Source organism: Actinophytocola oryzae (assembly GCF_004364325.1).
In the GTDB taxonomy this organism is placed as follows: domain Bacteria; phylum Actinomycetota; class Actinomycetes; order Mycobacteriales; family Pseudonocardiaceae; genus Actinophytocola; species Actinophytocola oryzae.
Genome location: NZ_SOCP01000004.1, coordinates 630,100 through 685,206, shown reverse-complemented (window position 1 = coordinate 685,206; position 55,107 = coordinate 630,100). Strand labels below are relative to the sequence as shown.

Here is a 55,107-nt window from a genome sequence, read left to right as displayed (position 1 = left end):
GCGGGGTTGAGGATGGTCAGCTCCTCCTCGACCAGGTGGTGGTTGATGGTCCCCGACAGCTCCTCGACGGCGTCGTCGAACGCCTTGGTGTCGGTTCCCTTCAGCTCCAACACCTTGAGGAGCGCCTCGTGCCCCTCGGCGTGCTCCTCTGCGCCGTGCTCGGCCTCGTGCGCGCCGACCGCGGACCGCTTGCGCAGCTTGGGGTAGACGAACTTCTCCTCGGCCTCGGCGTGCGCGACCAGCACGTTGGCCAACGCGTCCCGCACCACCGCACGGTCGGCACTGGCGTCCCGCAGCTGCCGGAGCAACATCTCGAAGAGCCGGTGATCGGCCAGGATGAGATCGATGACATCACCGGAAACCGGCCGATGCACATCCACGACGTCGTTCATGGCTAAGTTCTACCGCCCCGCGAGGCGCCCCGCTCAACGGCGACCATCAATTGGGTGGCGCGGGTACGAGATCATGGACAGGTGTCCACACGACTGGCGTTCGGGGTGACAACCGGACCGGGGCTGCGCAGCTGGCTGCCAACCCCGGGCGGTGAGCCGACGCCTGCCGACGACCACGCGGGCCCCGGCTCCCCCGTGGCCGTGGGCCCAGCCGGGGCGGACCCGGTAGAGGCGACCAGAAAGCTCACCTTCCTGGTGACCCACGGCACCGAGGTCGCCGCAGGGGCAGGCGTCGACCTGGGCAACGGCTTCACGTCGGCGAGGCTGGCAGGCGCCACGGGCGACCGCCGCGACGCGGTGCTGGCCGCCATGAGGTTCCTGGGCGCGTACGAGGCACACCGCCTTGGCGACCGAACCGCCGTCCTGGTGGCACTGTTCGGCCTGTCAGCGACCAAGAGAGTCGGCGCCGCGGCGAACGAGGCCATCGCCGAGGAGCGTTGGGCGGCACTGCAACTGGCGTCGGCGGTGTCCGACCTCGTGGGCCCGGAACAACTGGAACAGGTTCTGGAGCTGCGGGCCCCGGAGGGAACCGACCCGTTCTCACACGGCGCGGCGTCCACACTGGCCGACCACCTGTCCCAGGTACTGACGCGCTACCAACGACCGAGAAGGCTGACCCTGATCGTCAGCCTGTGGCAACACGTGTGCGCACGACTGCTCGACCGCAAGCGCCTCGTCGACCTGGCCGCGACACAGACCAGCGCAGACCGCGTCGACAGACTCCGCGAACGCCACCGCGTTCACTTCGACGAGTCGATCGTCCAACAGCTGATCTGTGGCGTCGGCGTGAACCCGACGCTGGCCGCCGCGGCCCGCTGGCAACCACCCGTGTGGTTCACCGCCCGAGAGCTGGAACATCTCCTGCACGACGCCATCGCGGCAACCGCACTACTCCGGTTCGCGAGAACGATGTCGGACGAAAGCCTGGCGGTCGCGGCGCGGAGACACCACGACGAGCTGGCGGCGGCGGACGCGTGCCTGAAACAGCCGGCGCGAACCGCGGCAACCCGCCGTCCCGAGGGCGCGTACAGCCATCCGGCGCGGCCAGGGCGCTATGTCCACGACCTGGTGAACCTGCTGCACCCGGAGCAGGTCCCCACGAGAAAGATCGAGACGTACGTGAAGGAACGGGTCGCGATGGCCCGCAACTACGGCGTCGTCGTCCTCGACGCGGTGACCACGCGCATCACGATCATGGACGAGCAACCACTGCACAACTGCTGGGACACCTGCAAACCGTGGCAGGACGCCAAGCTACGCAAGTGGCGCGCCGCCACGGGATTCCACCGGGCGCCGGGCGAGTGGGAACAACCACCGCTGGCCGACGCACACCCCGACGGCCCGAAAACGACGCTGGCGCAACGACTGACCACGAACCCCGAGACAGCTCCGGCCGAGCTGGAAACACCACACGACCTGCTGTGGTACGCCGACCTGGCCGACGCCCTGGCGCCGATCTACGGCAACGAGGCCGCCGCCGTACAACATGCGCGCCCGACGCCGGTACTGGACTACGACCTGCCGGCACCACCGCAGGAACCCGGCCAGCCACTCGCGGACTCCGTACCACTGGCGGCTGCCGGCGTCGCCCAACTGGTGGCGTTCGGCGCTACCCCACCGCCCCGCTGCGGCAGCTGGCGCGAGCTGGTCGAGGGAGTAGGCAGGGACGCGGCGGTCACCGAGGCCAGCGTGGGCGACTTCCCGATCCCACCGGAGATATCGACGCTGAACAAACAGGTCGTACCGGGCACGGCACTGACGGTGGAGCTGGGCCGCGACCCGAGGCAACTGGCCGAGTGGTCGAGCTATATGGGCAACTGCATCGGCGGTTCGTGGTACGCCGAGCAGGCACAGCGAGGCCAGTGCATCCTGATGGCACTCCGGGATGACGGCGACGGCCATATCGTGGCGAACCTGGACATCAGACGACAGACAGGCGGCTGGCAGGTCCACGAGCTGCGTGCACGCTTCAACGACGCCGTCGACCCGACCTTGGCGAAACAGGTCAGGCAGTGGGTGAAGACGCTGGCGCCGCCCGCCCCGTCCAAGCCCGAGCCGGCGCTCCCAGTACCACCGGTGCGATCCCGGGGCGGTGCGTCCCGCCGCTCGACCACCAACCGCCTGCCAGCGGATCTCAGGAGTGCCCTGACATTCGAGGTGGAACGAGCACTGGCAACGGCGCCCGTGGCGGCCGCGAGGCGCACCTACACCGTGCTGGCCAGCAAACTCGGACAGCACGCGGACTTCGACCCGGCGGCGGCAGTGGTCGCACTGAGGAGGATCGGTCACGCCAGGCACGTAGAACTACTGCACGATGCCCTGGGCAACGACAACCTGACCGCGGCGGCGGTATGGCGAGCCACAGAGGTCCGCCCCCTGACCACCGCGATCGACCGCCTGGACCCCCGGTTACGCGAGTACGACCGACTGACCACGCTCACGGACGACGCACCGCTCCCCCGCACGCTACGTGCGCTGGTACGAACCCCGGAGATAGCACCGGCATACGCGATGGACGTGGTGGCGAGGACAGTACGCAAGGCGATGGGCGATCTGGTCGGCAGTGAGACGCTGTACCGGTCGGCAGCCCGCAACCCATCCGTAGAGTTCTTGTGTGCCTTGGTAATCGCGACAACCTGTACCCCGACATCGCAGGACACCGTACGGCTGGTAGCCCCGGGAGCGACCGCGGTACCCGGCTTCCCGGCGACCGACCTGTCGGACGAGCAGGGCCCGTGGCAACAGGCCCTCCCAGCGGCAGCCGAACTGGGTACCCCGGTGGACTCGTTCGACCAGCGAATAGCGGAAGATGGTTTACGAGTCCCCACTGCGTTACTCGACAGAGGCGGCTGGCCCGCCCTGTGGCACCGCGCCCGCCGCTGAACGGCCGGGTTATTGCTGGGCAAGCGCAACGAGAGCGATCAGCTGCGCCCACCTATCCGCATGCACCGCCATACTTGGTGTTGGGTCGAGCCGTGACGAAGAGCTTCGGACACGTGTCGTAGAAGCACCGAAAGCGGTGCTGACTCATGTACGCGCGACCTAGGTCCCGCGCCTACTCCGCGACGTCAAGCAGCTTTTCCACCGCTAACAGCGCCGCCTCCCACGGATAACCTGGCAACGTCTTCTCGCCCTCGCCAGGTGGGTTCGGGACGAACCTCCCGTTGCCCAGGAGTACGTCGACACCAGCGGCTCGCAATTCTTGAACACTGCGGTCGAACGCAGGGTGGGCAGCAAGGGCGGTGTTCACGAACGGCAGGATCGCCAGTGGCAGCCCCAGCCCGATGGCTTCGTTGAGCACGCCGAGCGCCAGGTTGTCCGAGATCCCAGCCGCCAGCTTGTTGATGGTGTTGGCGCTAGCCCCACCAACGACCATGGCAGTAGCAGGGGGCAGGGCATCGGCCGTTCCCGGCTGCTTGTAGTCGCTGCGCACGGGGTAGCCGGTCAGCTCCTCCAAAGCGGTCCGGTCGATGAACCGCGTTGCCATCGGCGTAGCGATGACACATACCTTCCACCCGTCAGCTTGCGCCAGGTCGACGAGCTTGCCGATGTCGCGAGCCGCCAGCGTGGCGCAGGTGACGACATAGAGCACCCGCTGCGCCTGAGCCGTGTTCATACAGTGACCCCGACAGCACGCGCAAGGTTGATCAACGCAGTCGACGGGCGAGTACCGCGCGGGTAGCTGCGCACCAAACCCTCGATGAGCTGACGGGTCAACTGGCGGCAGCGAACCTCGTCGGGAGCACACTGATCCGCCTCGAGCAGATTGAACGCGGCGTCGTCACGCTTGCCAGCCTGTAGGTAGGCGCGGGCAACGTCGACCAGATGGCTGGCGCGTCGTTCCTTGGGCAGGTTCATCAGCTCAACCTGGGAGACGGTGGCAGCGGCCTCGGTCGCTCGACCGCCCCCCTGCATGTCGGCCAGGGCAGATACTTGATGGACGCGCACGTTTGTGGCACCAAATGAACTCCACAGTACGTTGGAAGCAGTTCCCAACCTGCCAGCGACCGCCAAGGCTTCGGCTTGCAGATCACGAACATCCGCTGCCTGGTACAGCTGAGCTGCGGCGATGCTGCCTTTGAGCAACAACATGCCGTAGGCCGACATGAAGGCCGTGTCGGCTTGCCTGAGGTGGGGCGTCAGGCGGTCCGCCGCAGAGCGCACCATGGTGACGGCATCGCCACTGCGGTAGGTGTCGATCAAGGCGTGGGCTACCCAGCGAGCCGCGCTGCCGACGAGCGTCAGATTCTCGGTCTGCTCGGCAAGCTGGATACCTCGATCAGCCGCCACCCAGCCGAGCTGAGCATCGCCAAGCTTGAAAGCTGTCGCCGCAGTCAGCTGATACGTCCAGGCCAGCCAGGCTTGCGCGGCCCGTTGGTCATCATCAGCCAACTGCCAGACGGCGGCCTGTGCTTCGCGGATGAGATCGGGAAGCAGTTGGCCGATGGCCTGGTAGTTCGACACCTGGAAGGCCATCCAGCCGTAGCGCACCAAGCGCTCCAGCTGGGTCAGATTCGGCTCGGGCAGGACGTCGCCGTTCGGACGGAAGACGTTGGTGATGGCGTCATAGCGGCGCAGCGCCGAGCGGATGGCGGCGATGTCACCTCCATCCGGACAGTGGCGCCGGCGGTCGGCTTCGTCGGGGTCGATGAGCACCTGCAAGGGGATGTCGAGCACGTGGGCAATCTGGCGGAGCACGCTCAGGCGGTCTAGCTGCCGGTCGCCGTTCTTGATCTTGTCTACCCAGCTGATCGACTTGCCGAGGCGATCGGCGAAGACCTGCCGGGTCAGCCCACGACGCCGCATCCAATACAGAACTGTATCGGCCGCCTGGCGACGGCGTTGCAGTTCGTCATCATCGGCGCTGGTCACGGCAGTGGATCACCCCATGTTCGGCTGCGTTTCCTCCGCTTCAGGGTAACCGCCGAGTGTGTCCACACTGCACATGAGATCGGACAGTTTGTACAGCTTCAGCCTTTGAGCGCGGCATAGCTTGACGATTACGGCATCCAGCGTCGGTATTTCTCGGGCGACCGCTGCCAGCGGCACCTTCCCCGGGATGCGCCGGCACGCCATCCGCAGTCGCAGCACTGGCGCTGGATGCCGCCGAAACTGATCGCACCAGCTCAACGAGAGACGTGTAACCGTGGCCCTCGAACCATTCTCCCCGTCCGACCACGACGGGCACCACGATCGTGTGCTCATTGCCGAACTCGGCAAGCTCAACGAACGGCTCGGTCACTACATCCTGCGCTACCTGGCGGTAGACGCGCTACAGGCTGAACCACCCAATATGACCGAAGAGCGACGGCTCGCAGAGATGATGACCGCGCTCGCCGGCAGGGTGCTCGAACGAGCCCATCGCCAGCTTGCTCCGAACGCACCCTCTGAACCATTCGAGGGCGATTCGAGACTTCGAGGAACGTAATAGCAGACCCTCCGAGCGCTGACCGACCGAGCAAACACGTAAGGCGTTCCAGCTCGCCTCAGATACACCGACACCAGCCAATGACTGCGCCCGTCCAACGTAAGCGAGCTATGCGGTGGGGGTCGTCAAGGCCCTTTCACACCCCGACCGCCCAGTTCTGCGGCTGCTGGAGCTGGCCAACTCTTGGTCGACTGGGTCGCCTATCGAGGTAGCAGCCACTGAGGTGACCTGCAAGACCGCCCGCCAGCTCAAGCCAGCCGAGATCGACAAGCTGGTGGATACCTACCAGGCTGGGGCTACCGTCTTCCAACTCGCTGAGCAGTTCGGCATCAACCGCATCACCGTAGGGCGGCACCTCAAGACCAGAGGCATTGACACTCGGTTACCCGCCATCACAGAAGATGAGCTTGAGCAGGTGATCAGCCACTACCGCGACGGCCGGTCCATCACGACCATCGCCAAGCAGTACGGCGTCAGTAACAACGCCGTCCGTGACCGGCTCATCGCCGCTGGCGTCAAGATGCGGCCCCGAGGATGGCCTGGTACTCCAGTCGTAGATCGTGATCTTCATGGTTCCGTGTGCGATTGTCGCTGGTAGTGGGCTTGCTGAGCGCGGTATTGATGTTCCCTGCGCCAGTGCGAGCAGCGCAGGACGTGCTGGATGTCAGTAGCCGGGTCGATCACGAGTTTGTTGTAGAGGTGGCGGATTTCGTTCAGTGTCAACGGAATCAGTCCTGCCGGTGCCGGGCTGGAACGGGCCGTGACGGTGGTGATGGCCAGGAAGGCGTGGGCCAGCATCACGAGCGTTGTCCAGCGGTGCCAGGACGTCCAGGTGCGGCACTGGTGTTCGTCCAGGCCGGTCTGGCCTTTGCCGGTTTGGAATGACTCCTCCACTGTCCAACGACGTCCGGCGACCCGGACCAGCGTGGCCAGTGGCATTCGTGTGGGTGCGTAGCAGCGGTAGTAGGCCAGCTCGCCGGTGCGGCGGTTGCGGCGGATCAGCAGCCACCGGTGCCCGGCAGGCTCGTTCGCTCCACCCACCAGTCGGATCCAGGCCCAGTCGTAGAAGCGGTGTCCTTTCGCGCTTTACCGGCGGACAGCCGCTGCCAGACGCGTTTCGGTAGCCCTGCCACCAGTTCGTCAGCCCGACCGGTGCCGGTGGCTGTGGTGACGTGGTGGTCGCAGGCCGCCGCCAGGACGTATCCGACCTGCCGCTTCTCCAGATCGCCTCGCAGCGTCGGGTTGCCGCCATAGACCTCATCGCCAGCCACCCACTTCGCGGGCACACCGGCATCGAGAGCACGCAGGATCATCCGCGAGGCCAGAGCCGGTTTGGTCGCAAACCTTGTGTCCTCGGGCACCCCAGCCGCCGCGCACCGCTCGGGAACACCGGTCCACGAGCGGGGCAGATAAAGCTCGCGGTCGATCAGGGTATGTCCGATTTTGGTGGTATAGGTCAGAAAAACCCCGACCTGAGCGTTCTCGATCCGGCCGGCGGTTCCGGTGTACTGACGCTGGACCCCTACCGAGCAGACGCCCTTCTTGAGGTCCCCGGTCTCGTCCACGACCAGCATCGCGTCGATGCCACCCAGGCACTCCACCGCCACCGCCCGCACGTCGTCGCGCACCGCGTCGGCATCCCACACCGCCCGCGACAAAAGATGCTGCATCCCGTCCGGCGTCACATCACCAGCGTGTTCGGCGATCGTCCAGCAGTTCTTCCGCGGCAGATCAGCCAGCAGCCCTTCCACGAACGCTCCGGCTCGTCGACGCGGTTCTACCCGCTTGAACCGCTTGGCCACCCGAGCCATCAACTGGTCGAACCTCGCCCGCCAGCCGACCGGATCCACACCCACACCAGGGCTTACCATGGCAGCCGCGGCCACCACACGATCTTGAGTAGTCCACACAACCACTCATGATCAACTGGTGGCCGCACCCAACTCCAAGCACCCCTCACCAGCCAAGATCACGAAGTCCGGCTGGAGTACTAGAAGGACAGCAACCGGGATGATCGATACCACGCCTTTCGGCTGATACTCTGCATCACTCAATCGGGGCTCCGCCAAGCTGTTCCACCAATGTTGCTTTCGAGAAGAAATCATCTATAGCAGAATCGTTCACGATAAACACCGTGCGTTTATTGACAAAAGTTGGACCATCCCCCCTCGGAACCTCATAGCTGAGATAGTCCGGCAATGGAAATTCGTAGTCGCCCATTTCCTCGGAGCACCTATCGACAGGTCGCCTACAGCAACTTCTCCGCCCGGCACCTTCTCACAAGGAAAGCTCGCCACGTAGATATTGGCTGTCGTGAGAATGACGGAAACAAAGAGCCGATGGTGTCGTCGTGACTCGCGGAAATACTCAATGCCTTCGACTATCTTTGGCGGAGAGCTTTCGAACGCACGCGCAGCATGGAGCACCTGGCGAAGTGGATTGTATATCTTCTCGATTGTATTACTGTTAGCCGCTGTAAGGGCAGTATTGACCTCAATTCTGTTGATACAATAGTCGTACTCACGGCCACGATGGTACCCGAACTCAGGAAACACAGGGCTGCGTGTCGCGCCGAGAAGTTCGATCTTTTCGTCGTCTAGCTGCGAGTACACAAACGTTGACCACTTGGGTCGCTGTTGCTCATTCGCAAGAAGAACCCAGTTTTTGATCTTGTCGTTCGCCTTCTTGCACTCGACAATGAAGCAAAGTAGCCATTAGTCATCTCGGGCAGGCCGAGCAGCTAGGATATCTATGGAACCATGAACACCCAGCAACGGACCATTGGTGCGCGGGTGAGTAAACGGAACCTCCGTCGCTACTTCGAACCCTTGCAGTCGCGAGATCCTATCAGCACAGTAGTACTGGAAGGGAAATCCACTGAAGTTTAGTATCTCGCGAAATTTTTCGTCCGAGGTGCTCATACAGTCAATTATAGCTTACGGAACCGCGCGGCCTCGCATCTCCTTTTGAAGTTCATAGCGGAGTTGCCGATGAAGACTATTAGCATTGTTGGATACTCGCAAGAAATCCGTCAACGTCGAACTCGTGCGCTTCAAGGCGACGACGAGCTATGTCGCGCTCCTGGTCCGTGAACAATGGTTCGTACTTTGGGCGCAACACCGAAGCCTCGACACTCCGGTCGAGCATGTTCTCTTGCCATAGCCGGGTGAAGCCGTCAGAAGCATCTCGGCCACGAAGCAGCGCCTGGGCAGCACCGACGCCGCCTTGCAGAGTGACCATCTCTAGAAACTGCTTCGCGCGGTAATTGATCGTACGAGCCAAGTATCGATAGCCCTCGTACATCTCCTCGGTGAACTCTCGTGCGAGTCGTTCGCGTTCAGCGTCGGAGCCTGACTGATTTTCGGACACCCGCTGCTCCTCTACCTTCAATAGATCCAATACCTCATCAATACGTCGGGCACAAGTACTTGCGGACCACAGCGAGCATCTGGGCGGACTTCTCAGGTCCGAAGCCTTCGGGGTGATCAGGCGAGGTGAAGCGTTGCTCGGTCAGGTCGACGAGCTTCGTTTGGTCGTTCGGCCACTGCTTGACACTGGAGCACTGGTCCCTGCCGCGGCTTACAGCCTTGTCCTCTTTGCCGTGAACTATGTCCGGGTCGATGGCAACCAGCTCGGCAATGTAAGCCTGCTTCGTCGTAGCGTCGGGCTTGGGCGGGATGCCAGCCGCCTCCTCGACCGACTGGATGTCAACCGTCGTCGATGGCGAGGACGCGGTCGACTGGGTGCCGCAGGCTGTCACCACGACGAGCAGGGCACTACCAGCTATCACAGTAGAGACGAGACGGACCATGATTCATGTCTCGCCCGAGGTAAAGCGAGTGTTACCGGTTCATCGGATAGCCAACGGCCCCGGCGGAACTCCACGCCTCCCGGGACTGCCCTCGCATGTATGCGCGCGATAGGCCAACCCCCTTGTTGTTGACGAGCATCCGACCACACGTCATCATGGCAAGCAATGTCGCGAAATTGCTCAGATAGGACAATCATGCACGCCTACTTCCTCGGCAAGGACCCCGACTCTCAAGAGGGTCAATCGCCGACGCTGTTCGCCACCAATCGGACGGACCGTGTGACCTACATCGCCCAGGGCTGGAAGGTCACAGACCCGCAGGCCCTGGCCGATGTCGGCCCAGTGCCCGACCATGAGACCTTGATCGAGATCCCCGAAGACGTTTTGAAGATGTACGCCCGCCGGTACCTGGAGGAGCAGTCCTGACCGAGTTCATCGACCCGGGTCCGGAGTTCGGCCGTCTGTTCCGCGAGTTCGAGCACACGGCCTTCCGGCTGGAGACACGGGACGAGTACAAGTCGGACAACGAGACCGCCGCCTTGCGCCAGTTCATCGCGGGCGAGGATGTGGACATGGGCTGGTTCAACAACTGGCTTTCCATGATCCGGCAGGCGACCGCCGATGGTCGGCGGTTCAGCCGCGTGCGCGTCGTGTCGATGCCGCTCACGGACTATAGCCGGTTCGGCATCTTCTGTTCGGAGTACACGAACGCTGCTGGAGAAGACATCCGCTATCTCACCCGTGACCAGGCAGCGGACTTGCCCGACTACGACTACTGGCTGTTCGATTCACGCAAGCTGGTACGCATGCACTTCGACGATGAGGAGAACTTTCTCGGTGCCGAGGTCATCGACGATCCGGCCGCAGTCGTGGCTCACAACTACCGGCGCGACGCCGCCTGGCACAAGGCAGTGAAACGAGGTGACTTTGCCGCAGGGTAGAACGTCGGGCGCTACCAACGTTCAAGAGGCCCGCATCGCACTCGGCGGACGACTTCGCGGGCTCCGTGTTGACGCTGGTTTATCCGGCAAGGAACTCGCGGAGTCGTTGTCGTGGCAGCCCTCCAAAGTGTCCAAGATCGAGAACGGCAAGCAGACGCCGAGCGACGAGGACATCCATGCCTGGACGCGAGCTACGGACCGCGAAGCCGAGACGGCCGATCTACTGGCCTCGCTGCACACGCTGGAGTTGCAGTACACCGAGTGGCAGCGGCAGCTTCGGGGCGGGCTGAAGCCCCACCAGTCGGAAATCGCCGAGATCAACGCCCGGACGCGGATGTTTCGGGTCTTCGAGTCCACCTACGTGCCGGGTCTGTTGCAGACCGCCGAGTACGCACGAGCACGAGTCGCCCAAAGCCTCACCGTCTTCAAGATTCCCAACGACATCCACCAGGCAGTGCAGACTCGTATCCAAAGACAAGACGTGCTGTACCGGCCTGAGAAGCGCTTCCACTTCGTCCTCACCGAGGCGGTCTTGCGCTACCGGCTCTGCACGCCCGAAGTCATGCTCGGTCAACTCGACCGTCTGATCTCGATGGCGGCACTGCCGAACGTCAAGCTCGGCATCATCGGGTTCGAGACAGCGTACGTCGTGGCCCCGGCGCACGGCTTCTGGCTGCTGGACGACGACCGTGTGATGGTTGAGACCTTCTCGGCCGAGCTGAACCTCGCCCAGCCGCAGGAGACGGCGCTGTACAGCAACATCTTCGACTCGTTGGCGTCCGTCGCCAGCTACGGCCGTGCCGCCCGGACGATCATCACGCAGGTGATCGATGACCTGTCCGAGCAAGTGCCGGACAGTTCCGACTGATTGCCCGGCATCGGCACCAATCTCACTATTGCGAGCAATTCCGAGCAATTTGCTCCACAGACGCGTGTTCGCCTGCTTACTCTCCAGAAGTCCTCCCCTGCTGATCTTGGAGAGAGCCTGTGGCTACATTCGTGCCCCTCCTTACCAGAGACCAGATCGACCGCCTACCCGAGCGGGCTCGCGAGGTGGTGGAGTACCGCAAGAGCGGCTTGAGCCTGAACCACATCCAAGGGTGCTCGCTGGGGTGCGCGTACTGCATCCGGCACACCTACGGGCTGTGGGACGAGAACCAGCCGGTTGCGCTCATGTCCGACGCCGAGGCGGTCCGTGAGCTGGTCGAGCACCGGTACTTTCAGCCGCAAATGACGCCGGTGCAGCTGTTCAACCGGGCGACGGAGCCGTTCTTGCCGAAGGTGCGCCCGCACACTTTCGCCGTCCTCGAGGACCTGGACCGGCGGGAGCTGACCAACCACGTCCTCGTCATCACGCGCCACCAGCTCAAGCCGGACGACATCGGGCGCATGAACCGGTTGCGGCACCTCAAGGTGACGCTGCTGTTCACCTACTCGGGCATCGACGACCAGCGGATAGAGCCGTACCCGTCGCACGTGGCGGCTGCGTCGCTGAAGCTGATGAGCGCGCCGACCGAGCGCCGCTACCGGACTGTTCTGTACTGGCGCCCGCTTGTGCCCGGCCTCAACGACAGCGCGGAGCACTTGGCGGCGGCGCACGAGCTGGGCACCCACGCCGACGCGACGGTGTTCACCGGCTTGTTCTACCGCGAGGAGATCGCCGCGTACTACAAGGCCAACGGCCTGCCGGAGCCGTACGAGGACACCGCGCGCCGCAAGATCGTGCCCGAGACGCTGGAGCGCCGCATCCTCGGCACGTTCAACGACTCGCGCAAGCTGTTCCGCAAGACCTCCTGCGCGGTGTCCTACGTCCACGGGGTGCCGGACTACAACGGCCACTACGGCGTCCGGGAGTTGTGCGACATCTGCCCGCTCGTCCAGCTCGGCCGCTGTGCCCAGGCGCACCGCGTGCCAACCGCCGAAGACATACACGATGTGGCCCGCGTGTTGCCTGAAGTTGAGGGCTTGGAGGTCGTAGACATCTCCCCACGGGCGGCCGTCGTGTCCGGGCTGACAACCGAGCAGCCGCGCTACTTCCTGCAACACGCACTCGGTTTCCAGGTGCACGACGTCCGCCATCCGCACCACGCGCACCGGCACGGCCGGGCTGACATCGGATGGAAGGGCACCACGCCATGACGGACTGGACCACGCTGGACTACGTCGTTGTCGATGTCGAAGGCCACGGCCACCAGCCGCCCGACCTGGTGGAGCTGGCCGCAGTGCCGATCGTGGCCGGCAGCGTCGGTGAGCCGAAAAGCTGGCTGGTGAAGCCCGACCAGCCGATCACGCACTTTGCGCGCAAGGTCCACGGCATCAGCAACGAGCAGGTGGCAGACGCGCCGATGTTCGCGTACGTCGAGGCCGACGTGCGCAATGCACTCGACGCCTCGGCCCTGATCGCGCACAACGCACATGTGGACATCGGCGTCCTCCAGCGCAAGCTCGGCGACTGGGAGTGCCCCGAGGTGTTCGACACGCTCAAGCTGGCCCGCCGCCTGCTGCCCGGCCGCACCAGCTACAAGCTCGACTCGCTCGTCGCCGACTTCAACCTGTCGCACGGCCTGGACACCACAGACGGACCCCACCGCGCCACCTACGACGCACTGGTCACCGCCCGGCTCTTCGTGCACCTCGCAGGTCAGCGATCCCTTGGCGAACTACGCGACCATCCACCAGGAGGTGGACCCGATAACGAACCCCGCCTCTTCTAGTGCCGTGTCCAGGTGGGGAGGGTCGTTTATCCGTGGATCCAGGTGGTCGCTGGCAAGGCGCCGGGAAGCCGCTCGTACCGGGTTGTACTCGGGCTTTCCGGCAACGCCGCCAGCGGCCGCCTGGGCCGCGGAGAAACGTGCCCTCCTCGCCTGGACGCGGCACTAGTCTCCGGCCCGGCCTGTTCGTCAGCGTCGACGGTCCCGGTGGTGCTGGCAAGACCACCATCGTGCGGCATCTTGCCCAACTGCTTGCCGCCGAAGGCGAACAAGTACACGTCACCGCCGAACCCTCAGGCGGACCGATCGGGAAAGTGGCGGCAACGCTCACAGCGACCGTGAGGGGCAACGCCCTGGCTTGCCTGTACGCGGCTGACCGCTACCACCACATCGAGACCGAGATTGAGCCGTACCTCCGCGCCGGACACCTCGTCATCTCTGACCGCTACGTCGCCTCCGGGCTCGTCATACAGCGCTTCGATGACGTCGACCCGGAATTCCTGTGGCAGCTCAACGCACGCGCCAGGCGGCCCGACTTGGCGGTCATCCTGGAGGCCAAACCCCACGTCATCGCCGAACGGCTCGAAGCCCGAGGGGCACACAACCGCTTCCAGCTGCTGCCCGACAGCAGCCACACCGAAGTCGCGTACTACCAGCACGCGACCAGCTGCCTGAACGCCGTCGGCTACACCACCCTGCGCATCGACTGCACCAGCCGCGAACCGCAGCAAACCGCGGCGGCCATCCGCGATCACCTGCGAACGCTCCCGGCCGCGAAGGAGGCTGCGTGCTAATGACCTCCGACGGACGCCGCAGTGACGAAACGCGCGTGCGCCCACCAACCCAGCCGCCCGTCGTACCCAGCTCAGCGGAACATTGCGACGACCACGGCCATCTTGTGCGAGGCGATGACCGCTTGCACGTCGACAAGCAGCTCGTAGCGGACCTGGCCAACCTCAACACGCGGGTGGGCCGGTACGTACTGGAACACCTCGACGCCGACACCGGACGCACACCACCGAGCAGCCCGGACGCCGACCAGGACCTTGGTATGCAGCTGGTTCGCGCCGGGTTGTCGGTCCTGGAGCGGGCCGACGAGCAACGACGAGCTGCTATCTCTGCTGCCGAGCAGACCACCCCACAGCAGCGTCCGGTGTGACGCGCATGGACAAGTTGCTGCTGTACCTGCTGGCCACCGTGACTATCTGGCCGTTCGTCTTGTGGGGTGTCGGTTGGCTGGTCATGGACGAACTCCGCGAGCAGAAATACGCCCGCTTCGCGGCACAAGAAGCATGGGAGTGGCTGCGTGCCGAACAGCGCAATCGGCTCTGCATCTCACCGCCCTATCACCGGGGGGAGCCACGGCCGCATGACCATCAAAGCGTTGCCGTACAGGGGTAACAGCACCGCCGGGACTTCCGGGACGTGATGCACACGGTCGAACTACCGGAGCAGACACGCGGCGGCAGGCATCGGCGTCACGAGGACGACGTGCTGCAGTCGGTGTCGCAGTAAGAATAGTTGGTCGTGGCGCTACGCAGGCATAAGCCCAGCGAACGTGCCGGGCTCTGCCTGGTGTGCGGCACGGGTTGGCCGTGCCTGGACGTGCTGTGCCGCTCGAACGCGGCCAGCTGAGCGGCCACGAACGGCGTTTCACGAGATCAGGGGCAGTCTGGGCGGTCAGAACGGCGCGCAAAACGAAACCACGCCAAGAGAGATGATCTCTCTTGGCGTGGTGTGAATACGCGTGGTTTGGTGGGGCGAGTGGGGCTCGAACCCACGGCCAAAGGATTATGAGTCCTCTGCTCTGACCAACTGAGCTACCGCCCCCAGTTTGGTGGGCAATCCTACTGGGCGCCGTCCGCAAGCCAGTCGGCGACCTCCGCCAGCAGGCGCGCCTTCAGCTCCGCAGGCGCCGCCGACGCCCGGATGCCGGACGACGCGATCGATGCCAGCTCCTCGTCCGTCAGCCCCAGCGCCTCCCGGCAGATCCCGTACTGGTCAGCGAGCCCCACCCCGAACAGCAACGGATCATCCGTCGACAACGCCACCGGAACCCCAGCCGCCAGGAACGTCCTCAGCGGAATCCCGGACAGCTCGTGCACGCCGAACGGCGGGTACGACGTCGGACAGATCTCCAGCGCCACCCCACGCGACGCCAGCAACTCCACCACGGCAGGATCCGCCGCGGCCGACGTACCGTGCCCGATCCGGGAAGCACCCAAAAGCTCCACGCAGGACCGCACATGCGCCGCCGACGTGTAGAACCCCGAATGAGGCGCCGCCAGCAGACCCGCGTCGCGCACCACCTCGAACGCCGGCGCGAAGTCACCCACGTCGGCACCACGCTCGTCGTTCGACAGGCCGAACCCGACAACGCCCGCGTACCGGGACGCGAGGCGGGCCAACACGGCAGCATGAGCAGGGGACCGCTGCCAGCTGGACGCCACCAGCACCCCCACCGACACCGGAGCCGCGGCGGCCCCGGCCAGCACAGCCTCCAACGCCGGCTCCAGACCACCGAACACCGGCGCGTACGACGTCGGATCCACCTGGATCTCCAGCCACCCGCACCCGTCCCGCGCGTCGTCCTCGGCCGCCTCCGCGATGACCCGCGCGATGTCCTCGGCCGTGCGCAGCGCGGCTCGGGACGCGTCATAGCGAGACTGGAACGCCGCCCACGTACCGGCGGCGGACGGCAGCGGCTGCGGTACCGAGACGCCGTAACGGCCGGCCAGCTCGGTGAGCGTGGCCGGCCGCATGGCGCCTGTCAGGTGCAGATGAAGCTGCGCCTTCGGCAGCTTCGCGAGGTCACGACCTGTTGAGGGCAGGCTCACGCAGACCGTTGCTCTGTGCGTGGGTCTTGTGACGGTTGCCCAGGCCGGTCTTCTCCCCGACCTTGGCCCTTGCGATGCCGGCTGCACCTTGCACGGCCGGATGGTCGGCGATCCTGCGATAGGTCCGCATGATCTGGTCGTACCGGCCGCGACCGGCCTTCGCCCCCAACACGTAGCCGATCGCGGCGCCCAGGATGAACGTCTTCATGTGTCCTCGCCTCCGCTCTGTCCGTCCATCATCCCCCAGGGGACTCCCCTGTGCAGGGCACGTCCGGCCGTGCGCTAGAGTTACTTCTCGCCGGACGGAGTTCGGCGCGCGATCCTCCATAGCTCAATTGGCAGAGCATTCGACTGTTAATCGAAGGGTTGCTGGTTCGAGTCCAGCTGGAGGAGCATCACCCCTGACGAGGGGTTTCCAACCAGGGTTCCACAATAGGTGGACCGGTTGCTGTCCGGCGGATGTTCTCGATCTGCTCCTCGGTCAGCTCCGGCGCGACCTCGCGCAGTCGGGCGATGAACGCATCGACTCTCGGGTCCTTCCACATCTCATCACGCTTCATGTCGAGTGTGACGGGGGCCGGTGTGCGGCCGGCTCCCGACACCACTCGATCGTGGAAATCACGGACGCGGGATCGCCACCACCTGGTACTCGGTGGTCGGCGTCGGGGTGGTCGTGAAGCGGGCATTCGGCAGGTACAGGCGCCCTCCGAGGGACGCGACCGTTGTCGGCACGTCGAAGCGCGCGTCCGTCACGGTCCTCTCGAGCGTCGCAGTCGTCGCGCCACGGTCCAGCTTCAGCACCGCGACCGTGTTCAGGCGGTTCTGCACCACGTACAGCGTCCGGCCGGACAGCAGCAGCCCGTCGCCGTTCGTGAGGGTGTAGTCCAGCGCCACCTCGCGGGACACGCCGTTGAACCCGATCGTGTACAGCTTGCCCGTGTTCGACGACACCACCAGCAGGCCGCGGCCGTCCGGGGTCGGCGCGATGCCGTTCGCGTTCAGGCCCTCCCCGTACACGAAGTCGCCCGTGATCGGGACGTTCTTCACGCGGCCGCACGTCAGCCGGTACAGCACCGGGTTGTTCGAGTCCGTGAACCACGCCGACCCGCCGACCAGGGCGACGTCGTTGACGAACGTCGTGCCGGTCGCCAACTGGTGGCTCTCCAGGACCCTGCCGTTCCGCGTGTCGATCACCCGTGCGTTGCCCGCGACACCGCCGGACACGAACAGCCTGCCGTGGTCGTCGAGCTTCATCCCCACCGACGGCGTGCCGGGTCCCTCGCTGACGACCCGACCGTTGCCGGTCCTCAGGTCGACCCGGTAGATGTCGCCGTCGGCGAGGGAGCCGAGGAAGGCGACCGGCGCGTGGCCGATCGCGATGCCCTCCGGCCGGAAGCCCGGCGGCAGGGCGATGGTCGTCGGTGCCTGGGTCGCGGCCGCGGTGGCCGGCGACAGGACGAGCAGGACAGCCAGTACAACACCTACGCGTCGAATCATCGATGAGTCCTAAGCGTGGGGAGCAGGGTCAACCCGCACTACGCATTTCGGACTCTTCGGGTTCACCGGGCACACCGAGCACGTTCAGCGCCGCCTGCAGCAGCACCTCCCGCAGCTCCGCCTCGGCCACGTCGGCCAGACCGTACGTCGCGGAGGTCAGCACCGCGCCGAGCACCTCCATCGCGGCCACCGCACGCAAACGGTCGGCCGTGGTCGGCGCCGGGCCGGCGAGCCAGCCGACGAGCCTGCGCCCCAGCTCGAGCGAGTCCTCCCACAGCGACTTGGCGACCACGGCCACGCCGGCCGGGTCCCGCTGGAAGACCCCGACGATCGCGCGGTTGCGCAGCAGGACGTCGAGGCACCGCTCCACCACGTGCCGCACGTTCGGCGGTGTGTGCGCGAGGCCTCCGGCGTCGTCGCCGATGGCTCGCCAGCCCGTGAGCACCGGCTCGACCACCGCGAGCAGCAACGACTGCTTGGACGAGTAGTGGTAGTACAGAGACGCCTTCGTCAGGCCGACCCGCTCGGCGATCTCCCGCAGGCTCGTCTGCTCGAAGCCCTTGGTGGAGAACAGCTCCAGGGCTACCGCACGAATCGTCTCGCGGGTGTCCCCGTCCATCCGCGTCCTCCTCAGCACTTTCTCAGCCCGCCCACGTTAGCGTTCCGCCAGCTCAACCCCTCACGCGAACTCACCTACCGTGCGGCAGGTAGACTCCGTTCACCCGACTGGGGGACGGTATCTCCACAGGGGGCATCACAAGGGGGAGGAACCATGTTCGAACGACTGGGTCGCCTGGTCGTGCACAATCCGTGGAAGGTCATCGCGGGCTGGGTGCTCGTCTCGATCGCGATCGTGGCCCTCGCGCCGACGCTGTCCGACGTGACGACCAGCGACCAGGCCAACTTCCTTCCTGCGGACTACGAGTCGGTGCAGGCGGGCGACCTCGCGAAGCAGGCCTTCGGCCAGAACAACCAGGCCAGCGCGACGATCGTGGTCAAGCGGCAGGACAACCAGGTGCTGACCGAGGGTGATCGGACCACGATCGCCGACCTCGGAAAAGCACTCGAAGGTGCGAACCTCGATCACGTCGAGCGTGTGGTGACGGGTGACCTGACCCGCTCCCCCAACGAGAAGGTCCAGCTCGTCAGCGTCGCGTTCGAGGGCAAGGGGGACGACCCCGCCCTCGTCGAGGTGGTCAAGGACGTCCGCGCGCAGGCCACCGACGCGACCAAGGGCACCGACCTCGAGTACGCGGTGACCGGTGACGTCGCCATGCTCGCCGACAACGCCAACGCCTTCGACACCGCGCTCCTGATCGTCGGCGCGGCCACCATCGTGCTGATCATCGGCCTGTTGCTGCTCATCTACCGCAGCCCGCTCGCCGCGATCCTGCCGATCTTCACCGTCGGCCTGGTCAGCGCCATCGCGCCGGGGCTGGTCGCGTGGCTCGCACAGGCACTCGACTTCCAGGTCGACCAGTCCGTCCAGATCGTGATGACGATCGTGCTGTACGGCGTCGGCACCGACTACATCGTGTTCCTGCTGTTCCGGTTCCGCGAACGCCTTCGTGCCGGGGACGACCCGAAGACCGCGCTGGTCGCGGCCGTCGCACGGGTCGGCGAGGTCATCGCGTCCGCGGCCGCCGCCATCATCATCGCGTTCATGGCGTTGCTGCTGGCCGTGTTCGGCGCGTTCACCAGCTTCGGACCCGGGCTGTCGATCGCCGTCGCGCTCATGGCCGTCGCGGCGGTCACGCTCATCCCCGCCGTCGTCTCACTGCTCGGCACCAAGGTGTTCTGGCCGTCGAAGTCCTGGCAGCGCGTCCCGAAGGGCTCGACCTTCCAGCGGCTCGGCAAGTTCACCGGTCGCCGCCCTGGCGTCGTGGCGGTCGCGTCCGCCGGGGTGATGGTCGCGCTGGCGCTCGGCATGTTCGGCTTCAACACCGACTACGACCAGACGGGTCAGCTGCCGAGCGACACCGAGTCGGCCCGCGGCCTGGACTACATGCAGATCGGCTTCCCCTCCGGCGCACTCAACCCGACGTCGGTCTACGTGAAGGCGCAGAGCGGACAGCTCGACAAGGACGCGCTCAACTCCTACGCGAAGGAGCTGGACGCGGTGCCGGGTGTCGGCGGCGTGATGCCGGGACCGACCCGCGACCTGGCCACGATCAGCAAGGACGGCACGATCGCCAAGATCGACCTCCTGCTGGACACGAGCCCGTACGCGAACTCGTCGCTCGACCTGGTCGACGGGCAGCTGCGGGACGTGGCGCACGAGCGTGCCCCGGACGGCGCCAAGGCCTACGTCGGCGGCCTGACCTCGGCCTTCGCCGACATCCGGCACGCCAACAACCGCGACCTGTGGGTGATCTTCCCGGTCGCCGGCGTGCTCATCGCGATCGTGCTCGGGCTGATGCTGCGCAGCATCGTCGCGCCGATCTACCTGATGCTGGCCGTGGTGCTCGGCTTCTTCAGCACGATGGGTGCGACGGTGATCGCCTTCCAGGGCATCGGCGGGCGGCCCGGTGTGTCGTTCATGCTGCCGATGCTCGTCTACCTGTTCGTGGTGGCGATCGGCACGGACTACAACATCCTGATGATCGCCAGGTTGCGTGAGGAGGCGAAGCTCGGCAACGACCCGCGCAAGGCCGCCGACCTCGCGGTCGAGCACGGCGGGCCGTCGGTCGGCGCGGCGGGACTCATCCTGGCGGGCACGTTCGCGTCGATGCTGCTGGCCGGCGTGTCGTTCCTGATGGAGATGGGCTTCGCGGTGTCGCTCGGCATCCTGCTGGCGGCGTTCGTGATGTCGATGTTCCTGGTGCCCAGCGTGACGGCGTTGCTCGGCCACGCCGCCTGGTGGCCAGGCCACGGCGACCGGGCGAAGGAGCCCGCCGCGGAACAACCACGCGACCCGGCTCCGGTCGCGTGACCCTCGCGGCGCCCCTCGACGTTTCCCGAGGGGCGCCGCGCTCGTCTCAGGGGGTCCTGGCGACCACGAAGACGCGGCGGAACGGGAACCAGGTCGTGCCGTCGGCGCGCCGCGGGTAGTCGGCTCGCAGCAGGGGCGCCAGCTCGGCGCGGAACCGCTGCCACTCGTCGTCCGGAAGGACGTTGCGGATCGGGCGCAGAGCGGTGCCGGTGACCCACTCCAGCACCGGGTCCTCCCCTGTCAGACGCTGCAGGTACGTGGTCTCCCACGCGTCGACCTCGCAGCCCGCGTCCGACAGGATCGCCGCGTAGCCGCCGGGGTCGAGCACGGCGTCGTCCTCACGCAGCACCAGCGAGGCCAGCCGGTCATGCCACGCGTCCGAGCCGGCCAGCTCACGGGTCCGCAGGTGCGACGGCGCGTCGAAGTTGCCGGGCACCTGGAAGGCCAGCCACGCGCCGTGCGGCAGCTGCTTCACCCAGCGCGCCAGCAGCTCGTCGTGCCCCGGTACCCACTGCAGGACGGCGTTCGACACCACGACGTCCGTGTTCGGCGCGGGCTGCCACTCACGGACGTCCAGCACGGACGCGTCGATCCCCCGCTCACGCGCCGCGGCCACCATCTCCGGCGACGAGTCGGATGCCTCCAACGCCGCGTCCGGCCACCGCTTCGCCAGCGTCTCGGTCAGGTTGCCCGGCCCACAGCCCAGGTCGACGACACGTCGGGGCGCGTCGGCGGAGATCCTGGCGACGAGGTCGAAGAACGGCCGCGAGCGGTGGTCGGTGAACGCGAGGTACTTGGCGGGATCCCACATGACGCGCGCCTCTCATAGCAAACCGTACGTACGTACTGCTTACTTTAGCGCCTCGCGGATCTTCGCGGCCACCTCCGCGGCCAGCGTGCGGACGGAGTCCTGGTCGGTGCCCGGGTCGGCCCGCACCTGCAGCACGATCCCGTCCCGCCCCGGCACCTTGCGCTGCACGAACCACGCCCCGCCTCCGGGCAGGTCCCTGTGGTGGCGCGACCTGATGGAACCGGTCACCCGCTGTTGCACGGTGTGCGGGAGCTTGCCCGGGCTGTCCAGGCCATACCGCTGTGGCCGCCGGTCGGAGATCAGTACCGCGCCGCCGGCCTCGCCGATCTCTTCGGCCTCGGTCACGACCAGCTCGCCGCCGCGCCAGGTCGCCTTGCTGACCAGGTGCCAGCCGATGCGCCGCGGCCCGTCGTCGCTCGGCACCCACAGCCCCAGCGACGTGGCGACGAGGTACCCCCCGGTCCGGCACTCGGCCGCGACGACGACACTCTCGTCGGCGTCGAGCGTCCCGGTAAAACCGGGTGGTGCGCCGTCGCCCGCGATCTTCTCGACAAGCTTGCGAAACACACTCACGACGGCGCCTCGCCTTCTCCTCGCGGGCTCCGAGCGGGCGGCCGCCGGTCGTTCGGTGCCTGGTGGTTCGCTCCGCAAGCTCCGCTCACGAGAACCCCCCGGCGGCCTGCTCGCCGAGCGCCTTGTAGTACTGCTCCAGCGCGACCAGGTCACCCCACAGCGCACGTGCCTCGTCCGGTTCCTCGATCGGCGACAGGCGCTGGAGCCTCGACTTGATGTCCGCGATCTGACCGGCGAGCAGCTGACGCTGCAGCGCTGCCAGCATCCCCGCGGCATACCGGTCGAGCGCGTTCTGCCTGGCCGGGATGGCCTCGACGGCCAGCTCCGTGACCAGCGACCTGACCGTGCCCGACACACAGCACTTGGCCACCGCGTCGACGAGGTCCGCGCCGGCGAGTCCACTGGACGTGCCACCCGCCTGCAGTACTGCCCGGTGCAGCTCGGCGTAGGCCGGGTGGGAGAAGACCTCCTGCGGCAGCGAGTCGTACATCGGCCCGGCGAACGCGGGCTCCTGCAGCGCGAGCTTGATCACCTCGCGCTGGACGTGCAGCTGCGGGTCACGCGGGTTCGGCCGGGCCGGGCCGTCGACATCGACCGCCAGCGCCCCCTGGTTCGGGTCGAGCTGCCTGGCCCTGGCCGCCGGAGCGGGCTTGCCGCCCGCCGACTCACGCACCCGGCGCACGACGGTCAGGGTGTCGTCCCAGCCGATCCACCCGGCGAGCTGACGCGCGTACTCGTCCCGCAGCGAGGAGTCCTTGATCCGCGCCACCATCGGGATGGTCCGCCGCAGTGCCTCGACGCGGCCCTCCGCGTTGTCGAGGTTGTGGCCGCCCAGCTCGGTCTTGATAGCGAACTCGAACAGCGGGCGGCGACGAGCGATGAGGTCGCGGACCGCGGGCTCGCCCTTGGACTGGCGCAGCTCACACGGGTCCTGGCCGTCCGGCGCGACGGCGATGAACGTCTGCGCGGCGAACTTCTGGTCCTCGTCGAACGCCTTGAGCGCGGCCTTCTGCCCGGCCTCGTCACCGTCGAAGGTGAAGATCACCTCGCCGCGGAACGCGTCGTCGTCCATCAGCAGGCGGCGCAGCACGGTGATGTGCTCGGTGCCGAACGCCGTGCCGCAGGACGCGACCGCGGTCGGCACACCGGACGCGTGCATCGCCATGACGTCCGTGTAGCCCTCGACCACCACGACCTGGTGGCGACGGGCGATCTCCCGCTTGGCGAGGTCGAGCCCGAACAGCACCTGCGACTTCTTGTAGATCGGGCTCTCGCTGGTGTTCAGGTACTTGGCCTGGATCTGGTCGTCGTCGTACAGCCGCCGCGCGCCGAACCCGACGACATCGCTGCCGAGATCCCTGATCGGCCACAGGAGCCTTCTGTGGAACCGGTCGATCGGCCCCTGCCTGCCCTCGCGGGACAGCCCGCCCTTGATCAGCTCCTGCAGCTCGAACCCACGCCCCAGCAGGTGCTTGGTGAGCTTGTCCCAGCCCGCGGGGGCGTAGCCGCAGCCGAACTGGAGCGCGGCGGCCTGGTCGAACCCGCGCTCGGCCAGGAACTCACGGGCCGTGAGCGCCTCGGGGGTCGTCAGCTGGTCGGCGTAGAACTCCGCGGCGGCCTTGTGCGCGTCGAGCAGGCGGGTCCTGGTGCCCTTGTCCTTCTGCCTGGTCGGCGCGCCGCCCTCGTAGGTCAGCTGTATGCCACTGCGCTCGGCCAGCCGCTCGACCGCCTCGACGAAGCTCAGGTGGTCGATCTTCATGAGGAACGCGATGACGTCGCCGCCCTCGCCGCAACCGAAGCAGTGGAAGGTGCCGTGGGTCGCACGCACGTTGAACGACGGGGTCTTCTCGTCGTGGAACGGGCACAGGCCCTTCAGCGCACCGCCACCGGCACGGCGCAACGACACGTACTCGCCCACGATGTCGTCGATCCGATTGCGGTCGCGGACCTGCGCGATGTCGCTTTCCCGGATCCGTCCTGCCACGCTGTCCGAGTCTAGGCGTCCGCACCGACAGTAGGATCGGGGGTGTGACCGCCAGCGACGAGGTCCTCGCCAAGGAGTTCTCAACGCACCGCACGCACCTGATCGGAGTCGCATACCGCCTGACCAGCGCGGTCACCGACGCCGAGGACGCGGTGCAGGAGGCGTGGCTGCGCCTTTCCGGTCTGGACGAGGAGAAGCGGGCACAGATCAGGGACCTGCGTGGCTGGCTCACCACGGTCGTCGGCCGCATCTGCCTCGACCGGCTGCGCTCCGCCGTCGAGCGGCGCGAGCGCTACGTCGGGCCATGGCTGCCCGAGCCGATCGTCACCCCGTTCGGCACACCGCCGAGCGACGACCCGCTCGAGACAGTCGTGCGGGACGAGCAGGTCCGCATGGCGGCCATGGTGGTCCTGGACAACCTCACCCCCGAGCAGCGCGTCGCGTTCGTGCTGCACGACGCGTTCTCGGTGCCGTTCGCGGAGATCGCGGGCATCCTCGGCGTGTCCGAGGCGGCCGCACGCCAGCACGCGTCACGCGGCAGGCGCGCGGTGGCCGACGCGGACCCCCCGACCCTCGCCGACCTCGCCGAGCAGAGCGCCATGTTGGAGAAGCTGCTGACGGCGATCACCACGGGTGACCTGAAGGGCGTCGTCGCGTTGCTGCACCCCGAGGTCGTGCTCGTCGGCGACAGCGACGGCAAGGCCCGCACCTCCCGCCACCGCATGGTCGGCGCCGACAAGGTCTCCCGGTTCATCCTGGGCCTCATCGAGCAGTACGGCGTGCACCGCATCGCCCACGGCGTGCCCGCGCTGGTCAACGGCGAGCTGGGCCTCGCGATCCCGCACGTGGAGGCCGAGGACGGCCTGCGGGAGGTCGACCGGCGAGTCACGATGTTCGAGCTGCGTGACGGGCGGATCTGGCGGATCTACGACATGTGCAACCCGGACAAGCTCATGCACCTCGACCGGTGATCTCCGCCTCCGGCAGCCTGCAGGCGTCGCCGGAGCCGAAGCCCTGGTCACGGATGTCGAGCGAGCTGTACATCCTGGCGCGCATGTTCTCCAGGCCGATCTGGTAGGTCAGCTCCAGCACGCCCTCGTCGCCGAACTCCTCGCGCAGCCGCGCCACCTGCTCGTCGGTGACGCTCACCGGGGTGGTGGTCATCGCGTCGGCGTAGGCGACCGCGAGCCGCTCCTGGTCGGTGTAGGTCGGCGAGGTGCGGTAGTCGTCGATGTGCCTGAGCCGCTCGATGTCCAGGCCTGCGTGTTTCTGCAGCATGGTCCCGAAGTCCACGCACCACGAGCAGCCGAGCCGTTGTGCGACGCGGAACACGGCGAGTTCGAGGATGGGCTTGGGCACTGCCTCGTTGGCCTTCTCGGCGGCCAGCTCGTGCCGTGCGGCGGCCATGAACAGCTTGCGGTGGCGGGCGAGCACGGTGAACGGTTCCGGCACCACACCGAAGCGCCGCCTGGCGAACCAGTAGCAGGCGCGGATCAGCGGGCCGGCGTCCTTCGTCGCCACACCAGGGATTCTGGGCATCAGGTCCTCCTCGTTTCACGGTGGGGACGAGGAGGACCTGTCCGACGTGACAACCGCTAGGTGGGGTCCACCACCCGCGCGAGGAAGTACACGACCCCGGTTTCCTTGTGCCGCACCACGAGCAGGAACGGACGGTCCACCCGCACCTCGGTTGGCTCGCCGATCGGCATGGACACCATGCGCATCATGACCGCGGTGGCCGCAGCGCCCTCGAGGCCCTGCTCGTCGAGCTTGAGCACCGACTCGTGCAGTACCGCCTGCACGGCGAGCCGCTCGGACGTGACGCCGCTCAGGTCTGCCGCGTCGGTGAACGCCGTGGTGACGCCGAGCTGGGCCAGCGGCCGCGTCAGGTCGACCTTCGTGCGCACGTCCACCCTGGGCAGCCACAACCGCACTCGCCGGTTGCGTGGTGCGTCGAGCAGGCGGGCCAGCAGGTCCGCGTCCAGGCCGGGCTCCGCGCTCGTGAGGTCGCCGTCGGGCAGCAGCACGACCGCCTCGACGCCACCGGTCGCGGGCAGCCGGACGACCTGCCAGCCGTCAGTGGCCGCGTAGTCGAGCTGCTCGGACAGTGACATCGTCGGCACGTCCCTGACCCCGGTCGGGGTGTGGAACGGTGCGGGCTCGGTGCCCCCGTCGAGGAACCGGTAGCGCCACGCGCACTTCAGGTACAGCGCGTTGACCAGCGCGGCCACCATCTCGGCCGAGATCGCGCCGTCCGGCAGGAGCGACGGGATCAGGCCCCTGGTCGTCTTCTCGACATCCAGGTTGATCAGCTCACGCGTCTGTCCCGGGTCGGTCCGGAAGGGCGCGCCCCTGACCGTGCCGCTCGACCACCGGCCCAGCTCCTCGACGTACGGGGCCAGGATCTCGATCGACTCGTCGGTCCACAGCGTGTTGGCCACGGCGATGACCGGCGCCTCGTCGCCGTCGTTGTGCGGCGCCAGGACACCGGCACGCTTGAGCAACGCGCCGAGATCGCCGATGTCGCCGGTCTTCTCCCCGAGGAGCAGTACGGCCAGCTCGTCGCGGGTCAACCCGCGCGCACCCTGGGCGAGCAGGCCCAGGGCACTCGCGACCGAGAACGGCGACCAGCAGGCGTTGGCGTCGAGTCTTGGGGCCGTGACCCGGTGCAGGTTGAGGGTGAACGCGAGCTGCGTCACCGACGCGGATCCGGCAACGTCACCGCGAACTGCTGCTCAGGCACGGGCATCTCACCCGCGTCCGCCTGGGGCCCCGGCGGCCTGGGGTGCCTGGGCTCGCGCACGCCGGCAGAACCGGCATCGCCGTCGTCGTCGTCCCTCGGGTCGGTCCCCGGTCCCGCGGGCACCTCTTCGCGCTTGGGGCCGCGGAACACACCGCGCCGCCCCCTACCACCTGGCGGCCGGTTCGTTTCGTCAGTCATGCCGCGTCACTTCCTCCCGGGCTCCTTCCCGAGTGTGCCACCTCACTCCTCCGCTGTCCGCCGCCCGACGAGCGCGCGGTACCACCTGACCGCCTGGGCGTCGGTCAGGGACGCCACCTGGTCGATCACCACCCGCAACCGTTCCGCGTCGGTCCCCGCCCGCTTCCACGCGGGGACGAACGCGGGCTCCAGGGCGTCGGGCGCCCACTCGGCCAGCACCGCCACCAGCTCGGCGATCAGCTCGCGCTGCCTGGCCTGGAGCGCGAGACGGCTCGGGTCCTTCATCACGTACCGCAGGGCGACCGCCTTCAGCCACGCGACCTCGGCGGCCACCCGGGGCGGGACGACGAGATCGGCCGCGTACCTGGTCAGCTGGCCGTCGCCGTACTCGCGGCGGGTCCCGGTCACGGCCGCCGACACGAACCTGCCGACCAGTTCGCTGGTCAGCCGCTTCAGCGCGACCTGGGCGCCGAGGGAGCCGTCGTACCCGGCCCCGGTCACCTCGGCGACGACGGGTAATCGCATCAGGTCGGTTGCCGCGTCCTCCAGCGCGGACACGGGCTCCGAGCTGAAGTACTTGGCCGCGAGCTCGGCCAGCGCCGCCCGCTCGACCGGGTCGGCGAGACCGGACATGGAGATTCGCCCTGCGCGAACACCGTCCTCGACGTCGTGGACGGAGTAGGCGAGGTCGTCCGCCCAGTCCATGATCTGTGCCTCCAGACAGCGGGCATCCGGCGGCGCGCCCTCGCGGAGCCAGTCGAACACGTGCAGGTCGTCCTCGTAGGCGCCGAACTTGTCGGTGCCCGCCCTTCGCGCCCAGGGGTACTTGGTGGTGGCGTCGAGCGAGGCGCGGGTGAGGTTGAGGCCGTGGTCGTCGATCTTGGGTTCGAGGCGGGTGAGGATTCGCAGGGTCTGCGCGTTGCCCTCGAAACCGCCGCAGGCCCTGGCGGCCTCGGCGAGGGCGCGCTCGCCGTTGTGGCCGAAGGGCGGGTGGCCGATGTCGTGGGCGAGGCCCGCGGTGTCGACGACGTCCGGGTCGCAGCCCAGCTCCTCGGCGATGTTGCCGCCGATCTGCGCCACCTCGAGCGAGTGGGTGAGCCTGGTGCGGGGCACACCGCTGACCTCGGAGCCCTCGCCGGGCCCGACGACCTGTGTCTTCCCGGCGAGACGGCGAAGCGCGGCCGAGTGCAGCACCCTGGCGCGGTCACGCGCGAAGGCACTGCGCCGCGACGGCCACGCGTCGGACAGCAGGGCGCTCTTGTCCTGCTCGGCGACCAGACGCGCCGTGTCGTGGTCGCCGTATCCGGAGATCATGCCCGGGAGGCTACTTGTCGGCACCGACATCGCCGGCTTCGTCGGCCGGTGCCCTGGTCGCGTGGTAGTAGAGCAGCGCGGCCGTCTCGTACAGGATGTAGCGGACCTGGGTCTGGCGGGTCTGGACGATCGGTCCGCTGTGGGTCGGCGAGGTCCACGCGTCGAGGCCGAGGTCCGAGGCCATGGTCCTGGCCCGCAGCGAGTGCCACGGGTCGCTCACGATGACCGCGGTCTGCCAGCCGCGACCGTGGATGCGGTCGGCGGCGGCCCTGAGGCTGCCGAGCGTGTCGTTGCCCTCCTCGACCGGGATGACCCGGTTCTCGGGCACGCCGTGCTCGGTGAGCCAGCGGTCGCCCGCGCTCGCCTCGGTGTACGTGTCACCAGGACGGTTGCCGCCGGTCGTGACGATGTAGGGCGCCACGCCCTCGTCGAAGAGGTTCATGGCGTGCCGAAGCCGGGCCTCGAGCACCTGCGACGGCGTGCCGTCGTACTGGGCGGCGCCGAGCACGAGCACGACGTCGGCGGTGGTCCGGTCGTCGTCACGCGCGACCGCCCACACCCGGAACCCGGTGCCGCCGACGACCAGCGCGCCGACCAGGAACACACCGAGCACCGAGCGACGCACGAAACGAAGCACCGGACTCGGGTGTTCTCGACTCACTGGACCCATCCTTCCAGAAACGGACGAAGAGGCGGCGGATGCTACCCGCACACCCCGATTTCTCCTGCCTTTCACGATGCCGCTGACCGGGGGTTATCCACAGCCGCTCCAGTTGTCCACATGTTGATCTTCAATGCGCGCAACGAATGCTCGGGCGGGGTTTGCTTGCGGCATGACGAACGACCGCGCATTGCTCAACATCGACGCGATCCCGTCCGTGTTCGACCATCTCGTCGCACCGGTCCGGGAGTTGCACGCTCTGGGCATCTCCACACATGCGATCTACGAACGCTGCCGGCCCGGCGGCCCGTGGCAACGCATCGAACCGAACCTGGTGCTGCTGACGGACGTGCCACCCAACAGGACACAACGCATCCACGCCGCGCTGAAGGTGGCGGGCGAGGGAGCGGTGCTGACCGGTGTGGACGCCCTGAAGCTGCACGGCATGAGCGGCTGCCGCCTCGAGTCGGGGATCCACATCCTGATCCCCGCGCGCTGCCGACAACCCGGGCTGGTGGACGGTGCCTTCTTCGACCGGACCCGCCAGCTTCCGGAACCACTGCACATCAAGGGCTTCCCGGTGGCCCCGCTGCCCAGGGCCACAGTGGACACGGTCCGCAGGACCCAACGCGGCGACCTCGTCGAGGACGTCCTGGCGGAGACCATCTACAAGGGAAAGGTGACGCCTGCGACCCTGCGCGACGAGCTGGACCGGGTGGGCGGCGCGGGCCTGACCCTGCCACGCAGGAAGCTGGCCGAAATCGACGACAAGGTCCGCTCGATGGCTCAGGGCTGGGCCAAGCGCCTGGTGCAGCAGGCGGGCCTACCGACCCCGAAGTGGCGAGTCCCGATCGTGTCGCCCAACGGCACCCACGTGGCGACGGCGGACGCCTGGTGGGAGGACGTGGCCCTGGCGTGGGAGGTCGACTCGTACGCCTTCGACCTGTCCCCCACCGACGCGACGGCGGCCCTCACCAGGGCGGCACGCCTGACGGCCAGCGGTGTGCTGGTGGTGCACACGACCCCGTCCCAACTGAAGGAAGAACCGGCCAAGGTGGCCGACCTGCTGCGCGGCGCCTACGAGAAGGCGAAGGCCCGCCCGAGACCGGAGGTACGAGCCCGATGCCAGAAGAAGCCGAAGCCCCGACCCACACCGCCGCGTCAACCCGCCTGAGAGCCCTGCGTGCCCAGCTGACCGAGGAGCCCCGACCGTTGAGTGAACGCCTGATCAAACGCCTGACCACAGAGGACCGCGGCCCGCGGCCCCTCCCACGTCCCGACACCCCTGACTTCGTCCCACCCTGACGACCCCGGTCCAGTGTGGTCGATGCCATCCGAGTGCACCCCGCTCGACCCGGCCGTCGTTCCGGAACCCCGGGTACGTGGACCTCGGCCGTCGTAGAGTGCGGGCCATGCTCGGCAGGGGGACGCAGTTCACGACCATTCGAGTGCCTGCCACGGCAGCTGGGCCTGAGCTGGTCCTGAGGCCGTGGGTGGCCGAGGACGCCGCCGCACTCGTCGACGTCTACCGGGATCCCGCGATCCGCCACTGGATCCGGGTCGCGGTACGGGACGTGGACCAGGCAGCCGCGTGGGTGGCGGCCCAGCAGGAGGGTTGGCGGACCGGCGAGCGGCTGTGCTTCGCCGTGCTCGACGGAACCGAGCTGGTCGCGTGCGTGGTCCTGAAGAAACCACGCACCAGGCCGGAGGTCGGCTACTGGACAGCGGCGGCGGCCCGAGGCCGGGGCGTCGCGTCACGGGCGGTCGACGCCCTCTCGACGTGGGCCTTCGCGACCTTTCGTGCCACCCGGCTGGAACTACGCCACCAGGTCGACAACCTGGCGTCGTGCCGAGTGGCACAGAAAACCGGCTTCGACCTGCACTCGACCATCCTCGCCGCGGCCCCGTACCCCCTCGACGGCCACCTGCACGTCCGACACGCACCCGCCTGACCCGCGCCGCGCAAGTGGCCTGGCCGGAGTCGAAGCCATCTCCCTGGGCGAAGAGGGCTCGGCCGGCGCCGTTGGACTGAACCCAAGGTCCACCTGCCTTAACACAGTCCTTGCTCGACGTCTGCCCTGAACGCGACGAACACGGGCCTCGGCAGGCTCACCCGGCGGAACAGCCGTCCACCTTCCCGCGGCCGGTCACAGCCAGCCGCGGTCCTCGGCCACCCGGGCGGCCTCGGCCCGGGTGCGTGCGCCGGTCTTGCCGATCGCCGAGGACAGGTGGTTGCGGACCGTCCCCTGGGACAGCGACAGGAGGCGGGCGATGTCGGCGATGGTGCCGCCGGAGCTGGCCACCCGGAGGACGTCCCGCTCCCGGTCGGTCAGCGGGCTCTGCCCCGTGGCCAGGGACTCGGCCGCCAGGGCCGGGTCGACGACGCGCAACCCCGCGTACACCCGGCGGACGGCGTCGACCAGCTGTTCCGGCGGCGCGTCCTTGACCACGAACCCGACCGCCCCCGCGGCCATGGCCCGGCTCAGGTAGCCGGGCCGGCCGAACGTCGTACACACCACGATCCGACAGAAAGGAAGTTCCCGATGAAGATCCGCGGCAGCCGTGATGCCGTCCTTGCCCGGCATCTGGACGTCGAGGAGCGCCACGTCCGGCGACGACGCGCGGGCGGCGGGCACCACCTCGTCTCCCGACGACACCTGCGCCACGACCTCGATGTCCGGCTCCAGACCGAGCATCGCGGCCAACGCGCCCCGGACCAGCGCCTGGTCGTCGGCCAGCATCACCTTGATCACGCGGTCACCGCCGCGGGCACCGACGCCCGGACGACGAACCCTCCCGAGGGATCCGGTCCTGCCGACAGGGAGCCGCCCACCTTGGCGAGCCGTTCCGAGAGGCCGGACAGGCCATGACCGGAACCACACTCACCCTTGGGTGTCCCGTCGTCGCGGACCTCGATCCACGAGCCGCCGAGGCGCACCTCGACGCGTCGCGCGTCGGAGTGCCTGATCACGTTCGTCACGCCCTCGCGCAGCACGTACGCGAACGGCTCCTGCAGCTCTGCGGGCACGTTGTCGACCGCGTGCGGCAGGTCGGCCGCTATCTCCGCCGCCTGCAGCGCGGCCCTGGCGCCGACGAGCTCGGCCGGGAGCGACGCCTTGCGGTACCCGGAGACCGTGGAACGCACCTCGGAGAGCGCGGTGCGCGAGAGGTTCTCGACGTCCCTCAGCTCGGCGATGGCCTGGTCGCGGTTGCCGGAGCTCTCGAGGATCCGCCTGGCCAAGCCCGCCTTGACGGTGATCGTGGTGAGGCTGTGGCCGAGCACGTCGTGCAGGTCCCTCGCCATCCTGGCCCGCTCCTCGGCGACCGCGAGCGCCCCGATCTCGTCGCGGGCGGCCCGCAGCTCCGCGTTGGCCAGGATCACCTGCCGGGTGCCGAACATGGCGATGGTGAGCACCACGAGGATCGACGCGGAGTTCCAATCCGGGGCACCCTCCTCGATCGCGGTGCCGATCAGCAGGGACGCGGTGATCCCGAGGCCGAGGATCAGCCCGACGAACGGCGGCAGCTGCATGAGTGCCACGGAGATCACGTACGTCATGAAGACGAGGTCGTCGGGTCCGAGGAGCACCGCGAGCACGACACCGCAGGTGAACATCCCGGCGACCGCCGCGATCCGCATCCGCCGCCCGTACCAGGGCATGCGCACGAGCACCAGCACGTAGATGGCGGCGTACACCGCCACGGTCACGACCACGGCGACCCGCACACCCCCGGAGTGCGGCTCGCTGTAGACCTGGCTGAGGGGGTCCACCAGGTAGATCAGGAACAGGCTGGTGAGCACGGTGCCCGCGATGCGTCCCGTGCGGTCGGGTGGCCCTGCCGGTTCGTCCGGCCAGGACCACCCGTTCTTCTTCCGCTTCTCGGCCACGATCGTCACGGTACGACCTCGCCGGGTTTCACACCCGCGCGCTGTCGCGCCGGTAGCGGCGGATCACCGCGAACCCGAGCACCAGCGTCCAGCCCGCGAGCACCAGCACCGCCTGCCCGAGGTCCACCGACAGGCTGGAGGTCACCGCGCCGCGGCCGACCTGGCCGAGCCAGTACGACGGCAGCAGGTGGCTGATGGTCGTCAGCCAGCCGGGCATCGTGTCGATCGGGATGAAGATGCCGCCGAGCAGGCTCATGGCCATCATCGTGATGCTCATGATCGGCTGCATGCTCTCCGGCGTGCCGATCTGGCCGACGAACAGGCCGATCAGGGCGAAGGGGATGACCGCGAGCCAGATGCCGACCGTCACGCGCAGCCAGCCCGCGGCGTCCAGCGACACGCCCTCGGCGACGGCGCCGATCAGTGGCACGAGCACGACCGCGGGGATCGCCAGCATCATCCCGGTGATGCCCTTCGCGGCGAGGTAGCCCGAGCCCGACAGCGGGGTGAGCCGCAGCTGGCGCTGCCAGCCGAGCTGGCGCTCCAGCGCGACCCGGCCGCCTGCGAACAGCGACGCGGACAGTGCGCCGAAGGCGGTCATGTTGACCATCAGGATGCCGACGACCGCCTTGTCGCCGTCGGCGAAGATCCCGACGTAGAGGAGGAACAGCAGGACCGGGAAGGCGATCGAGAAGACCAGGAAACGACCGTTGCGCATCGCGCGGCGTACTTCGAGGATGAGGTAGGTGAAGCTCATGACAGGTCAGCTCCGGCGGTGTTGTCGCTGGTGAGTGAGAGGAAGGCGCCTTCGAGGCCCACGGCGGTCACCTCGATGTCGTGCGCCTGCGGGTAGGTCGAGAGCAGCGTGCGCAGCGTGGCGTCCGAGTCGCCGGTGGAGATGGCCGCGCGGTTGGCGCGGACCTCGATCTCGGTGACGCCGGGCAGCGCGGCGAGCGCGGCCTCCGTGGCACCCGGGACGACGGCACGGATGACTCGGCCCGCGACGAGCGAGGTCACCTCGGCGACCGAACCGTCCGCCACTACCCTGCCCGCACGCATGAGCACGACGCGGTCGGCGTAGTTCTCCGCCTCCTCGAGGTAGTGCGTGGCGAAGAGGACGGTGCGGCCGGTGTTGGTGAAGCCGTGCATGGACTTCCAGAACTCGCGGCGGCTCTGGACGTCCATGGCCGCGGTCGGCTCGTCGAGCACGAGCAGGTCCGGGTCGCTGACCAGTGCGACGGCGAAGCGCACGCGTTGCTTCTGGCCGCCGGAGAGCTTGGTGCACCTGCGGTCCGCGAGGTCGTCGACGCCGCTGGCACGCAGGGCCTCGGCGACCGTCATCGGTGAGCGGTGCAGGGAGGCCACCATGGCGACGATCTCGCCGACGGTAGCGTCCTCGAGCAGTGCGCCGCCCTGGAGCATGGCGCCGATGGTGCCCCTGGCGACGGCCTCGTTCGGGCTCGCGCCGAAGACGGTGACCGTGCCCGCGTCGGGCTTGGTGAGGCCGAGCAGCATGTCGACGGTGGTGGACTTGCCTGCGCCGTTCGGGCCGAGCAGCGCGACCACCTCGCCGGGTGCGATCGTGAGATCGACCCCGGCGACCGCGTGGACATCCCCGTAGCTCTTGTGCAGGCCTGCCAACATCACTGCCGCGCCCGCTGAGATCGTTGTGTCGTTCACGAAGACAACGATGCTGGTCGCGGGGCCCGCGTACGCAGGCCGCGAGTCACGACCTCGCCGTGACAAACAGTCAGCGGCACCCCGTGACAAACGTCAGGGGGCGGCGCGGCCGTGGTCGGCGGCCGGTCTCAGCAGCCGATGAGCTGGGCCGCCAGGTAGCCCTGGAGCTTGTCCATGGACACCCGCGCCTGCGCCATGCTGTCGCGCTCCCGCACGGTGACGGCGTGGTCGTAGACCGAGTCGAAGTCGACGGTCACGCAGAACGGGGTGCCGATCTCGTCCTGGCGGCGGTAGCGGCGGCCGATGGCACCGGCGTCGTCGAAGTCGACGTTCCAGTACTGGCGTAGTGACGCGGCGACCTCGCGGGCCTTCGGGGTGAGGTCGGGGTTGCGCGACAGCGGCAGCACGGCGGCCTTCACGGGCGCGAGCCTGCGGTCGAGGCTGAGCACGACCCGCTTGTCGACGCCGCCTTTGGCGTTGGGGGCCTCGTCCTCGCGGTAGGCGTCGAGGAGGAAGGCCATCATGGGCCGGCCGACGCTGACGGCGGGCTCGATGACGAACGGCCGGTACCGGGAGTTCGTGGACTGTTCGAAGTAGGAGAGGTCCACACCGGAGTTGTTGGTGTGGGTCGTCAGGTCGAAGTCGCCTCGGTTGGCGATGCCCTCCAGCTCGGCCCACTCCTGGCCGCCGAACCCGAAGCGGTACTCGATGTCGACCGTGCGCTTGGAGTAGTGCGAGAGCTTCTCGCGCGGGTGGTCGTGGAGCCGCAGGTTGGCCGGGTTGACGCCCAGGTCGGTGTACCAGCGCAGGCGCTCGTCGATCCAGTACTGGTGCCACTTCTCGTCGGTGCCCGGCTCGACGAAGAACGCCATCTCCATCTGCTCGAACTCGCGGGTGCGGAAGACGAAGTTGCCCGGCGTGATCTCGTTGCGGAAGGACTTGCCGATCTGGCCGATGCCGAACGGGGGCCTGCGTCGTGACGTCGTGAGCACGTTGAGGAAGTTCACGAAGATGCCCTGCGCGGTCTCCGGGCGCAGGTACTGCATCCCCTCCTCGGAGTCGACCGGCCCGAGGTGGGTCTTCACCATCATGGTGAAGGCGCGTGGCTCCGTGTACTGGCCACGCACACCGCAGTTCGGGCAGGACACGACGCCCAGCCGATCCTCCGTCACGTTGAGGCCGGTGCGGGCCGCGTACTCCTCGACGAGCTGGTCAGCGCGGAACCGCTTGTGGCAGGAGGTGCACTCGACCAGGGGGTCGTGGAGGGCCGCCACGTGTCCCGACGCCTGCCAGACCTCCCGTGGCAGGATGACCGACGAGTCGATGCCGACCACGTCGTCGCGGCGCTGCACGACCGTGCGCCACCACTCGCGCTTGACGTTCTCCTTCATCTCGACGCCGAGCGGGCCGTAGTCCCAGGCCTCGCGGGTGCCGCCGTAGATCTCCCCGCACGGGTAGACGAAGCCTCTGCGCTCGCACAGGCTGACCACGGTCTCCACGAGATCGGCTGACATGGGCCCACTCCAACGGTCGCGCGCGGCCATGGCGTTCAATGGCGGTTGACGGCGCGTGCGCCAAAGACTATCCGTAACGAGTCCAACACCAACGGGTGATTTCCTGCGTAGCAGGCAGTGACCCGACAGGAGGTCGGAGTGCGCGCGAGGCGCTCGACGAAGGCCAAGCTGATCACCGGGGACGGCCCGCTGTCCAGAATGCCCCCGATCGCGGTGTTCATCGTGGTGGCCGCGCTGTTCGTGGTGGGCGTCGTGGTGCGCGGGGTTCCCGGCGCGATCGTGCTCGGCCTGCTCGCGGCGGGCATCGCGGTCATGCTGGCGGCCACCTGGGGCGCGCTGGCGCCGGTACAGCGGTTCGGGCGGGCGCTGATCCTCGTGCTGCTGATCGTCATCGCCGTGTCCGTTGTCCTGGTGAAATAGCCTCGCGGCCTAGGATGTTGAATACGGTAACGACTATCCGTTTCAGCAGCCGACCCCCGAGAGGACGATGTTCCACGTGACTTCGGACGCCGCCTCGTCCCCGGAACTGACCGTGTCCCATTCGGCCGACCGCCCCACGGTCGCCGCGGCCGAACCGCGTTCGGTGCGGACACTGCAGGCCGCGGGTGACCTGCTGCGTGCGCTCGCGGCACCCGTCCGCATCGCGATCGTGCTGGAGTTACGCGAGCATGACCGCTGCGTGCACGAGCTGGTCGAGACTCTCGGTGTGGCGCAGCCGCTGATCAGCCAACACCTGCGCGTGCTGAAGGCGGCGGGCGTCGTCCGAGGCGAACGCCACGGCCGCGAGGTGGTCTACCGTCTTGTCGACGAGCACCTCTCACACATCGTCGTCGACGCGGTCGCGCACGTGGAGGAAGGAGCAGGCCGGTGACGAACGCCGAGCGCCACGCCCCGACCGTTCCAGGCAGGCGATCCACGAAGCAGCGAGCCGCCGTGGCGAGCCTGTTGGAACAGCTCGACGACTTCCGCTCGGCCCAGGACCTGCACGAGGAGCTGCGCACCCGCGGGGAGGGCATCGGCCTCACCACCGTCTACCGCACGCTCCAGTCCCTGGCCGACGCCGGCGAGGTCGACGTCCTGCGCCTCGACAGCGGCGAGGCGGTCTACCGGCGCTGCTCCCAGCACCACCACCATCACCTGGTCTGCCGCGCGTGCGGCCGCACCGTCGAGGTCGAGGGCCCGGCGGTGGAGAAGTGGGCGGAGAAGATAGCCGCCGAGAACGGCTTCGCCGAGGTCAGCCACACCGTCGAGGTCTTCGGCACCTGCGCGTCCTGCACCGGCTGACCAGCACGTTCGCCGATCCTGTCGGCCCCCCGTGGGACAATGGAAACCGGGGGCCGGAGGCCATTCGGCAGCCCCGACCCCCGGTGCGTCTTCAGTCCTCCGCCGCGGGCAGGCCGTTGTGCTCGATCACGCCCGAGTACCAGCGCGCGCTGTCCTTGGGCGTCCGCTTCTGGGTGTCGAAGTCGACGTGCACGAGACCGAACCGCTTCTCATAGCCCCACGCCCACTCGAGGTTGTCCAGCAGCGTCCAGCAGAAGTACCCGCGCAGGTCAGCGCCCTGTTCGACCGCGGAGTGGGCGGCACGCAGGTGCCCGTCCAGGAACGCGATGCGCTCGGCGTCGCGGATCTCGCCGTCCTCGGTGAACGTGTCCGGGTACGCGGCACCGTTCTCCGTGACGTACAGCGGCAGCCCCGGGTACTCGCGGCTGAGCGACACCAGCAGCTCGGTCAGCCCTTCCGGCTGCACCTCCCAGTCCATCTCCGTCTTCGGGTGACCGGACTGCAGGAACCGCACGTCCGACGACCCCGGCCACTCGCTCGGCCCGTCCACCGGGTCACCCGCCGACACCAGGTAGGCGCGGTAGTAGTTCACGCCGAGCAGGTCGATCGGCTGGTTGATCGCCTTCAGGTCGGTGTCCTGGATGACCTCCTGCAGACCGTACGGCGCGAGGTCGTCCAGCAGGTCGGCGTCGTACTCACCGCGCAGCACCGGGTTCAGGAAGATCCGGTTCTGCAGGCCGTCGATGCGGCGGGCCGCGTCCGCGTCGGCCTCGGAGCCGGTCGCGGGACGCACGGGGAACAGGTTCAGCGTGATCCCGGCCGGGACGTCCGGCGCACCCGCGCGGATCTCCGACATCGCGAGGCCGTGCCCGAGCAGGAGGTGGTGCGCGGCGGCGACGGCGGCCCGCGAGTCACGCACACCCGGCGCGTGCACGCCGTTGCCGTACCCGAGGAACGCCGCGCACCACGGCTCGTTGAGCGTGAGCCAGCCCGCGACCCGGTCCCCGAGACGCCCGACCACAGTGGACGCGTACTCGGCGAAGCGGTACGCGGTGACCCGGTTGGTCCACCCGCCCGCCTCCTCCAGCGACTGCGGCAGGTCCCAGTGGTAGAGGGTCGCCCACGGGGCGATGCCCTTCTCCAGCAGGGAGTCCACGAGCCGGTCGTAGAAGCTCAGGTCCTTCAGCCGGGGCCAGGCGATCGAGAACCGGTACGCGCCGATTCCCAAGGACGACATCAGGTCCACGTCCTCGGCGTACCGGCGGTAGTGGTCCGCGCCCGGTTCGCCCGAGTCGCCGTTCGCCACGGCGCCTGGCCGGCGGCAGAACTCGTCCCAGATGGAATCCACCCGACCGTCCAGAGTGGTCGCGCCCTCGATCTGGTACGACGCCGTTGCCGCGCCCCACACGAAACCCGTGGGGAAGCGGAGCGCTACCGACTCTGACGCTTGCGGCACAACTGACATGGTCACCCCTTCACTGCGCCCTGCATGATTCCGGCCACGATCTGGCGGCCGAGCACGACGAACACGATCAAGATCGGAATGGTGGCCAGCGTCGTGCCCGCCAGCACCAGTGAGTAGTCGATGTAGTAACCGCTCTGCAGCCGCTCCAGCGCGATCTGCACGGTCGGGTTCTCGGCGTTGAGCACCACGAGCGGCCACAGGAAGTCGTTCCACGACGTCATGAACGTGAACATGCCCAGGAACGCCGCCGCGGGCCGCACCGCGGGCAGGCACACGTGCCAGTACACGCGGATCATCGAGCAGCCGTCGACACGCGCGGCCTCGATCAGCTCGTACGGCACCACCTGCGCGGTGTACTGCCGCATCCAGAACACGCCGATCGCGGTCACCAGGTTCGGCACGATCACCGCCTCGAGGTGACCTGCCCAGCCGAAGTCCGCCATCGCCATGTACAGCGGGATGATGCCGAGCTGTGTCGGCACCGCCAGCGTGGCGACGACGAACAGGAACAGGGCGTCCCGGCCGCGGAACCGCAGTTTCGCGAAGGCGAAACCGGCGAGGGTGGAGAACAGGACCGTCGTGAAGGTGACCGTGCCCGCCACGATCACACTGTTGCCCAACGCCTTCCAGAACGGCACGGAGTCGAAGACCCGCGCCGCGTTGCTGAGGAAGTTCCCGCCCGGCAACAGCGGCGGGACCCGTTCGCCCAGCATGGAGCTGTCCCGCGACGCCACCAGGAACGACCAGAAGAACGGGAAGACCGAGCCGAGCATGAACGCGATCAGCAGCCCGTAGACCCAGAAGGACGCGCGCTTGTCCCCGGCCTTCGCCTGCCGGGTCACCTGCCGCAACGATATCGCCGTCATGGCGCCTCCTCCGCTCCACTGGACGCGATCCGGCGGGTCAGCAGGAAGTTCAGTACGGCGATGACGATGATCAGCAGGAACAGCACCCACGCGATCGCCGAGGCGTAGCCGAGCTTCTGCGTCTCGAACGCGGTCTGGTACATGTACAGCGTGATCGTCTGGAACTGGTTGGACGAGCCACCGTTGTTGGAGCCCGGCATGGCGTCGAAGAGCTTGGGCTCGGTGAAGATCTGCAGGCCGCCGATGGTCGAGGTGATCACCACGAAGATCAGGGTCGGCCGCAGGAGCGGCAGTGTGACGCTGAAGAACCGGCGGATCGCCGAGGCGCCGTCGATGAGCGCCGCCTCGTGGATCTCCTTCGGGATCGCCTTCATCGCGGCGAGCACGATCAGCGCGTTGTAGCCGGTCCACCGCCAGTTGACCATGGTGGCGATCGCGAGGTGCGAGGCGAACCGGTTGGCCTGCCAGTCGATCCGGTCGAGCCCGACCGTCTCGAGCAGGCCGTTGATCAGGCCGTACTTCGTGCCGAACAGGTTCGCGAAGATGAGGCCCACCGCGACCAGGCTGACGACGTAGGGCAGGAGCACCCCGACCCGCCAGGAGGTCGGCAGCCGCAGCCGCGTGTTCAACAGCGCGGCGACGCCGACCGCGACCACGATCTGCGGCCCGGACGACAGGACGAAGATGCTGATCGTGTTGACGAGCGCGTTCCAGAACTGGCTGTCCCGCAACAGTTCCGTGTAGTTGCCGAGACCGATGAACGTGCTCTCGGTGTCGAGCAGCTCGCGGTCGAACAGCGACAGGTACGACGTGTACAGCAGCGGGAACAGGCCGACCACGCCGAAGATGACGAAGAACGGCGCGATGTAGAGGTAGGGCGACCACCTCACGTCCGCCAGCGACAGGCGCTGGCGGAACGTGAGCCGCGGCTTGCGCGGTGGGGCGGGCGCCACCCCCTGGTGTGACGCCCGCCTCGTTACCGTGGTCATCACTTGACGATCTTCTTGGCGGCGTCGACTGCCTGCTGCCAGCCCTCCTCAGGCGACTTGCCCTGCTCCACCGCCTGCAGCGCCGGGCTCACGGCGTTCTCCTGGATCTTGCCGTCGCCGGGACCCTTGTACTGCGGCGGACCGACCTTCGCGGCCATGGTCGCGAACAGCTGGCCGGTCTTCACGTCACCGAAGTAGTCGTTGGTCTGGTCCAACAGCTCCGGCGAGTCGAGTGCGTCGACCTGGCTGGGGAAGTTGCCGGTCTTCTGGAAGGCCTTGATCTGCTGCTCCGGCGCGGTCAGCCACGCGGCCAGCTCGGCGGCCTCCTTCGGGTGCTTCGACTGCTTGGGCACCGCGAGGAACGAGCCGCCCCAGTTGCCGCCACCGTCCGGGAACGCGTCCGTGACCGCCCAGTGCCCCGCGTGGTCCGGACCGGCCTGCTCCTTGACGACGCCGAGCATCCACGACGGGCAGGTCTTCGTGGCGAACGCGCTCTGCTTGAAGCCGGTGTTCCACTCCGGGCTGAACGCGACGAGCTTGGCGCTCTGGCCGCGGTTGCCCGCCGCCGTGACCTGGTCGTAGTTCTTCTTGATGTCCTTGTTGGACTCGAGCGCCAGCTTGTCGTCCTTGGTCACGTACCCCTCGGGCAGCTGGTTCTGCATCGCGTTGAAGACCTGCGAGTCCGAGTCGAACCACGCCTTGTGGGTCTTCTGGACGTAGGTGTCGCCCGCCTCGAAGTACGAGTCCCAGGTGGCGAACATGGCCTTGACCGACGCGTCGTCCGTCGGCATGCCCGCCGCGGCGAGCAGGTCCGTGCGGTAGCACATGGCCAGCGGACCGATGTCGGTGCCGTAGCCGATCCAGGTGCCGTCCTTGGCGACGCCCTGCTTGTACTTCCAGTCGAGCCAGCGCTCGGGCTTGGCGTCCGCAGGCCCGATGTCGGCGAGGTTGTTGAACAACTGGGGCTTGTCGATCACATCGGGGAGGTGACCCTCCTCGATGGCGACGACGTCCTCGAGGCCGTTGCCCGCCGCGAGCTTGGTCAGCAGCTGCTGGTGGTAAGGGCCGCCCTCACCGGTCTTGTGGTGGGTGACCTTGATGTCCGGGTTGAGGGTCTCGTACTCCTTGAGCAGGTCCTCGTACCCGAACTCGGTGAACGTGCCGATGCTGAGCTCGATCTTCCCCGATTCAGATCCGCTCGAGTCATCGGAGGAGCCGCACGCGGTCAGGCCCACCGCGGCAGCGAGGGCGATCGCACCGGCGAACACCCGTCGTTGGTTGCTTCGCACGTCTGTTGTCCCTTTGCGTCCTCGACTAAGTCACTCAGAATTCTGGGAGCGCTCCCAGTTGGGGAGTTCCGAGTGTGGTCTGTATTACGGGGAAGTGTCAAGGACTTTCCGGGAGCGCTCCCAGAAGTCGCCACTCCGTTACACTTCGCCCATGCCGATCGACGGACGTCCCACGCTGGAGGACGTCGCCGCGTACGCGGGTGTGTCCCGCTCGACCGCCTCGCGCGCCCTCAACGACGACGCCTATGTGAGTGTGCGGGCGCGGGAGAAGGTGCTCGGTGCCGCGCGGGAGCTCGGCTACTCCCCCAACCAGGCCGCTCGTTCGCTGGTGACACGCAGGACCGGCGCCGTCGCGGTGGTTCTGTCCGAACCGGAGGCCAACGTCCTCGACGACCCGTACTTCGCGTCGGTCATGCACGGCGCGTTCCGCGAGCTGTCGTCGGTCGGCGCCCAGATGCTGCTGATGTTCGTCGACACCCGTGACGACGTCCCCAGGACGATCAAGTTCCTGGAGGGCGGCCACGCCGACGGCGCGCTGGTGTTCGCCCCCCACAAGGGTGATCCGCTGCCGACCGCGCTGCGGCTGGCGCGCATCCCGGTGGTCTACGGCGGTCGGCCGGGCAACGGCAAACGCGGCACCCACGCCGTCGACTTCGACAACAAGGCGGGTGCCCGCCTCGCGGTGGAGCACCTGTTCGCGTCGGGCAGGCGGCGCATCGGGACAGTGACGGGCATGCTCGACCACCCGGCCGCGGCCGACCGCCTGGAGGGCTGGCGGTCAGCGCTGCTGGCGTCGGGCCTCGACCCGCTGGACATGGCGGAGGCCGGCGACTTCACGATGGCGAGCGGCGAGACGGCGACGGCGAAGCTCCTGGCCCGCTGCCCGGACCTCGACGCCGTGTTCGCGGCGAGCGACCTGATGGCCGCCGGCGCGATGAAGGCCCTCCGCGCGAGCGGCCGACGGGTCCCCGACGACGTCGCGGTGATCGGCTTCGACGACCACCCGACCCTGGCCCCCGCCATGGAACCCCCGCTGACGTCCATCCACCAGGACCCGAGGGAACAGATCCGCCAGATGGTCCGCAAGCTCATCGCCCTGCTGAACGGCGAGGACGTCCGCCCGGAGGCGACGATCCTCCCGGTCACCCTGGTGGTCCGCGACTCCGCCTGACCCGACCCGCCCCGACCCGCCCCCGCCCCACTGCACTGAAGGACGCCTTCCTAACGCTGGGCGTTACGAAGGCGTCCTTCAGTACGTCCCCGGGGGGGCGCCGGGGGCGGGGTTCAGCTGGGCGGGCGGATCGCGGCCGCGCTTCTGCGTGTGTCCGGGTGGTCCGGACCCAGCACTCTGGTCCGGGCCTCGAGGATCTCGCGGTGCGCGGCCGTCGCCTCCGCGGGGAACGCGCGGAACCGCAGCAGCTCGGCCGCGTCGAAGCGGGCCTCCAGGGTGTTCGGGTGGTCGGCGCCGTACAGCCGCGTCATCCCCGACACGACCTCGGTCTGGGTCTCCTCCGCCGACGCGAACTCACCTCGGCCCGCCGCCACCCGGGCCAGGCCCTGCCGCGTGGCAAGCGAGCAGCTGTGCGACGGCGGCCGGTCGTCGCGGCGCATGGCGGCCAGCAGCTCCCGTTCCGCCTCGTCGAGCCTGCCGACGCGTTCCAGCGCCACCCCCAGCATGTGCCTGGTACACAACGCCATCGAGTCCGACGAGCCGAACGTCTTCGTCCGCGCGGCGATGGTGTCGGCGAAGATCCGCACCGCGGCGGCGGGCTGGTCGGCCATCAGCAGCGCGTCGCCGAGGACCTGCATCGTGCACAGGGTCACCGGCGCGTCCTCGCCCCACTTCCGCGCGTTGTCCGCCAGCAGCCCCCGCAGCTCGACCACGGCGCCGTCGGCGTCGCCCGTCGCGGCACGCAGGTGTGCGATCGAGGCGAGCACCAGGCAGCGGTTCGGGTCCTCCTCCGGGAAGCTGAGCGTCCGGTACAGCACCAGGGCCGCCGCGAACCTGCCCATCGCGAACAGCACCCCCGCCCGCCCCTGACGTGCGGCGAGTGCCGTCGGCCACGGCGCCCGCGTGGCCACCGCCGTGAACTCGGCCAGTGCCTCTGGCAGGCGGTCCAGCTGGAAGAGCAGGTCGGCCAGCGCGATGCGGGCCTCCAGCGGGTCGGCCGCCACCTCGACGTTGCGCCGCAGCAGTCCCTCCGCCTCGGCCGCGTGACCCATGCGCGCCAGCGTGGCCGCCAGGTCGAGCCGCGACGAGACGGTGTCCGGCGCGCCGTGGCCGAGACACGTCTCCCGCTCCGCCAGCACGGCGGCGTGCAACGCGGCAGCCGCCGCGAACTCGCCGTCCCGGAACCGCTCGAACGCCTCCTCGGTCTGGGTACGCAGCCGCCGCTCGGCCTTAGTGCTCATACGGGTCCTCCGGCTGGGCGACCCGCCGCACCGCGTACGTGGTGACGGCGGGCACGTACTCGTTCGCCCTGGTCGCCGACCCGGGGCGCAGTGTCGCGTCGACCTCGATCCAGCTGTTGTCCGGCAGGTCGGACAACTCCCTGCCGAGCAGCTTGATCTTGACCGGGAACGCGTCGGCGGCGCAGCAGCTGATCGCCAGGCGCGCCACGTACGTGTCGGGGCCCTCCTGCACGACGAACCCCAGCAGCCGCGCCCTGCGGTTGTCCAGCGAGTGGCCCTTGTCCCACGCCGCCCGAGCGGAGAACTCGCTGAGCTGCAACGCGATCGGGCTGCCCGCGGGCAGCGCGGGGAACAGCTCCGACCCCTCGCCCTCCGTCGACGGCGCGGCCAGCGCGTTGCCGGAGGCACGTTCGACGGAGTCAGCGCCGAGCGACGGCGGCCCGACGAGGAACACCGCGAGCACGGGAAGCACCAGGAGCCACGCGCTCCGTGTCGAGTGGACGTGCCCGTGGCCGTCCTCGTCACGCGCGCCGCGGATCTCCCTGATGATCGACACCGCCGCGAGCAGGACCATCACGGTCCCACCCGCGATCAGCAGCCACTGGTGGCTCGGCTTCACGTACCGCAGGTAGGTGCCGGTGATCGAGATCTTGAGCAGCGCCCCACCCAGCAGCACAAGAAGAATATTCTGAGTCTCACGCCTCATGCTGCCCCCTCGCTCGCTCCGTGACGCCGGAACGCTCCGCACACTGCGCTCATGGCAGCACCACGATTCCCACGACGACCGCGCACAGGATGGCGACCGCGAACGTCATCGGCGCGAACCGTGCGGCGAAGCGGCGGCCGAGCGTGCCCGCCTGCAGCGCGAACAGCTTGATGTCGATGGCCGGCCCCACCACGAGGAACACCAGACGCGGCAGCAGCGGCATGGTCGACAGCGACGCGACGACGAACGCGTCCGCCTCGCTGCACAGCGCGAGCACCACCGCGAGCACGGCCATCACGGCGATGCCCAGCAGCAGCTGCTCGCCGAGCGTGCTGACCCACGACCTCGGCACGACCACGTTCAGCACCGCCGCGGTCAGGCCACCGACCACCAGGAAGCCGCCCGCGTCGACCAGGTCCTGACGCGCGGTCTCGAAGAACACACCCCACCGGTCCCGCCGCCCGTCCGGTTCCGGCAGGCGGCGCAACGCGCGTTCGGCGAACCACTCCATCTTCCCGAACCGCGACCAGACCAACCCCATGACCACCGCCGTGGCCATCGAACCCAGGAACCGCGCGAGCACCATCCTCGGCTCGCCGGGGAACGCGACGGCCGTCGCGACCAGCACGATCGGGTTCACGGCGGGTGCGGCGAGCAGGAACGTCACCGCGACCGACGCGGGCACGTCCTGCTGGATCAGCCGGCGGGCCACGGGCACCGCCGCGCACTCGCAGTTCGGCAGCGCCACCCCGGCCACACCCGCGACGGGCACCGCGAGCACCGCCCTCTTCGGCAGCACCCTGCGCAGCAGGTCGGCGGACACGAACGCCGCGATCGCGCCGCTGATCAACACGCCGACCACGAGGAACGGCAACGCCTGCACGCAGACCGCGACGAACACCGTCGCGCCGGTCTGGATGGCCGGGGCGTCCAGCAGGTCAACGAGCCATCCCTGCCCGACGAGCGCGACCACGAGCAGCACGCACAGGATCTCGAGCGACGTGACCCGCCGACGCGGCGGCGCCACCGTTGCCTGGTCGGTCACTCCGCCTTGGCCTCTCCGATCAGCTCGCTCCGCAGCTGCGACGCGGTCGACACCACGAGCATCAGCAGCGTGCCGAGCGGGGACTCGCCGAGGCCGTCCGCCGGGAACGCGTACCGCAGCGTCACGTCCATGCCGCGTTCGGTGTGGACGACGCCGAGTGTGCCGAACAGGCCCTGACCGGCACGTTCCGCCGCGGACGAGGCCAGGTGCTTGTCGTCGGGCAGGTCCCAGGCGACCACGCACGTGAGGCTGAGGACCGTGAGCCCTTCGGCGAGCTGCATGGCCTGCACCGCGCACGGGACGTCGACGTGGCGGAACGTCAGCGCGCCGTCGTCGTCCACGTGCACGTCGTGGAAGGTCTCGAGCGCCTTGCGGGCCTTGGTCAGCAGGTCCCCGGTGCTCAACGCTTCCTGTTCGGTCATCGTTCTCCCTGCCGTGTCGGAACCGGTCGCTCGGCTCCCAGAGCCTCGGCGACCTCGTCGCTGTCCTTGGCGCCGCCGAACCGGCGGTCGCGCCGTGCGTACTGCTCGACGGCCGTCCACAGGTCGCGGCGGTCGAAGTCCGGCCAGAGGATGTCCTGGAAGACCAGCTCAGCGTAGGCGGACTGCCACAGCATGAAGTTGGAGGTCCGCTGCTCACCGGACGGTCGGATGAACAGGTCCACGTCCGGCATCTCGGGTTGGTACAGGTAACGCGCGATCGTACGCTCGTTGACCTTCTCCGGGTTGATCTTGCCCGCGGCGACCAGCCTGGCTATCTCGCGGGCGGCGTCGCCCACCTCGGCGCGGCCGCCGTAGTTGATGCACATCGCGAGGTTGAGGACGTCGTTGTGCCTGGTCCGCTCCGCGGCGGCCTCCAGCTCGTGGATGACGCTTCGCCACAGCTTCGGGCGGCGCCCTGCCCAGCGGACCCGCACGCCCATCTCGTCCAGCTCACCGGTGCGGTTGCGGATGACGTCGCGGGAGAAGCCCATGAGGAAGCGGACCTCGTCCGGGCTGCGCCGCCAGTTCTCGGTGGAGAAGGCGTAGAGCGACAGCCACTTGACGCCCATCTCGATGCAGCCCTTGGCGACCTCGACGACCTGGGCCTCACCGCGTTTGTGCCCCTCGATGCGGGTGAGGCCGCGCTGGTTGGCCCAACGACCGTTGCCGTCCATGACGATCGCGACGTGCTGCGGCAGGAACTGGGCGGGGATCGCGGGTGGCCGAGCGCCTGACGGGTGCGGCTCGGGTGGTCGTGGTCGGGTGCGGTGACGCAGCATGGTGCCCCAGGTTACTGAGCAGAGCTCGCGGACCGAACATCGCCATCGCCCGTCTGGGCGGCCCTGCGCTCCACCAACGGCAGGGAACGCAGCTGCCGCTCCAGGTGCCACTGCAGGAGCGCGGCGATCAGCCCCGACCCTTCCCTGCGCGCGTTGCCGGTGGACCGCTCGGCGACCGGCCAGTTGCCGAGCTGCAGGGCGTTCATCAGCTCCAGCGTCTCCGCGGCGGGCGCCGCCGACCCAGCGGGCCTGCAGCGTGGGCACACCGCTCCCCCCGCCTGCACGGAGAAGCTCCGGTGCGGGCCAGGCTCGTTGCACCGCGCGCACTCGTTCACCGCCGGTGCCCATCCGGCGAAGCCCATGGCACGGATGAGGAAGGCGTCCAACACGAGCGAGGGATCCCGCTGACCGTCCGCGAGCGCCCGCAGAGCACCCGCCACCAGCAGGTACAGCCGCAGGACGGGTTCGCCCTCCTCCGCGGACATCCGGTCGGCGGTCTCCAGGATCGCGCACCCGGTGGTGTAGCGCTGGTAGTCGCCGATGATGCCTGCCCCGAACGCGTCGAGGGTTTGCACCTGGGTGATCACGTCGAGCGTGCGGCCGGTGTAGAACTGCACGTCGACGTGGGCGAACGGCTCCACCCGGGCTCCGAGGCGCGAGGTGGTGCGCCGCACGCCCTTGGCGACGGCCCGCACCTTCCCGTGCCGCTGCGTGACGAACGTGATGATGCGGTCGGCCTCCCCGAGCTTCTGCACCCGGAGCACGATCCCGGTGTCGCGGTAGAGGCTCACGGCCGGAGCTTACCGCCGACCTCCGACAGCCCCGGTCAGCCGAGGAAGTCCCCGACGGTCGTGGCGAACGACACCCGGTCGTCGAGGTACGGGTAGTGGCCGCTCGCGGGCTGCACGACCAGTTCGGCGTTCGGGAACAGGCCCGCGTACTCGGCGGCCCGCCCGGGCGGGAGGGCCACGTCGTACTCGCCTGCCAGCAGGAGGACCGGGGCGGTGAGGCCGACCAGTGCGGCGCGGGTGGCGTCCGGGTCGAGGGCGCCTTCCGAGTAGTACCCGAGAGCCGCCGTCTCGTTGGTCTCGGTCGCACCGGCGGCTTCGGTGGCCTGTGTCTCGTCGTCCCAGCGGCCGTGGAAGAACGGGGCGATGCCTGCCCAGTCGGCGTCGGTCGGGTCGCCTGCCCAGATGCGTTCGAACGCGGCGAACGCCTCCGGGAACCACGGCTCGTCGCGGCGCAGCTCGGCGAGCTCGCGCCGGTCCGCGTCGGTGATGTCGACGCCGACGACGCGGGGGCTCGGCGTGACCAGCACGAGCCTGCCGACGCGGTCGGGGTAGCGGGCCGCGTACAGCACCACGACCGCGGCACCCGCCGAGTGGCCGAGCAGGTCGATCCGTTCGAGCCCGAGGCCGGCCCGCAACGCCTCGACGTCGTCGACCAGGTGGTCGCACCGGTAGGTCGCGGGGTCCGTCGGCTCTGCCGACCCACCGGTGCCCCGCAGGTCGAGCAGGGCGAGCGACGGGAGCCCACCCAGGTCACCGAGGTAGGACGACGACCGCATGGGGCCACCGGGGACGCAGACCAGTGGTGGTGTCTCTCCGACGCGGTGGTACGTGAGCAGCGTGCCGTCGTGAGCGGAGAAGGTGACCATGGGGCGGATCCTAGGCGAGTTCAGAAACCCAGTCGCCGCAGTTGTTTCGGGTCACGCTGCCAGTCCTTGGCCACCTTCACGTGCAGGTGCAGGTACACCTTGCTGCCGAGCAGTGCCTCGATCTGCCTTCGGGCGGACGCGCCGACCTCTCGCAGGCGCTCTCCCTTGTGCCCCAGGACGATCCCCTTCTGGCTGTCCCGCTCGACGAACAGGTTCGCGTAGACGTCGAGCATGTCCTCGCGTTCCTCGCGGTCCAGGATCTCCTCGACGGTCACCGCGATCGAGTGCGGCAGCTCGTCGCGCACCCCCTCCAGCGCGGCCTCGCGGATCAGCTCCGCGATCAGCGTCGCCTCCGGCTCGTCGGTCAGCTCGCCGTCGGGGTACAGCTGCGGGCCCTCGGGAAGGCGCGACACGAGGACGTCCGCGACGGCGTCCACCTGGAAACCGTCCACCGCGGACACCGGGATGAGGTCCGCGAACTCCATCACGCCCTGGAGAGCCATCAGCTGGTCGGCGATCTGGTTCTTCGACGCGGTGTCCGTCTTGGTCACGACGCCGACGACCGGCGTGTGCCGGGACAGCTTCACCAGCTCGGCCGCGATGAACTTGTCGCCGGGCCCGATCTTCTCGTTGGCGGGCACGCAGAAGCCGATGACGTCCACTTCGGACCACGTGGCACGCACGACGTCGTTGAGCCGCTGGCCCAGCAGCGTGCGCGGACGGTGGAGTCCCGGTGTGTCCACGATGATCAGCTGCGAGTCGGGGCGCTGCACGATGCCGCGGATCGCGTGCCTGGTGGTCTGGGGCTTGCTGGAGGTGATGGCCACCTTGCTGCCGACGATCGCGTTGGTCAGCGTCGACTTGCCCGTGTTCGGCCGGCCAACGAAACAGGCGAAACCGGAGCGGTAGGTGGTCATCGGGCCATTGTCGTCCGGCCTCAGCGCAGCTCGCCCTTCGGGTCCGCCACCAGCAGTCGGGCATCGGGCGTCAGGTCGTCGACGACCGCGCGGTCCACCTCGAGCAGGTCCGTCACGACCGCGGCCGCCTCCAACGCGCTCGCCCCGCTCGACACCGCGGCCGCCACGGCCCCCTGCAGTGCCGTGAGCTGCAGTGACGGCAGGTCGACTGTCGTGGCGACGTACGTACGTCCGGTCTCGTCGCGAACGGCGGCGCCCTCCGCGACGCCCGCGCGTGCGCGTGCCGACCGGGCCAGGGTGATCAGCTTCGCGTCCTCGGGGTCGAGGTCAGCCACTCTCTGTCCTCTCCAGTTGCTCAGCGGGAACGTGCCGCACGACCACGGACGTGATCCGCATGCGGCCCCGGCCGTCCTTGCCGCCCTCGGCACGCATCTTGAGGCCCGCGATCTCCGCCTCGGTGCCCGGCAGCGGAACGCGGCCGAGCCGTTGGGCCAGCAGGCCACCGACGGTCTCGACGTCGGTGTCGTCCAGCTCGACACCGAACAGCTCGCCGAGGTCCTCGACCGGGAGCCGGGAGCTGACCCGGATCGCCCCGTCGTCGAGGTGCTCGACCGGTGGTCGGTCGTCGGTGTCGGACTCGTCGGTGATCTCGCCGACGATCTCCTCCAGGATGTCCTCGATGGTCAGCAGGCCCGCGGTGCCGCCGTACTCGTCGACGGCGATCGCCATGTGGTTGCGGGAGAGCTGCATCTCCTTGAGGAGGTCGTCGAGGCGCTTGGAGTCCGGCACGAACGTGGCCTCGGTCATCATCTCGTTGACCGTGCGGCGCTCGCCGCGCCCGTTCTGCGGGATGTCCATTGTGGCCTTGACCAGGTCCTTGAGGTTCACCACGCCGACGATCTCGTCCACGCTCTCCCCGATGACCGGGAGTCGCGTGTAGCCGGTGCGCAGCGAGAGGGCGAGCGCCTGCCGCACGGTCTTCGTGTGCTCGATCCACACCATCTCCGTGCGGGGCACCATGACCTCGCGGGCGATGGTGCCGCGCAGCTCGAACACCGAGTGGATCATCTCGCGCTCGCCCTCGTCCACGACGCCGCTCTCCTGCGCCATGTCGACCAGCTCACGCAGCTCGACCTCGGAGGAGAACGGGCCCTCGCGGAAGCCGCGGCCCGGCGTGATGGCGTTGCCGACGACGATCAGCAGCCGGGACAACGGCCCCAGCACGGTGCCGAGCACCCGCACCACACCGGCCGCGACGAGCCCGACGGAGTAGGGGTGCTGGCGGCCGAGCGTGCGAGGGCCGACGCCGACCAGCACGTACGACACGACGATCATGCTGACCGCGGCGACGAGACCCGCGACCGCGTTCGAGTCGATGATGCGCATGAACGCCACGGTGACGAGGACCGTGGCGGCAAGCTCGCAGCCCAACCGCAGCAGTAGCAGCAGGTTGATGTGCCTCGGCCGCTCGGAGACGACCGCGAGCAGCTGCCGCGCGCCGGTGCGGCCGGAGCGCAGGAGCCCGTCGACACGTGCCCGCGACACGGCCGAGATAGCGGCGTCCGCGCAGGCGAAGAATCCCGCCGCGACCACCAGGAGAACCGCGATCACCAACAGTCCCGCGGAGCTGCCCACCTTGTTGACCCCCGGGAGTTATTCCTGTTCGGGCTTGGGCTCCGGCTCGATCAAGCCGGCCGCGCCGAGCAGCTTGTCGTCCTCGCGGCGTTGCGCGGCGCGGCGTTGTGCCGCGGACCGCTCCGACTTGAAGTCCCCGAGAATGCGCTTCTGCAGCGTGAACATCTCGCGTTCCTCAGCCGGTTCCGCGTGATCGTAGCCGAGCAGGTGCAGTACACCGTGGACGGTCAGCAGGTGCAGCTCGTCCATGAGCGTGTGGCCTGCCTTGCGTGCCTGGTCGCGGGCGAACCGTGGGCACAGCACGAGGTCGCCGAGCAGCGTCGGCCCCGGATCGGGGGCGTCGGGCCTGCGGGCGGACTCGAGCTCGTCCATCGGGAACGCCATGACGTCCGTGGGGCCGGGCAGGTCCAGGTATCGCTCGTGCAGGTCGGCCATCTCGTCGAGCCCGACGAGCAGCACGGACAGTTCGGCGAGCCGGCTGACCCGCATGCGGTCCAGCGCGAACCGCGCGGCGGCCACGATCGACGACTCGTCGACCGCAACCCCCGACTCGTTGGCGATCTCGATACTCATGTTCAGCGACCTCGCCGCGCCTGCCCTCGGGGCCCGGACCGTCTCGCGTCCTGGTCGTCCTGCTGGTTGACGGCTGCCCAGCGGTCGTAGGCGTCGACGATCTCCCCGACCAGCTTGTGGCGCACGACGTCGTTGCTGGACAGCGTCGAGAAGTGCACGTCCTCCACGTCGCCGAGGATGCCCTGCACGACCTTGAGCCCGCTCTGCGTGCCGCCGGGCAGGTCGACCTGCGTGACGTCACCGGTGACGACGATCTTCGACCCGAACCCGAGGCGGGTGAGGAACATCTTCATCTGCTCCGGCGAGGTGTTCTGGGCCTCGTCGAGGATGATGAACGCCTCGTTCAGGGTGTTGTGCGTCAGCAGGTAGTCCTCGGTCACGTACAGGGAGTCCGCGGCCGCGACCTGAATGCAGACGGCGTCCTCGACCCCTGCCGGCTCGATCCTGTCGATGAACCGCATCGGACGCCCACCGCCAGAAGCACGGTACTTGTCCAGCTTGCGACCCAATCGGAATGGCTCGACTCCCACAGGCAGCCGAATGTCCATGACGTAGCTGTCATGGCGGTACGGAACGTCTCGGCCGTTCACCTTCCCGGGTCGCCTGGCCGCGGCGGGCCGCGACCGAACGTACGCCACACCGCCCAGTGACCGGACCAGCGCGAGTACGTCGTCCTTGAGCCGAGGAGAGGTCGTCCCGTACTGGATGCGGCAGGTGCGGTCCCGCTGGGTCACCGGCCCACCACCGGAGTCGAGCAAGCCCTGCAGAACGGCGAGCCGCACCTCGGCCGAGTTGTTCAGGTACAGCTCGGGTACGAACTTCGTGTGCGAGCTCGTCCCGCACAGCTCGAGGTCTCGCAGCACCTTGGTGATCGGGTTCGCGGTGGTCACCGACTCGCCAGGCCGGCGCACTCGATTGAGCACGTAGTCCGGTTCCGACTTCCATCGGGCCTGGATGCCTGGGACCAGGGCCCCAATGGCCTCGGCCAACTCCGGGTCCTGTGTGGCGACGGACGGCGTCGTCGATCCGGTCAGGCAGCCGTCACCGAGCAGCAAGCCGAGCACGTACGGGTCGATCGGGACTTCCCGCTCCGGCAGCGCCACCGGGCCACTCAGCAGGGGAAGCTCCCACCTCCGGTAGTGCGCGACACGGAGCTTGCCGACCAGCTCCTTCGTCTCGACAACACGCCACGGCTTACCACGCCGACTGTCGTCGCGCGTCTTGACCGCCCACAGATGGTCCTCCGAACAGAGAGTGGAGGCACCGTCCTGTGTGGTGAGCCGATAGATCTTCTTAGGCCCCTGAGGGTAGACGCCGAGAACCGGGGTTGGCTCACCATTGGACCCGATGACGAGGTCGCCTACCTCCAGTTCACCGATCGCGCGGAACCCGTCCGGGGTGAGCACCGGGGTGCCTACCGGCTGCGCCCGGCCACGCATGTACGCCAGCGGCGCGACCTCGATGGTGCCGGCCTGCATCAGGCGGGGGATCGAGTCGGGGTCGACCATGTCGTGCAGCGCGTCGTACAGGGGGCGCAGGTAGGGGTCGATCTTCTCGTAGAGCGTGCCGGGCAGGAACCCGAGCCGCTCCCCCGCCTCGACGGCGGGCCGGGTGAGGATGATGCGGTTGACCTGCTTGGCCTGCAGTGCCTGGACGGCTTTGGCCATGGCGAGGTAGGTCTTGCCGGTGCCTGCCGGGCCGATGCAGAAGACGACCGTGTGCTGGTCGATGGCGTCGACGTAGCGCTTCTGGTTGAGCGTCTTGGGCCGGATCGTGCGCCCCCGCCGGGACACGATGTCGAGGCTCAGCACCTCGGCAGGCGACTCGGTGCCGCCTGCCGACAACATGGCCACGGTCCGGCGCACGGCGTCCGGTCCGAGCTGCTGGCCGCGGCTCGCGAGGGTGACCAGCTCGGCGAAGACCCGGTCCGCGAACGCGACGTCACCCGGCTCGCCGGAGAGCGTGACCTCGTTGCCGCGAACGTGGATGTCCGCGGTGAGGAGCTCCTCGGCGACCTTCAGGTTCTCGTCCCGGCGCCCGAGTAGCGCGAGAACGGCCTCGTCGGGGATGGTGAACCGGGACTGGCCCGGTTTGGCTGGGGAGGTGGCAGAAGTGGGGGCGGCGCTCTGTCCGGCGTTACCCCGTGCGGTACCGGTCAATGCTTTCGGTCCTGCCTTCTGCGCCGTGGTGCGCCAACTCGTGCCGACTGTCGAGTTCGATGTTAGTCGTCCTCACCGACAGTTCGCATCGACGTTACTCGTGCTCAGTGGCTCGGGCGTCCGAAGAGGCCGAGCTGCTCGCCGCCGAGGACGTGCACGTGGGCGTGGAAGACCGTGCGTCCTGCGTCGTCCCCGGTGTTGAGGACGAGGCGGAACCCGGACTGGTCGATGCCCTCCTGCCTGGCCACCTGGACCCCGGTGGCGATGACGTCCGCGAGCTGCTGGGGCTCCTTGGCGAGGGCCTCCGCGTCCTCGTGGTGGGTGCGCGGTACCACCAGGACGTGCACTGCGGCCTGCGGGTTGATGTCGCGGAAGGCGTAGGTGGTGTCGGTCTCGAGCACCTTGGTGGAGGGGATCTCCCCGGCGATGATCTTGCAGAAGAGGCAGTCGCTCGCAGGCATGGCCGAAGGTTACTCGTCGAGGTCCGGGATGTCCTGACCGTCACGGTCCGCCCATTCGAGCAGTGGCGTCAGGTCGAACACGTGGTCATCGATCGTGGCATGAAGGTCACCCACCTCGGCGAACCTCGTGGGCACCGTGGCGATGGTGAACTCGCGTGGGTCGACATCGGCGACCTCGTCCCACCGAATGGGTGTCGAGACGCGTGCCTCGGGCACACCGATCACCGAGTAGGCGGACCGGATCGTGTGGTCGCGTGCGTTCTGGTTGTAGTCGACGAAGACGGACGAGGGGTCCCGGTCCTTGCGCCACCAGGAGAGATCGACCAGCCGGTCGGCCCGGCGCTCGACCTCGCGGGCGAAGGCGTGCGCGGCGCGCCGCACGTCGGCGAACCCCCACTCGGGTCGGATCCGC

At 68.4% G+C, this 55,107-nt stretch carries 61 protein-coding genes, 2 tRNA genes and 2 pseudogenes (2 of these 65 cut by a window edge); 20 read left to right on the top strand and 45 right to left on the bottom strand.

Annotated elements, in window-relative coordinates; all coding sequences use genetic code 11:
* On the bottom strand, positions 1 to 392 hold the 5' portion of the coding sequence (locus tag CLV71_RS14215) for a hemerythrin domain-containing protein (protein WP_133903154.1). It extends 154 nt beyond the left edge of the window; only the first 392 of its 546 coding nucleotides appear in the window; its start codon is at positions 390 to 392; its stop codon lies off the left edge, out of view.
* Positions 393 to 473: 81 nt separating this feature from the next.
* Between CLV71_RS14215 and CLV71_RS14210 the strand changes: the two genes are divergently transcribed.
* Positions 474 to 3,335 (top strand): hypothetical protein, encoded by a 2,862-nt coding sequence (locus CLV71_RS14210; RefSeq protein WP_133903153.1) that lies wholly within the window; start codon positions 474 to 476, stop codon positions 3,333 to 3,335.
* Between the two features lie 172 nt (positions 3,336 to 3,507).
* Here CLV71_RS14210 and CLV71_RS14205 read toward each other — a convergent pair whose 3' ends face one another.
* Positions 3,508 to 4,068 (bottom strand): flavoprotein, encoded by a 561-nt coding sequence (locus CLV71_RS14205; RefSeq protein WP_133903152.1) that lies wholly within the window; start codon positions 4,066 to 4,068, stop codon positions 3,508 to 3,510.
* Positions 4,065 to 5,324, bottom strand: a complete 1,260-nt coding sequence (locus tag CLV71_RS14200; protein ID WP_133903151.1) for a helix-turn-helix domain-containing protein — start codon at positions 5,322 to 5,324, stop codon at positions 4,065 to 4,067. Before CLV71_RS14200 ends, CLV71_RS14205 begins: the two co-directional genes overlap by 4 nt.
* 274 nt (positions 5,325 to 5,598) lie before the next feature.
* Here CLV71_RS14200 and CLV71_RS14195 point away from each other — a divergent pair, with 274 nt between their 5' ends.
* Positions 5,599 to 5,880, top strand: a complete 282-nt coding sequence (locus CLV71_RS14195) for a hypothetical protein (RefSeq protein ID WP_133903150.1) — start codon at positions 5,599 to 5,601, stop codon at positions 5,878 to 5,880.
* A gap of 115 nt (positions 5,881 to 5,995) precedes the next feature.
* Positions 5,996 to 6,478, top strand: a complete 483-nt coding sequence (locus tag CLV71_RS14190) for a helix-turn-helix domain-containing protein (RefSeq protein ID WP_133903149.1) — start codon at positions 5,996 to 5,998, stop codon at positions 6,476 to 6,478.
* Here the strand turns inward: CLV71_RS14190 and CLV71_RS14185 are convergent.
* The 4 genes and pseudogenes from CLV71_RS14185 to CLV71_RS14175 all read right to left on the bottom strand — a co-directional run bounded on the left by CLV71_RS14185 (position 6,448) and on the right by CLV71_RS14175 (position 9,691).
* Positions 6,448 to 7,751 (bottom strand): annotated as a pseudogene (locus CLV71_RS14185) (IS701 family transposase). The gene CLV71_RS14190 and the pseudogene CLV71_RS14185 overlap by 31 nt on opposite strands.
* A gap of 175 nt (positions 7,752 to 7,926) precedes the next feature.
* A complete protein-coding gene (locus tag CLV71_RS47625) occupies positions 7,927 to 8,100 on the bottom strand; it encodes a hypothetical protein (RefSeq protein WP_166664084.1) in 174 nt (57 codons plus the stop codon).
* A 780-nt stretch (positions 8,101 to 8,880) separates the two neighbouring features.
* Positions 8,881 to 9,249, bottom strand: coding sequence for a hypothetical protein (locus CLV71_RS14180; RefSeq protein ID WP_133903148.1), 369 nt, complete (start codon positions 9,247 to 9,249; stop codon positions 8,881 to 8,883).
* 37 nt (positions 9,250 to 9,286) lie between these two features.
* Positions 9,287 to 9,691, bottom strand: coding sequence for a hypothetical protein (locus CLV71_RS14175; protein ID WP_133903147.1), 405 nt, complete (start codon positions 9,689 to 9,691; stop codon positions 9,287 to 9,289).
* Positions 9,692 to 9,886: 195 nt separating this feature from the next.
* Here CLV71_RS14175 and CLV71_RS14170 point away from each other — a divergent pair, with 195 nt between their 5' ends.
* From CLV71_RS14170 to CLV71_RS14135, 8 genes are all read left to right on the top strand, one after another.
* Positions 9,887 to 10,117, top strand: a complete 231-nt coding sequence (locus tag CLV71_RS14170) for a hypothetical protein (RefSeq protein ID WP_133903146.1) — start codon at positions 9,887 to 9,889, stop codon at positions 10,115 to 10,117.
* Complete coding sequence (locus tag CLV71_RS14165) at positions 10,114 to 10,632, top strand: DUF6879 family protein (protein WP_133903145.1); 519 nt, start codon at positions 10,114 to 10,116, stop codon at positions 10,630 to 10,632. The genes CLV71_RS14170 and CLV71_RS14165 overlap by 4 nt, the downstream gene beginning before the upstream one ends.
* A complete protein-coding gene (locus CLV71_RS14160; RefSeq protein ID WP_243866432.1) occupies positions 10,613 to 11,500 on the top strand; it encodes a helix-turn-helix domain-containing protein in 888 nt (295 codons plus the stop codon). The genes CLV71_RS14165 and CLV71_RS14160 overlap by 20 nt, the downstream gene beginning before the upstream one ends.
* A 119-nt stretch (positions 11,501 to 11,619) precedes the next feature.
* Positions 11,620 to 12,771: a radical SAM family protein gene (locus CLV71_RS14155; protein WP_243866431.1), complete on the top strand. Its 1,152-nt coding sequence runs from the start codon at positions 11,620 to 11,622 to the stop codon at positions 12,769 to 12,771.
* The gene (locus CLV71_RS14150) at positions 12,768 to 13,346 is read left to right on the top strand and encodes a 3'-5' exonuclease (RefSeq protein WP_133903144.1); all 579 of its coding nucleotides are present in this window, start codon (positions 12,768 to 12,770) and stop codon (positions 13,344 to 13,346) included. Before CLV71_RS14155 ends, CLV71_RS14150 begins: the two co-directional genes overlap by 4 nt.
* A 137-nt stretch (positions 13,347 to 13,483) precedes the next feature.
* Entirely contained in the window at positions 13,484 to 14,137 is a 654-nt protein-coding gene (gene tmk, locus CLV71_RS14145) for a dTMP kinase (RefSeq protein WP_208297545.1), read from the top strand.
* 122 nt (positions 14,138 to 14,259) lie between these two features.
* Positions 14,260 to 14,502 (top strand): hypothetical protein, encoded by a 243-nt coding sequence (locus CLV71_RS14140; protein ID WP_133903143.1) that lies wholly within the window; start codon positions 14,260 to 14,262, stop codon positions 14,500 to 14,502.
* A 5-nt stretch (positions 14,503 to 14,507) separates the two neighbouring features.
* On the top strand, positions 14,508 to 14,744 hold the full coding sequence (locus CLV71_RS14135) for a hypothetical protein (protein ID WP_133903142.1): 237 nt from the start codon (positions 14,508 to 14,510) through the stop codon (positions 14,742 to 14,744).
* A gap of 352 nt (positions 14,745 to 15,096) precedes the next feature.
* On the opposite strand, the gene CLV71_RS14130 is transcribed toward CLV71_RS14135, so the two are convergent.
* The 3 genes from CLV71_RS14130 to CLV71_RS14120 all read right to left on the bottom strand — a co-directional run bounded on the left by CLV71_RS14130 (position 15,097) and on the right by CLV71_RS14120 (position 16,388).
* Positions 15,097 to 15,173: transfer RNA gene (locus CLV71_RS14130), tRNA-Ile, on the bottom strand.
* Positions 15,174 to 15,190: 17 nt separating this feature from the next.
* Positions 15,191 to 16,180 carry an adenosine deaminase gene (gene add, locus CLV71_RS14125; protein ID WP_208297544.1) on the bottom strand — a complete coding sequence of 330 codons (990 nt, stop codon included), beginning with the start codon at positions 16,178 to 16,180 and terminating at the stop codon, positions 15,191 to 15,193.
* A complete protein-coding gene (locus tag CLV71_RS14120) occupies positions 16,155 to 16,388 on the bottom strand; it encodes a hypothetical protein (protein WP_133903141.1) in 234 nt (77 codons plus the stop codon). The genes add and CLV71_RS14120 overlap by 26 nt, the downstream gene beginning before the upstream one ends.
* A 112-nt stretch (positions 16,389 to 16,500) precedes the next feature.
* On the opposite strand from CLV71_RS14120, the gene CLV71_RS14115 reads away from it, so the two are divergent.
* A tRNA-Asn gene (locus CLV71_RS14115) sits at positions 16,501 to 16,573 on the top strand.
* Positions 16,574 to 16,575: 2 nt separating this feature from the next.
* On the opposite strand, the gene CLV71_RS47620 is transcribed toward CLV71_RS14115, so the two are convergent.
* Genes CLV71_RS47620 through CLV71_RS14105 form a run of 3 tightly spaced genes read right to left on the bottom strand, consistent with a single transcriptional unit; the run spans position 16,576 to position 18,296 of the window.
* The gene (locus tag CLV71_RS47620; protein ID WP_166664083.1) at positions 16,576 to 16,740 is read right to left on the bottom strand and encodes a hypothetical protein; all 165 of its coding nucleotides are present in this window, start codon (positions 16,738 to 16,740) and stop codon (positions 16,576 to 16,578) included.
* 58 nt (positions 16,741 to 16,798) lie between these two features.
* A complete protein-coding gene (locus tag CLV71_RS14110) occupies positions 16,799 to 17,677 on the bottom strand; it encodes an SMP-30/gluconolactonase/LRE family protein (RefSeq protein ID WP_133903140.1) in 879 nt (292 codons plus the stop codon).
* Between the two features lie 28 nt (positions 17,678 to 17,705).
* Positions 17,706 to 18,296 (bottom strand): TetR/AcrR family transcriptional regulator, encoded by a 591-nt coding sequence (locus CLV71_RS14105; protein WP_133903139.1) that lies wholly within the window; start codon positions 18,294 to 18,296, stop codon positions 17,706 to 17,708.
* Positions 18,297 to 18,449: 153 nt separating this feature from the next.
* Here CLV71_RS14105 and CLV71_RS14100 point away from each other — a divergent pair, with 153 nt between their 5' ends.
* A complete protein-coding gene (locus CLV71_RS14100) occupies positions 18,450 to 20,609 on the top strand; it encodes an MMPL family transporter (protein ID WP_133903138.1) in 2,160 nt (719 codons plus the stop codon).
* Between the two features lie 46 nt (positions 20,610 to 20,655).
* On the opposite strand, the gene CLV71_RS14095 is transcribed toward CLV71_RS14100, so the two are convergent.
* The 3 genes from CLV71_RS14095 to dnaG all read right to left on the bottom strand — a co-directional run bounded on the left by CLV71_RS14095 (position 20,656) and on the right by dnaG (position 23,977).
* Positions 20,656 to 21,420 carry a trans-aconitate 2-methyltransferase gene (locus tag CLV71_RS14095; RefSeq protein WP_133903137.1) on the bottom strand — a complete coding sequence of 255 codons (765 nt, stop codon included), beginning with the start codon at positions 21,418 to 21,420 and terminating at the stop codon, positions 20,656 to 20,658.
* Between the two features lie 39 nt (positions 21,421 to 21,459).
* Entirely contained in the window at positions 21,460 to 21,993 is a 534-nt protein-coding gene (locus CLV71_RS14090; protein ID WP_133903136.1) for a hypothetical protein, read from the bottom strand.
* Between the two features lie 85 nt (positions 21,994 to 22,078).
* Positions 22,079 to 23,977 (bottom strand): DNA primase, encoded by a 1,899-nt coding sequence (gene dnaG, locus CLV71_RS14085; RefSeq protein ID WP_133903135.1) that lies wholly within the window; start codon positions 23,975 to 23,977, stop codon positions 22,079 to 22,081.
* 35 nt (positions 23,978 to 24,012) lie between these two features.
* Between dnaG and CLV71_RS14080 the strand changes: the two genes are divergently transcribed.
* Complete coding sequence (locus CLV71_RS14080) at positions 24,013 to 24,948, top strand: sigma-70 family RNA polymerase sigma factor (protein WP_133903134.1); 936 nt, start codon at positions 24,013 to 24,015, stop codon at positions 24,946 to 24,948.
* On the opposite strand, the gene CLV71_RS14075 is transcribed toward CLV71_RS14080, so the two are convergent.
* Genes CLV71_RS14075 through CLV71_RS14055 form a run of 5 tightly spaced genes read right to left on the bottom strand, consistent with a single transcriptional unit; the run spans position 24,929 to position 28,893 of the window.
* Positions 24,929 to 25,516 carry a carboxymuconolactone decarboxylase family protein gene (locus CLV71_RS14075; protein WP_133903133.1) on the bottom strand — a complete coding sequence of 196 codons (588 nt, stop codon included), beginning with the start codon at positions 25,514 to 25,516 and terminating at the stop codon, positions 24,929 to 24,931. The genes CLV71_RS14080 and CLV71_RS14075 overlap by 20 nt on opposite strands.
* A gap of 56 nt (positions 25,517 to 25,572) precedes the next feature.
* Positions 25,573 to 26,676, bottom strand: a complete 1,104-nt coding sequence (locus CLV71_RS14070) for a serpin family protein (protein WP_133903132.1) — start codon at positions 26,674 to 26,676, stop codon at positions 25,573 to 25,575.
* Positions 26,673 to 26,918: a hypothetical protein gene (locus CLV71_RS14065; RefSeq protein ID WP_133903131.1), complete on the bottom strand. Its 246-nt coding sequence runs from the start codon at positions 26,916 to 26,918 to the stop codon at positions 26,673 to 26,675. Before CLV71_RS14065 ends, CLV71_RS14070 begins: the two co-directional genes overlap by 4 nt.
* 42 nt (positions 26,919 to 26,960) lie before the next feature.
* Positions 26,961 to 28,232 carry a deoxyguanosinetriphosphate triphosphohydrolase gene (locus tag CLV71_RS14060; RefSeq protein ID WP_133903130.1) on the bottom strand — a complete coding sequence of 424 codons (1,272 nt, stop codon included), beginning with the start codon at positions 28,230 to 28,232 and terminating at the stop codon, positions 26,961 to 26,963.
* Between the two features lie 10 nt (positions 28,233 to 28,242).
* Positions 28,243 to 28,893 (bottom strand): YdcF family protein, encoded by a 651-nt coding sequence (locus tag CLV71_RS14055; protein ID WP_243866430.1) that lies wholly within the window; start codon positions 28,891 to 28,893, stop codon positions 28,243 to 28,245.
* A gap of 172 nt (positions 28,894 to 29,065) precedes the next feature.
* Here CLV71_RS14055 and CLV71_RS14050 point away from each other — a divergent pair, with 172 nt between their 5' ends.
* Complete coding sequence (locus CLV71_RS14050; protein WP_133903128.1) at positions 29,066 to 30,067, top strand: hypothetical protein; 1,002 nt, start codon at positions 29,066 to 29,068, stop codon at positions 30,065 to 30,067.
* Positions 30,068 to 30,305: 238 nt separating this feature from the next.
* The gene (locus CLV71_RS14045; RefSeq protein ID WP_133903127.1) at positions 30,306 to 30,845 is read left to right on the top strand and encodes a GNAT family N-acetyltransferase; all 540 of its coding nucleotides are present in this window, start codon (positions 30,306 to 30,308) and stop codon (positions 30,843 to 30,845) included.
* Positions 30,846 to 31,040: 195 nt separating this feature from the next.
* Here the strand turns inward: CLV71_RS14045 and CLV71_RS14040 are convergent, their stop codons facing one another.
* From CLV71_RS14040 to CLV71_RS14020, 5 genes are all read right to left on the bottom strand, one after another.
* Positions 31,041 to 31,646: a response regulator transcription factor gene (locus CLV71_RS14040; RefSeq protein ID WP_133903126.1), complete on the bottom strand. Its 606-nt coding sequence runs from the start codon at positions 31,644 to 31,646 to the stop codon at positions 31,041 to 31,043.
* Positions 31,643 to 32,782, bottom strand: a complete 1,140-nt coding sequence (locus tag CLV71_RS14035; protein ID WP_243866428.1) for a sensor histidine kinase — start codon at positions 32,780 to 32,782, stop codon at positions 31,643 to 31,645. The genes CLV71_RS14040 and CLV71_RS14035 overlap by 4 nt, the downstream gene beginning before the upstream one ends.
* 28 nt (positions 32,783 to 32,810) lie before the next feature.
* Positions 32,811 to 33,539, bottom strand: coding sequence for an ABC transporter permease (locus CLV71_RS14030; RefSeq protein WP_133903125.1), 729 nt, complete (start codon positions 33,537 to 33,539; stop codon positions 32,811 to 32,813).
* The gene (locus CLV71_RS14025) at positions 33,536 to 34,426 is read right to left on the bottom strand and encodes an ABC transporter ATP-binding protein (protein WP_133903294.1); all 891 of its coding nucleotides are present in this window, start codon (positions 34,424 to 34,426) and stop codon (positions 33,536 to 33,538) included. The genes CLV71_RS14030 and CLV71_RS14025 overlap by 4 nt, the downstream gene beginning before the upstream one ends.
* 164 nt (positions 34,427 to 34,590) lie before the next feature.
* Positions 34,591 to 35,976, bottom strand: coding sequence for a glycine--tRNA ligase (locus CLV71_RS14020; protein ID WP_133903124.1), 1,386 nt, complete (start codon positions 35,974 to 35,976; stop codon positions 34,591 to 34,593).
* A gap of 138 nt (positions 35,977 to 36,114) precedes the next feature.
* Here CLV71_RS14020 and CLV71_RS14015 point away from each other — a divergent pair, with 138 nt between their 5' ends.
* From CLV71_RS14015 to CLV71_RS14005, 3 genes are all read left to right on the top strand, one after another.
* Positions 36,115 to 36,396, top strand: coding sequence for a DUF6703 family protein (locus CLV71_RS14015; RefSeq protein ID WP_243866427.1), 282 nt, complete (start codon positions 36,115 to 36,117; stop codon positions 36,394 to 36,396).
* A gap of 67 nt (positions 36,397 to 36,463) precedes the next feature.
* Complete coding sequence (locus CLV71_RS14010; protein WP_166664082.1) at positions 36,464 to 36,847, top strand: ArsR/SmtB family transcription factor; 384 nt, start codon at positions 36,464 to 36,466, stop codon at positions 36,845 to 36,847.
* The gene (locus CLV71_RS14005) at positions 36,844 to 37,260 is read left to right on the top strand and encodes a Fur family transcriptional regulator (RefSeq protein WP_133903123.1); all 417 of its coding nucleotides are present in this window, start codon (positions 36,844 to 36,846) and stop codon (positions 37,258 to 37,260) included. Before CLV71_RS14010 ends, CLV71_RS14005 begins: the two co-directional genes overlap by 4 nt.
* Before the next feature lie 91 nt (positions 37,261 to 37,351).
* On the opposite strand, the gene CLV71_RS14000 is transcribed toward CLV71_RS14005, so the two are convergent.
* Genes CLV71_RS14000 through CLV71_RS13985 form a run of 4 tightly spaced genes read right to left on the bottom strand, consistent with a single transcriptional unit; the run spans position 37,352 to position 41,869 of the window.
* Positions 37,352 to 38,725 (bottom strand): GH1 family beta-glucosidase, encoded by a 1,374-nt coding sequence (locus CLV71_RS14000; protein ID WP_133903122.1) that lies wholly within the window; start codon positions 38,723 to 38,725, stop codon positions 37,352 to 37,354.
* A gap of 2 nt (positions 38,726 to 38,727) precedes the next feature.
* Complete coding sequence (locus tag CLV71_RS13995; protein WP_133903121.1) at positions 38,728 to 39,591, bottom strand: carbohydrate ABC transporter permease; 864 nt, start codon at positions 39,589 to 39,591, stop codon at positions 38,728 to 38,730.
* Positions 39,588 to 40,580 (bottom strand): carbohydrate ABC transporter permease, encoded by a 993-nt coding sequence (locus tag CLV71_RS13990; protein ID WP_133903120.1) that lies wholly within the window; start codon positions 40,578 to 40,580, stop codon positions 39,588 to 39,590. Before CLV71_RS13990 ends, CLV71_RS13995 begins: the two co-directional genes overlap by 4 nt.
* On the bottom strand, positions 40,580 to 41,869 hold the full coding sequence (locus tag CLV71_RS13985; RefSeq protein ID WP_424923875.1) for an ABC transporter substrate-binding protein: 1,290 nt from the start codon (positions 41,867 to 41,869) through the stop codon (positions 40,580 to 40,582). The genes CLV71_RS13990 and CLV71_RS13985 overlap by 1 nt, the downstream gene beginning before the upstream one ends.
* A gap of 151 nt (positions 41,870 to 42,020) precedes the next feature.
* On the opposite strand from CLV71_RS13985, the gene CLV71_RS13980 reads away from it, so the two are divergent.
* Positions 42,021 to 43,040 carry a LacI family DNA-binding transcriptional regulator gene (locus CLV71_RS13980; protein ID WP_133903119.1) on the top strand — a complete coding sequence of 340 codons (1,020 nt, stop codon included), beginning with the start codon at positions 42,021 to 42,023 and terminating at the stop codon, positions 43,038 to 43,040.
* A gap of 113 nt (positions 43,041 to 43,153) precedes the next feature.
* Here the strand turns inward: CLV71_RS13980 and CLV71_RS13975 are convergent, their stop codons facing one another.
* The 15 genes and pseudogenes from CLV71_RS13975 to CLV71_RS13910 form a co-directional block, all read right to left on the bottom strand.
* Positions 43,154 to 44,281 carry a tetratricopeptide repeat protein gene (locus tag CLV71_RS13975; RefSeq protein WP_133903118.1) on the bottom strand — a complete coding sequence of 376 codons (1,128 nt, stop codon included), beginning with the start codon at positions 44,279 to 44,281 and terminating at the stop codon, positions 43,154 to 43,156.
* Positions 44,271 to 44,987 carry a TIGR03943 family putative permease subunit gene (locus CLV71_RS13970; protein ID WP_133903117.1) on the bottom strand — a complete coding sequence of 239 codons (717 nt, stop codon included), beginning with the start codon at positions 44,985 to 44,987 and terminating at the stop codon, positions 44,271 to 44,273. Before CLV71_RS13970 ends, CLV71_RS13975 begins: the two co-directional genes overlap by 11 nt.
* 49 nt (positions 44,988 to 45,036) lie before the next feature.
* The gene (locus CLV71_RS13965) at positions 45,037 to 46,032 is read right to left on the bottom strand and encodes a permease (protein ID WP_133903116.1); all 996 of its coding nucleotides are present in this window, start codon (positions 46,030 to 46,032) and stop codon (positions 45,037 to 45,039) included.
* Complete coding sequence (locus tag CLV71_RS13960; protein WP_133903115.1) at positions 46,029 to 46,454, bottom strand: hypothetical protein; 426 nt, start codon at positions 46,452 to 46,454, stop codon at positions 46,029 to 46,031. The genes CLV71_RS13965 and CLV71_RS13960 overlap by 4 nt, the downstream gene beginning before the upstream one ends.
* Positions 46,451 to 47,293, bottom strand: coding sequence for an isoprenyl transferase (locus CLV71_RS13955; protein ID WP_133903114.1), 843 nt, complete (start codon positions 47,291 to 47,293; stop codon positions 46,451 to 46,453). The genes CLV71_RS13960 and CLV71_RS13955 overlap by 4 nt, the downstream gene beginning before the upstream one ends.
* Positions 47,294 to 47,304: 11 nt before the next feature.
* Positions 47,305 to 48,084, bottom strand: coding sequence for a DNA repair protein RecO (recO, locus tag CLV71_RS13950; RefSeq protein ID WP_133903113.1), 780 nt, complete (start codon positions 48,082 to 48,084; stop codon positions 47,305 to 47,307).
* A 35-nt stretch (positions 48,085 to 48,119) separates the two neighbouring features.
* Positions 48,120 to 48,950, bottom strand: coding sequence for an alpha/beta fold hydrolase (locus tag CLV71_RS13945; RefSeq protein WP_133903112.1), 831 nt, complete (start codon positions 48,948 to 48,950; stop codon positions 48,120 to 48,122).
* A 20-nt stretch (positions 48,951 to 48,970) separates the two neighbouring features.
* Positions 48,971 to 49,867: a GTPase Era gene (gene era / locus CLV71_RS13940; protein WP_133903111.1), complete on the bottom strand. Its 897-nt coding sequence runs from the start codon at positions 49,865 to 49,867 to the stop codon at positions 48,971 to 48,973.
* A 20-nt stretch (positions 49,868 to 49,887) separates the two neighbouring features.
* Positions 49,888 to 50,202 carry a cytidine deaminase gene (locus CLV71_RS13935; protein ID WP_133903110.1) on the bottom strand — a complete coding sequence of 105 codons (315 nt, stop codon included), beginning with the start codon at positions 50,200 to 50,202 and terminating at the stop codon, positions 49,888 to 49,890.
* Complete coding sequence (locus tag CLV71_RS13930; protein ID WP_133903109.1) at positions 50,195 to 51,502, bottom strand: hemolysin family protein; 1,308 nt, start codon at positions 51,500 to 51,502, stop codon at positions 50,195 to 50,197. The genes CLV71_RS13935 and CLV71_RS13930 overlap by 8 nt, the downstream gene beginning before the upstream one ends.
* An 18-nt stretch (positions 51,503 to 51,520) precedes the next feature.
* Positions 51,521 to 52,075, bottom strand: coding sequence for an rRNA maturation RNase YbeY (gene ybeY, locus CLV71_RS13925; RefSeq protein WP_133903108.1), 555 nt, complete (start codon positions 52,073 to 52,075; stop codon positions 51,521 to 51,523).
* 2 nt (positions 52,076 to 52,077) lie between these two features.
* Complete coding sequence (locus CLV71_RS49270; protein ID WP_424923879.1) at positions 52,078 to 52,536, bottom strand: PhoH family protein; 459 nt, start codon at positions 52,534 to 52,536, stop codon at positions 52,078 to 52,080.
* 966 nt (positions 52,537 to 53,502) lie between these two features.
* Positions 53,503 to 54,234: pseudogene (locus tag CLV71_RS49260) on the bottom strand (PhoH family protein); the annotation flags it as partial.
* 104 nt (positions 54,235 to 54,338) lie between these two features.
* Positions 54,339 to 54,695: a histidine triad nucleotide-binding protein gene (locus tag CLV71_RS13915; protein WP_133903107.1), complete on the bottom strand. Its 357-nt coding sequence runs from the start codon at positions 54,693 to 54,695 to the stop codon at positions 54,339 to 54,341.
* Positions 54,696 to 54,704: 9 nt separating this feature from the next.
* Positions 54,705 to 55,107, bottom strand: the 3' portion of a protein-coding gene (locus CLV71_RS13910) for a DNA polymerase domain-containing protein (RefSeq protein WP_133903106.1). Its footprint extends 551 nt past the window's final position; 403 of the gene's 954 nt are visible here — the last part of the coding sequence; its start codon lies beyond the right edge, outside the window — the gene reads right to left on this strand; the stop codon is at positions 54,705 to 54,707.

Coding starts and splice junctions, on each gene's coding strand:
- CLV71_RS14150 (WP_133903144.1), top strand. CDS start 12,768: ATGACGGACTGGACCACGCTGGACTACGTCGTTGTCGATGTCGAAGGC.
- CLV71_RS13990 (WP_133903120.1), bottom strand. CDS start 40,580: ATGACCACGGTAACGAGGCGGGCGTCACACCAGGGGGTGGCGCCCGCC.
- CLV71_RS14095 (WP_133903137.1), bottom strand. CDS start 21,420: ATGTGGGATCCCGCCAAGTACCTCGCGTTCACCGACCACCGCTCGCGG.
- CLV71_RS14170 (WP_133903146.1), top strand. CDS start 9,887: ATGCACGCCTACTTCCTCGGCAAGGACCCCGACTCTCAAGAGGGTCAA.
- CLV71_RS13995 (WP_133903121.1), bottom strand. CDS start 39,591: ATGACGGCGATATCGTTGCGGCAGGTGACCCGGCAGGCGAAGGCCGGG.
- CLV71_RS14020 (WP_133903124.1), bottom strand. CDS start 35,976: ATGTCAGCCGATCTCGTGGAGACCGTGGTCAGCCTGTGCGAGCGCAGA.
- CLV71_RS13980 (WP_133903119.1), top strand. CDS start 42,021: ATGCCGATCGACGGACGTCCCACGCTGGAGGACGTCGCCGCGTACGCG.
- CLV71_RS14025 (WP_133903294.1), bottom strand. CDS start 34,426: ATGTTGGCAGGCCTGCACAAGAGCTACGGGGATGTCCACGCGGTCGCC.
- CLV71_RS14105 (WP_133903139.1), bottom strand. CDS start 18,296: ATGGACGGGGACACCCGCGAGACGATTCGTGCGGTAGCCCTGGAGCTG.
- CLV71_RS14000 (WP_133903122.1), bottom strand. CDS start 38,725: ATGTCAGTTGTGCCGCAAGCGTCAGAGTCGGTAGCGCTCCGCTTCCCC.
- CLV71_RS14110 (WP_133903140.1), bottom strand. CDS start 17,677: ATGATTCGACGCGTAGGTGTTGTACTGGCTGTCCTGCTCGTCCTGTCG.
- CLV71_RS14065 (WP_133903131.1), bottom strand. CDS start 26,918: ATGACTGACGAAACGAACCGGCCGCCAGGTGGTAGGGGGCGGCGCGGT.
- CLV71_RS13975 (WP_133903118.1), bottom strand. CDS start 44,281: ATGAGCACTAAGGCCGAGCGGCGGCTGCGTACCCAGACCGAGGAGGCG.
- CLV71_RS14045 (WP_133903127.1), top strand. CDS start 30,306: ATGCTCGGCAGGGGGACGCAGTTCACGACCATTCGAGTGCCTGCCACG.
- CLV71_RS14175 (WP_133903147.1), bottom strand. CDS start 9,691: ATGGTCCGTCTCGTCTCTACTGTGATAGCTGGTAGTGCCCTGCTCGTC.
- CLV71_RS14060 (WP_133903130.1), bottom strand. CDS start 28,232: ATGATCTCCGGATACGGCGACCACGACACGGCGCGTCTGGTCGCCGAG.
- CLV71_RS14135 (WP_133903142.1), top strand. CDS start 14,508: ATGGACAAGTTGCTGCTGTACCTGCTGGCCACCGTGACTATCTGGCCG.
- CLV71_RS13955 (WP_133903114.1), bottom strand. CDS start 47,293: ATGCTGCGTCACCGCACCCGACCACGACCACCCGAGCCGCACCCGTCA.
- CLV71_RS14010 (WP_166664082.1), top strand. CDS start 36,464: ATGTTCCACGTGACTTCGGACGCCGCCTCGTCCCCGGAACTGACCGTG.
- CLV71_RS13960 (WP_133903115.1), bottom strand. CDS start 46,454: ATGACCGAACAGGAAGCGTTGAGCACCGGGGACCTGCTGACCAAGGCC.
- CLV71_RS14100 (WP_133903138.1), top strand. CDS start 18,450: ATGTTCGAACGACTGGGTCGCCTGGTCGTGCACAATCCGTGGAAGGTC.
- CLV71_RS14030 (WP_133903125.1), bottom strand. CDS start 33,539: ATGAGCTTCACCTACCTCATCCTCGAAGTACGCCGCGCGATGCGCAAC.
- CLV71_RS13970 (WP_133903117.1), bottom strand. CDS start 44,987: ATGAGGCGTGAGACTCAGAATATTCTTCTTGTGCTGCTGGGTGGGGCG.
- CLV71_RS13915 (WP_133903107.1), bottom strand. CDS start 54,695: ATGCCTGCGAGCGACTGCCTCTTCTGCAAGATCATCGCCGGGGAGATC.
- CLV71_RS14050 (WP_133903128.1), top strand. CDS start 29,066: ATGACGAACGACCGCGCATTGCTCAACATCGACGCGATCCCGTCCGTG.
- CLV71_RS14205 (WP_133903152.1), bottom strand. CDS start 4,068: ATGAACACGGCTCAGGCGCAGCGGGTGCTCTATGTCGTCACCTGCGCC.
- CLV71_RS49270 (WP_424923879.1), bottom strand. CDS start 52,536: ATGCGGTTCATCGACAGGATCGAGCCGGCAGGGGTCGAGGACGCCGTC.
- ybeY (WP_133903108.1), bottom strand. CDS start 52,075: ATGAGTATCGAGATCGCCAACGAGTCGGGGGTTGCGGTCGACGAGTCG.
- CLV71_RS13945 (WP_133903112.1), bottom strand. CDS start 48,950: ATGGTCACCTTCTCCGCTCACGACGGCACGCTGCTCACGTACCACCGC.
- CLV71_RS14120 (WP_133903141.1), bottom strand. CDS start 16,388: ATGAAGACGTTCATCCTGGGCGCCGCGATCGGCTACGTGTTGGGGGCG.
- CLV71_RS47620 (WP_166664083.1), bottom strand. CDS start 16,740: ATGAAGCGTGATGAGATGTGGAAGGACCCGAGAGTCGATGCGTTCATC.
- CLV71_RS47625 (WP_166664084.1), bottom strand. CDS start 8,100: ATGGGCGACTACGAATTTCCATTGCCGGACTATCTCAGCTATGAGGTT.
- era (WP_133903111.1), bottom strand. CDS start 49,867: ATGACCACCTACCGCTCCGGTTTCGCCTGTTTCGTTGGCCGGCCGAAC.
- CLV71_RS14075 (WP_133903133.1), bottom strand. CDS start 25,516: ATGCCCAGAATCCCTGGTGTGGCGACGAAGGACGCCGGCCCGCTGATC.